Origin of the sequence: Kitasatospora sp. NPDC059795 (genome assembly GCF_042732175.1) — a bacterium.
Lineage (GTDB): Bacteria > Actinomycetota > Actinomycetes > Streptomycetales > Streptomycetaceae > Kitasatospora.
In genome coordinates, this window is sequence record NZ_JBHWID010000006.1 from 207,445 (window position 1) to 265,115 (window position 57,671).

The following is a 57,671-nucleotide window of genomic DNA, read 5'->3' on the forward strand; positions in this document are numbered from 1 at the left end:
GTCCATGCGCTCCGGCGGCCCGGTCCGGCTGCTGGTCGGGGCCGTACAGGCGGTCAACCCCGCCGGGTCCGGCCGGCTGGAGGTCACCGTCGCCACCGCCGACGAGAAACTGGTCGTCCCGGCGGACCTGGTGGTCTCCAACTTCGGCCGGGAGACCGACTACCGGCGGGTCGACGGCCCGCTCTGGCGCAACCTGCTGCGCCGCGGCCTGGCCACCCCGCACGGCCGCACCGGCCGCGGCCTGGACGTCGACCACCGCGGCGTGCTGCTCGCCCCGAGCGGGCGGCCCAGCGGCCCGCTCAGCGCCGTCGGCCCGCTCCGCGAGGGCGACGAGATCGTCCGCAACGGCCGCACCGGCGCGTTCGCCTTCAACCTCGCCGCGATCAAGAACCACTCCATCGCGGTCGCCGCCCACGTCGTCGAGCAGCTCGAACTCGCCGATCCGGCCCCAGAGTTGTGGCATGTTCGCGACTTGGCCGAATCCGGTGCCTCCGACGGCACGTTCGAGGAAGCCCCCGGCGCGGCCTTCGAGCACGCTGTGAGTCTGGAGGTGAGGAGGATGGCGACCGGGGCCCGCGACCTGCGGGAGCGGCTCGACGCCCGCCTGGACGCCCTGCTCGGCCCCCTCGCCACCCCGGACGACCCGGAACACCGCCGCCTGCGCGCGGCGGTCACCCGGTCCGCCGTCCGGAGACTCACCGACGTCTCCATGACGCCGCGCCAACTGCGCCGTCACCTGGGGATCACGGACACCTACGAGGACATGGAGGACTGAGTGGACGGGCGACGGATCCAGGGCTACCTGCTCACCGGTGGCAGCCAGGCCACCCTGCGCGGCACCTGCAACCGCACCGGATACCCGCAGGAGGGCTCCATCCTGATCGCCCCCAACCTGGAGGCGGGACTGTACGACGCCATCGTCACCGCCGGCGCCGTGGTCTGCGGCGGCGGCGGGCAGACCGGCCACATGCAGTCCCTCTGCCGCGGCCGCGGCATCCCCGTCCTGAGAGTCGACGAGGCCGACCTCGCCGCCCTGGTCGGCGAGGTCACCCTCGACCTGGAGGACGGCTCGATCCTGGTCCACCCCGACCCGGCCGCGGGGCCCGACCCCGCGCCGGGCACCGGAAGCCCCACCGCCGAACACCTCGGCGCGGCCTGCGCCGTCATCGCCGACTTCCAGGACATCCGGACCGTCAACTCCTGCGGGCCGAACGCGAAACGCGTCGAATCCTTCTTCATCCGCGAGGAGTTCCTCTGCCTCGCCGCCGGGCTCAGCCCGTTCGACGCCCTCGACGGCGGACCCGCCGAGGTCGCCCGCTACGGGCAGGCCGTCGCCGAACGCCTCGGCGCGTTCGTCGAGGAGCTGCTGCCCGACCAGCGCCTCGTCCTGCGGCTGCTCGACCTGCGCTCCGACCACGCCGCGAGCGTCACCGAACAGTCCGCCGTCGCCGTCGAACCCAACCCCGAACTCGGCCTGCACGGCGCCCGCTGGCTGCTCGGCTCGACCCCGTACCGGGACGCCCTGCACACCGTGCTCGACACGCTGCGCGCCCGGCTCGGCGACCGGGCGGCGCGCGTCCACCTCTCGGTGCCGTTCCTCAACGACGCCGACGAGTACGCGCAGCTGCGCGCCCACCTCGAACTCCCCGCCGACGTCCCGCTGTCCGCGTTCATCGAGACGCCCGCCGCCGTCCACGCCACCGCGCAGATCTGCGCCGCCGGGGCCAGCGAACTGTTCGTCGGCGTCAAGGACCTGGTCCAGTTCTACCTGGCCGCCGACCGGGGCAACCACCTCGTCGCCGACTCCTACCAGACCCGCCACCCCGCCGTCCTGGACGGCGTCCGCCGCGTCGTCGAGGCCGGGCAGGCCGCCGGCACCCCCGTCCGGGTCTTCTCCCTCGGCGTCGACCTCACCCACTACCTCGACCGGCTGCCCACCCCCGACGGCTACATGATGTGCACCGCCGAACTCGTCGAGGTGCTCCGCCCGGAGGAGCCCGCCCCGTCCGGTCCGCCCTGCTGCGCCGGACATTGACGAACCGTCAGGGAGATGTCCGGGCAACTTGAGCACGCTCGGAGAAGCCCTCCCCGGGGTGCGGCCACCACGCTGGGGCACGCGCGCGGCCACCCCCGCGCGCGCCACGAGAGCTCCCTGCCTCCCTCCCCGCGTAGGAGACCCACACCCATGACCACACACGCCGCCCCGTCCCGCCGCGCCCCGCAAGGGCTGCTCGCGCGACTCAACAACAGCTCGCACCGCGCCGCACTGAACACCTTCATGGTCGTGGTGCTCGCCCACTGGGCCGAACACATCGCCCAGGCCTACCAGATCTGGGGCCTCGGCCGGCCGATCCCGAAGGCCAGAGGCCTGCTCGGCCAGGAGTTCCCGTGGCTGGTGACCTCGGAGTGGATGCACTACGGCTACGCCCTGATCATGATCATCGGCCTGTTCCTGCTGCGCCCCGGCTTCGTCGGACGCGGCCGCACCTGGTGGACGGTGGCGCTGGGCATCCAGTTCTGGCACCACATCGAGCACCTGCTCCTGCTGCTGCAGGCCCAGACCGGGCACTTCCTGTTCGGGAAGGCCGTGCCCACCTCGGTGCTCCAACTGGTGTTCCCCCGCGTGGAGTTGCACCTGTTCTACAACACGATCGTGTTCATCCCGATGGTGATCGCGATGTACTACCACCTGCGCCCGAACCGGCAGGAGCTGTCCGCGATGACGTGCAGCTGCCAGCACGCCGTCCACCGCCACGAGGCCGTGGCGGCCGCGTGACGACCGCCGGCTCGACGCGGCCGTTCCAGCGCGCCGTCGCCCTCGGCACCGGAGTCGCCGTCCTGCTCGTCGTCGGACTCCTCTGGGTCAGTGCCCGACAGCCCGTCCGGCTGTCGGGCATCACCCCGGCCGACGGCAGCTCCCTCACCCACGCCCCCGCCGAGGTCGCGCTGACCTTCTCCGGCGACGACTTCCGGCCCGGCTCGATCTTCCTCCAGGTCAACGCCCCCGACGGCCAACCCGTCACCGACGGCCAACCCCGGCTGGACGGCAACCGGGTGGCCACCTGGGTCCGGATCAACGCCCGCGGCACCTACCAGGTCACCTACCGGCTCGTCCTGGACGGCGGCCGCGAGGTCTCCGGCACCACCGCCTTCGGCGTCGGCGCCTCCACCGAGGCCCGCCCCGTCGCCGCCCCCGCCGACGACGGCGGGACGACCCACCAGCACGCGATCGACGGGGCCTGGAACCTCCTGCTGATCTGCGTCGACGCCGTCGTGCTCCCCGGCGCCGTCCTGCTGATGCTCCGCCGCCCCCGCCTCCGGCGCGCCCCGAGGTGACGGCGCCCGCCGCTCAGGCGGCGCGCGAGCGTTCCCGGGGGAGTGCCAGGTCCGCGCGGGCCGGCCAGGGCTGCGGCGCGGGCGCGGCCAGCTGCGGATCGACGGTGAGCGCCGTCACGCCCAGCGGCGCGAACAGCGCGCGCACGGCGGGCTCGGCCAGCACCACCCACGGCTGATCGGGCCCGAGCACGGCGACCAGACGCGGCACGCCGGAGAAGGCGACCGCGGTGCGGTCACCGAGAGGGGTACGGAAGACGCGGACCGTGAGGCCCGCCGGGCCCGGCCGGACGGGCACCACCAGCCGTCCGGCCGGGACGCGTTCCGAAGGCTTCGAGAGCTCTGGGTACAGCTGCTGCTTCACGGCATCCTCCACACAACGGCCGGGACACGACGCGCCGCTCGCGGGCGCAGCAGTGACGCTATCCCCGCCCGCCGCCGCCCGCGGCACCTCCCTGATGCGTTCCTGATCGGGCGGGGTGCGATCCGTACGGCGCGTTGACGCGGCCCGGGGACCGGACGTCAACGTCCCGTCAGGGCAGACCCGATCGGTGTAGCCGCCGCGTCAAGAACCGGTGCGCCCGGCCGACGGCGGGCGTGAACTGGAGGCACCGGCGGAACCCGTCCGAGGGTTCCCCCCGCCCCCCCGAGGGATCACGCCATGACCGACCTGCAACTCGCCCCCGAAGCGCCCGAAGCGCCCGCGGCCCCCGCGCGCCCGGCCCGGATCGACGACGCGGCGCTCCGCCGCCTGCTGCGCGACTCCGTCCCCGACACCGGCGCCACCGGCACCGCCGCCGCCACCCGCCGGGACCCCGAGCCGCTCCGCCGCCCCGCCGCCGGACACTGCCGCTTCACCCTGCACTACGAGGACTGACGGCACCCCGCAGCACCGCCCCTCCCCTCCGGACGCAGGAGAACCCCCGCGATGACCACCCTGTCCGACCGCCCGCAGCAGACCGCCGCCGCCCCGGCACGCGTACCGCTCGGCAGCCCCTGGCCCGCGTCCGCCACGACCGGCCGCGACGGCGGCGAGCCGAGGCTCGGCGGCGTCGCCCTGCGGGAGGCCGCCGACCGCTTCGGGACCCCGCTGTACGTCCTCGACGAGGACGAGGTCCGCCGCCGCGCCCGCGCCTACCGCCGCGCCCTGCCGCACGCCGACGTGCTGTACGCCGCGAAGGCGTTCCTGTGCACGGCGATGGCCGACTGGATCGCCGAGGAGGGCCTCGGCCTGGACGTCTGCTCGGCCGGCGAACTGCGCCTGGCCGTCGCCGCGGGCTTCCCGCCCGAGCGGATCCTGCTGCACGGCAACGCCAAGTCCCCGGAGGAACTGCGGCTGGCCCGCCGCCTGCGGGTCGGCCGGATCGTCGTCGACAACCTCGCCGAGATCCCCCGCCTGGCCGCCCTGACCGTCGCCGACACCCCGCAGCGCGTCCTGGTGCGCGTGCTGCCCGGTGTCGCGGCCGGGCACCACCGCGCCGTCCGGACGGGCGTCGACGGGCAGAAGTTCGGCTTCTCGATCGCCGCCGGCGAGGCCGTCGAGGCCGTCCGCCGCGTCCTCGCCCAACCCGGCCTCCGGCTGGCCGGCCTGCACTGCCACCTCGGCTCGCAGATCACCGACACCGGACCCTACCTCGCCGCCCTCGACCGCCTGGTCGAACTGTTCGCCCTCATCCGCGACCGGCACGGCGTCGAACTGCCCGAACTCGACCTCGGCGGCGGCCACGGCGTCCGCTACCTCCCCGGCGACCCGGAACTCGACCCCGTCGCCTTCGCCGCCGCGATCACCGCCCACCTCGCCGCCCGCTGCGCCGAACTCGGCCTCGCCGAGCCGAAGTTGACGGTCGAGCCGGGCCGGGCGATCGCCGCCCCGGCGGCCGTCGCCGTCTACCGGGTGCTGTCCGTGAAGCACACCGCCGACGGACGGTCCTTCGCCGCCGTCGACGGCGGCATGAGCGACAACCCCCGCCCCGCGCTCTACGGCTCCGCCTACACGGTCCGCGCGCTCGGCCGCCCCGACACCGCCCCGACCCGCCCGTTCGACGTGGTCGGCTGCCACTGCGAGGCCGGCGACGTCCTGGCCCGCGACGCCCCGCTCCCCGCCGACCTGCGCCCGGGCGACCTGTTGGCCGTCCCCGCCGCCGGCGCGTACCAGCTCTCCATGGCCTCCACCTACAACCACGTCGGCCGCCCGGCCGTCGCCGCCGTCCGCGACGGCCGGCTGCGCCTGCTGGTCCGCCGGGAGACCGTCGACGACTTCCGCGCCCGTGAGGTCGGCCGCTGACCGGCCGGGGGGGAAGACGTCAGCAGCCGTTGGTGATCTTCTTCTGCCCGACGTACAGGTAGCCGCTGGAGTTGATGCTGACGGTGATGACCGCCGTGCCCGAGGAGCTCGACGACCAGAGCGCCGACCCCGACTGGGTGTACAGCACGAAGTTGCCGTCCGTCTGGTAGGTGGCGTGGTGCGCGGCCGACCCGCTGGTGTTCGTCGCCCAGCACGCCCGGCGGCTGCCCCCGTCCCAGCGGTACTCGACGAGGTTGCCGTCCGACTGCAGCGTCAGCTCGAACCAGGTGCTGCCGCTGTTGTTGCTGACCACCGAGTCCCCGATGTTGAGGCTCTGGCCGCCCAGCAGACCCTGGGTGGTGTTCGCCGAGGCGGTGCCCGTCGCGCCGAGCACGGCCACCGCGGCCGCGGCGATCGCGACGGCGCCCTTGGCCGACTTCCGCATGGTTCCGTTCATCCGATGCCCCCTCCTGCAACCCGCCCGCCGCGCGGATCGGCGGCGGACGGGGACCAAGCTAGCCGCCGGCACGTAACGGCGGGTGAACGCCGACCGTGATCCATCTCGCGTTTGGAACGCCCGCGAAGGCGGACGGGCGTCGCCGGGCGGGCCGGACGGAAGCCAGATGTTCAGTTTCGCGCCGCCGGAGAGGAGTTGAGCCGGGCGAGCTGTTCGAGCAGCGTGTCGGGTCGCCGGAATGTCAGACCGGCCAGCGCCACGTGCCGCCAGTGAACAGCCCCGTTGGCGTCGAGGACGAAAACGGAACGGCGCAGGCCGATTCCCGGGGCGGTGATGCCGTAGGCCTTGGCGACGGCCTCGCCCGCGTCGGTGAGCAGCGGCAGTCGAAGTCCGCGGCGGCGGGCGAAGCGTTCGTGGCTGTCGAGGTCCTGGCCGCTGATGCACCAGACGGTCGCGCCGATCCCGACGAACCGGTCCAGCTCGCTGTTGTACGAGCAGAGTTGGCGGGTGCAGACCGGCGTGTCGTCGCCGGGGTAGAAGGCCAGCACCAGCGGGCTGCCCTTGGCGTCGGAGAGGCGGTACTCGCGGCGGTGCGCGGTCTCACCGTCGAAGTGCAGGCCGGGCAGGGCGAAGTCAGGGGCGGGCGTGCCCGGTTCGGGTGGTCTGGCCATTCTGGTGTCCTCCTTCGGGAACGACGGAAACGACGGGGGTGACGGGGGCGAGCGGCGTGGTCGGCAGCGGGAGCGGCTCGGTGGAGACCGGCGGGTAGAACTGCCGCGACCAGCGCCGGAACGGGCCGATCGGGCCGTCCCCGGACGCCAGCCGGGGCCGGGCCAGGTACTGCTTGGTCGACCAGATCGGGAAGTCCGCGGCGGTGAACGCGCAGCTGAACCTGAACATCGGCCCGGCCAGCAGCCGGGTCACCGACCGGCTCACCGCCCGGGCCAGGCCCGGCGGCAGACTGGCCGGCTCGGTCACCAGGAAGCGGCTGGCCTGCCGGAACTGCATCCGGCCCGGCGCGGTCATGGTGGCCATCACCAGCGAGCACATCTTCAGGCCGAGCGCAGGCGTGTGGATGTCGGTGTGCAGGCAGCTGAGGCCGTAGCCGTCGACCTCGATGTCGACCTGCCGCCGTCCGATCAGCGGGAACTGCTCCTGGACGCGCATCGAGACGTGGAAGGTGACGCCGTCGAAGGAGACGGGCGCCGCGAGTTCGCCCTGCGACCAGCCGTGCAGGGTCTGGAAGTGCCCGACGTCCACGGCGTTCTCCATGACGTCCTGCGCGTAGCCGGCCATCTCCCAGGCGGCGTGCCGGGCGGGCAGGTTCCCGAGGGTGTGCCAGGCGGGGATCTCCCAGTCCGGTTCGCGGCCGTCGTGGTGCCGCCAGACGAAGACGGCGTCGTTGACCTCGCGCACCGGCAGCTGCGTCAGCGCGGCCTTGGGCGGCGGGGTGCCGTAGCCGGTGCGCACGCAGCGGCCGTCGGGGCCGAAGGCGAAGCGGTGGAACGGGCAGACCAGGTCGTTGCCGTCGAGTGCGGCGAGGCCGAGGTGGGCGCCCAGGTGCGGGCAGTACGGGCGGATCGCGCGGATGCGGCCGTCGCGCTGCCGGTACAGCACCACGTCCTCACCGGCGAGTTGACGGGTCAGCACGGTGCCGGGCCGGAGCTCCGCGCCGAACGCGAGCGCCGCCCAGCCGTCGGGGTAGGGCAGGGCGGGCGGCAGCGCGGTGTCCCCGGGGGTCGGGCCCCGGGTGATGACCTGTCCGAACTTCCGGGACGGTCGCACGGTTACTCCTGTCGGTTGCACACGTCGGTCGGTACGGCTCAGAGTTCGACGACGACCTTGCCCCGGTTGCGGGAGCGGTCGGCGTCGAACAGGCTGCGGTAGGCGGCGGGGACGGCGTCGAAGCCTCGGTGGACGGTCTGCCGATAGAAGATCTCCCCGCTGCGGACCAGGCCGCCGACCTCCTCGCGGAGCGCCGCCCAGTTGGGCTCGGTGAACCACTCGGGCGCGAAGATGCCGCGGATGGTGGTGCGCGGGAACAGGATGTACGGCAGCAGCCGGGGCCCGGTGTGGTCGTTGCCGACCTGGGTGGCCCACTGCCAGCACACCGCGACCTCGCTGTGCACGTTCAGCAGGGCGAACGCCGCGTCGGTGACGGCCCCGCCGAGGTTGTCGAGGTACCGGTCGATGCCGTCGGGCGCGGCCTTGCCCAGCAGCTCGCCGACCAGTTCGGGGTCGTCGCCGTGCCGGTAGACCAGCGGTTCGATGCCCAGGTCGGCCAGGTAGTCGGCCTTCTGCTCGGAGCTGGTGGTGCCGAGGACGCGGGCCCCGGCCCGCACCGCGAGCTGCCCGAACAGCGAGCCGACCGCGCCGGTCGCGCCGCTGATCAGCACGGTGTGGCCGGGGCGGACGGTCATGAACTTGGTCAGCGTGCCCCAGGCGGTCATGCCCGGGCTGCCGAGGATGCCCAGCGCGGTGCTCACCGGCAGCGCCTCGTCGTAGTGCGCGGGGTCGAGCCGCCGGTACTCCGGGAAGATCATCGGGAAGGTCCCGGTCTGCCACGGCCGGGCCTCCCCGGTGCCGATCAGGTGGGTGCACCACCCGCCGTAGCCCTGCACCAGGTCGCCGACCGCGAACCGGGCGCGCGGCCCGGCCGCCAGCACCTCCATGACGGCGTCGCCGCCCATCAGGTCGCCGAGCGGGGTGTCGAGGGTGATGCCCTGGAGGTACGGGTCGAGCGAGAGGTAGCGGGTGCGGAACAGCATCTCCTCGTCCCCGAGGGAGACTTCGACCTCCTCGACCACCTTCCGGTACACCCGGTCGACGTCGGGCACTCCGTCGAGGTGTTCCTGGACGACCCACTTGGCGATCTGCACAGTGCTGCTCTCCTCAACGGCCTACGGGAACGACGAGATGGGTGGGCGGTGGCGCGTTGCGGTCGATCTCGGCCCGGAACTCCCGCGCGTCGTCCCGGCAGATGAACTGCATGACGTGGCGGCCGGCCGCGGCGGCCCGGATCAGGCCGCCGGTGGTCGCCCACACCCCGGACAGGTAGAAGTTCCGCAGGCCCGGCAGGGTCGGGCCGTTGCGCTTCATCTCCTCCTCCAACGTCTCGCCGCTGGTCACGAACGGCTGCCAGCCGAGCACCGTGCCGTCGTAGTTGCCGGTGTAGCGGACCTGGGTGAGCGGGGTGGAGACGTCCTTGACCGCCACGGCCGCCTTCAGGCCCGGGTAGCGCTGGTCGAGGAAGTCCACGATGGTGTCCCGAGCCTGGCGCTTGGCGGTCTGGTAGGCGCGCCCGCGCCCGGTGGGCAGGGTGTGCAGCTCCTCGCCGCGGCGCATCCGGCTCTGCTGCTCCGGGCCGGTGCTCAGGGCCCGCCAGGGGGCGATGTCGCAGAAGTAGCTGGCGTAGATCACCGTCGAGTCGGCGGGCGAGAGTTCGGGGTAGTGCCGGCTGCGGAACTGCACGTTGATGCTGGGGTGGCGGATGCCGGTCAGCGCGGCGGCCCGTTCCTCGTCCAGCAGGTAGGTGGTGCAGGGCTCGCCCGCGGGGAAGGGGCGGCGCAGGCCGAGGAAGACGGTGACGTAGCCGGGGAAGACCATGCCGGGCTGCTTGATGGTGCTGGTGTACAACTCCCGGTAGGTGTCGCCGAGATAGCGCCCCTTGAGGAAGTCCATCAAGGTGGTGTGCCCGTCGGCGGCCGAGACCACGATGTCGGCGCGCAGCTCGCGCCCGTCGCTGAGCCGCACGCCGACCGCCCGGTCCTCCTCGACGATCACCTCCGTCACCTTGGCGTTGTAGTGCACCTCGCCGCCGAGCCGCCGGTAGCGCTGCTCGATCGAGTGGGCCAGACCGAGCGAGCCGCCCTCGGGGACGCCCGCGGAAAGGTCGGCGTGGCAGGCGAGTTGGAAGTAGAACGGCAGCACCGGGAAGGCCGGGTGGCGCTCGTACAGGATGTAGTTGAACGCCTCCTTCAGCAGCGGGTGGCGGAACTTCGCCGAGTAGTCCGTCATCAGGGTGCCGATGGAGCGGCGGATCACGTTGAAGTACGGCAGGAAGCCGGCCAGCATCCGCCACCGCTCCACCGTGCCCATCAGCCCGACCGGCTTGAGGAAGGGGTAACTCGCCAGGCACGCACGGAACTTGCGCAGGCCGGCGCAGAACTGGCGGATCGTCCGGGCGTCCTCGGGGGAGATGCCGAGCAGGTGTGCCTCCAGCCGGTCCGGGTCGGAGTAGAAGTACACCTCGCCGTGGGCGGTGCGGACGATGTTGAAGACGTCGAAGTGGCGCATCTGCTTGCCCTGCAGCGCGCCGAGTTCGAGCCAGATCTGGTGCATCTCGTTGCCCGGCCCGCAGCCGAGCAGCCAGCTGATGCAGCAGTCGAAGGTGAAGTCGCCGCGGTCCCAGCCGGTGCAGCAGCCGCCCGGGATCTCGTGCATCTCGACGATCGTGCTGCGGTAGCCGTTCATCTGCGCGTAGCAGCCGGTGGACAGTCCGCCCAGGCCCGCGCCGATGACGATCATGGTCTCTCTGCGTTCCGTCATGCCGACGTGCTCCAGCGGGCGAGTTGGGGCAGATGTCCGAGCTTGCCGGGGTGCCACGGGTCCTGGTCCTCGCTCTCCCAGGCCCGGAACTCCAGGCCCAGTTCCTCGCACAGGTACTGGACGGCGAACCGTCCGCTGGAGGCCGCGCGGATCAGGCCGCCGAGGCTCGCCCAGTGGCCGGCCATCGAGAAGCCGCTCAGTCCGGGCAGCCGCATCCGGTCCCGGTTGATCAGCTTGGTGACCAGGTCGTCGGCGCCGGAGAACGCCTTCCAGGCCAGGATGCTGCCGTAGCTGTTGCCGGTGTAGCGCTCCATGGTGGCCGGGGTGGCGACCTCGATCAGGTCGATCCGCGCGCCGAGGCCCGGGTGGCGCCGCTCCAGGAAGGCCCGGACGACGTCCGCGGCGCGCTGCTTGTGCGCCCGGTACTCCTTGCGGTCCCGGCCGCGCAGCGCCTTCCAGTAGTCGTAGTCGCTGAAGTACGTGCAGTGGATCACCGACTTGCCGGGCGGGGCGAAGCCGTCCGAGTAGCGCGAGCGCTGCTGCACCACCAGGCTGCCCTGGAGCACGCCGGGCAGCTCGGCGGCCTGCTCGTCGGGCAGCAGGTACGTGGTGCAGTGCGGGTCGTCGGCGTCGAGTTCGCCGTCGATGCCGAGGAAGACCGAGACCACCGCGGGGAACAGCGTGCCCGGCTGGTGCAGCACCTCCTGGTAGAGCCGGTCGATCCGCGGGCCGGTGTAACGCCCTTCCAGCAGGCGGTAGATGGTGGTCCGGCCGTCGGCGGCGGAGACCACGTGGTCGGCGTAGTGCCGCTCGCCGTTCTTGAGCTCCACGCCGATCGCGCGGCCGTCCTCGACCAGCACCCGTTCGACCCGGGCGCGGTAGTCGATCCGGCCGCCCAGCGAGGTGTAGCGGTGCTCGATCGAACGCGCCAGGCCGAGCGAACCCCCTTGCGGGAAACCGGCGTTGAGGTTGCGGGCGGCGGCCATGCTGTACAGGTAGGGCAGCAGCGGGAAGCCGTCCGGGTCCTGGAAGAGGATGTTGCGGAACGCCTGGCGCAGCAGCGGGTCCTGGAAGCGGTCGGCGAAGGTGTTGAGCGGGGTCGCGGCCGTCCGCCACAGCAGCCGGAACGAGGGCAGCAGCGCCCGCGCCGTGGCGAGCTTCTCCCGGGGCGTCTTCAGCGCGGACGGCTTGAGGAACGGGTGCAGGTCGAGCGTGGCGAAGCGCCGCAGGTCCCGGCAGAACGCGCGGATCGGCGCGGCGTCGGCGGGCGAGAGCTCCAGCAGGTGGCGCTCCAGCCGGTCGGGGTCGTTGTAGAAGCTCACCTCCCGGCCGTGCCGGTCGACGACCCGGTTGAACAGCTCGAAGTTGGTGATGGTCTTGCCGTCCAGGGCGCCGAGTTCGCGCCAGATCCGGTTGGCGTCGTTGCCGGGGGCGGTGCCGATCAGCCAGTCGATGCAGTAGTCGAACAGGTAGCCCTGGCGGGACCAGGCGGTGCAGCAGCCGCCCGGCAGGACGTGCTTCTCGAAGATCCTGGTCCGCATCCCGCTCATCTGGCCGTAGCAGCCGGTGGCGAGCCCGCCGAGCCCGGCCCCGATGACGATGACCCGGGGTCCGTCCTCACTGTGCGGCACCGGTCGCACCTCCCGTCAGGATGCCGCGGGTCAGCTCGGCGTTGCGGGCGGCGAAGTCCTGGTCGAGCATCTCGGCGTGACTGCCGAAGCCGCGGAACACCGTCGTCCGGGTGGTCGAACTGCCGTGCCAGGTGCCCTGGTTGCCGACCGCGTAGAACGGTTCCTTCTCCTGGTCGGAGATCACCGAGATCAGGCCGCGGACGGAGCCGAGGTTCGGGGTGCGGCTGCAGAAGTGCAGGTACTCCCGGGCCTGGCTGAGGGTCTCCTCGGCGACCAGGTCTGACCCGGTGTGCCGCAGCAGGTGCTCGCGCAGCTCCCGCTCGAAGGCGTCGAGGTGCTCGGGCCGGAGGTCGAACGCCTCGGCGATCCGGTAGGAGTCCACGATCAGCACGTGCGGCACCTGGTGCGAGCGGCGCTCCAGCTCCTTGGCCACCTCGAAGGCGAGGTTGCCGCCGAGCGAGTAGCCGAGCAGGGTGTACGGGCCCTGCTCCGGGAACGACTCGATCAGGTCGGCGTAGCGCGCCACCTTGTCGTCCCCGGTCAGGTAGTTGAACGCGACGAACCGGTACTCCGGCAGGTGCGCCGCGATCTGCCGGTACACCAGGCCGTGCCCGCCGGCCGGCGGGAAGCAGAACACCGCCCCGCCCGCGCCGTCCTCGGCGTTGAAGCTCAGGTACGGCTGGGCGCCGGCGATCCGGCCGGTGATGACGTGCTCCAGCGTCCGGGCCATGCCGCGCAGCGTGGTGGACTCGAACAGCAGGCTGACCGGGATGGAGACGTTGAACTCGGCCCGCAGGTGGTGGATCAGCTCGATCAGCTTGATCGAGCTGCCGCCCGCCTCGAAGAAGTCGTGCTGCAGGCCGACCGCCTCCACCCCGAGCAGCGACTTCCAGTGCTCGGCCATCCGCAGCTCGAACAGCGTCGTCGGCGGTTCGGGTTCGCCGTCGCCCGGGTCGAACCGGGGCGAGGGCAACGCGGCGGTGTCCACCTTGCCGTTCGGGGTCAGCGGCAGCGCGGGCAGTTCGGTGAGGTGCGAGGGCGTCATGTACGCGGGCAGCCGGTCGGCGAGGTGCCGGCGCAGCGCGCGCGGGTCGAGCTCGGCGCCCCGCTCGGGGACGTAGTAGGCGCACAGCACGCCGCCGCCGTCGTCGACCTGGCGGACCGTCACCGCGCACTGGGCGACGCCGGGCAGCGCGGCGAGCTGGGTCTCGATCTCGCCGGGCTCGATGCGGTGGCCGCGCACCTTGACCTGGTTGTCGGCCCGGCCGAGCAGCCGCACCGTGCCGTCGGCCGCCCAGTGGGCCAGGTCGCCGGTGCGGTACAGGCGGACCTCCCGGCCGCCGAGGGTGCGGTGGGTGAAGCGCTCGGCGGTCTGCTCCGGGTCGCCGACGTAGCAGTCGGCCACCCCGGCGCCGCCGACCCACAGCTCGCCGGCCACGCCGGGCGGCACGGGCTCGCCGTGCGGGTCCAGCACGTACAGCGCGCTGTTCGGGAAGGGCCGCCCGATCGGCACCATCCGGCCGGGCTCCACGCCGTCGGCCGGGCCCTCGAACCAGGCGCTGTCGATGGTCGCCTCGGTCAGCCCGTAGGAGTTGACCAGCCGGGTGCCGGGGCCGCACAGCGCGTGCAGGCGGCGGTGCTCCTCGACCTTCCAGGCGTCCGAGCCGACGATCAGCAGGCGCATGAACTCCAGCCGGTGGCCCTCGCGTTCGCAGTGCGCGAGCAGGCCGCGGGCGACCGCCGGGACGAACTCGGCGCAGTCGACGCGCTCCTGCACCATCGTCCGGTGGAGCCGGGCGGTGTCGAACAGCAGGTCGCGGTCGACCAGCACCAGGTTGCCGCCGGAGCACAGGGCGCGCACCACGTCGCCGGTGAAGACGTCGAAGGACTGGGCGGCCATCTGCAGGTGCACCCGGACCTCGCTGTCCAGGCGGTACTCGGAACGCCAACCGGCGTACACCGAAGCCAGGTTGCGGTGGGTGACGCGGACGGCCTTGGGGCGGCCGGTGGAGCCGGAAGTGTGGATGACGTACGCGGCCGCGTCCAGGCCGACGGCAACCCCGGGGTCCGGTCTCCCGGGGGAGCGGTCGAGTTCGTCGACGGTCAGCACCCGGGGGGCGAGCCCGGCCAGGTCGGGGCGGGGGCGGTCGGTGAGCAGCAGCGCCGCGTCGGCGTTGGACGTCAGGAAGGCGAGCCGGTCGACCGGGTGCTCCGGGTCCAGCGGCAGGTAGGCGCCGCCGGCGCGGAGCACCGCCAGCAGGGCGACGATCAGCTCGGGCGACTTGTCGAGGCAGAGCGCCACCACCGAGCCCGGCCCGACGCCGAGTTCGCGCAGCTGCCCGGCGGCCCGGCGGCTGCGGCGGTCGAGCTCGCCGTAGCTCAGCCGGCGGGCGGTGCCGTCGGGGGCGGGCAGGGTCACGGCGACGTCCTCGGGCCGCTCGGCGGCGACCCGGGCGATCAGCTCGTGCACCGGCGCCTCGGCGGGCTCGGTGCGGCCCGCGCCGCTCCACTGCTCCAGCAGCCGGCGCTGCTCCTCGGCGTCGAGCAGCGGCAGCCGGTCGGCGGGCTGCTCGCCGGGGGCGCGGGTGAGGGCGTCCAGCAGGTTGCGGTAGTGCCCGGCCATCCGCTTCATCGTCGCGGGCTCGAACAGGTCGGTGTTGTACTTGAAGACGCAGTGGTAGCAGTTGTCCGCACGGTCCTGGTAACTGGACAGTGTGATGTCGAACTGCCCCTCCTCTTCCGGGAGTTCGATGTAGTCCAGGTGGTAGCCGTACTTGTCGGTGGCGACCTTGTGGGTGAGCAGGATGAACATCGCCTGGAAGACCGCCGAGCGGCTCGGGTCGCGCTGCAGTCCGAGTTGCTCGACCAGCAGCACGAACGGGTACTCCTGGTTGTCCAGGCCGCCCAGCACGGTGTCGCGGACCCGCGCCAGCAGGCCGGCCACCGTCGGCCTGTCGGCCAGCCCGACGTGCAGCGGCAGCGGGTTGACGAAGTAGCCGTACACCGAGCCGAACTCCTCGCGGGTGCGGCCGGTGACGGGGCTGCCGACGATGATGTCGTCCTGCCCGGAGTAGCGGTGCAGCAGCAGGTAGTACGCGCTGAGCAGCACCATGAACGGCGTGACGTCGTGCTCGCGCGCCAACTCCTGCACGCGGGAGCTGAGTTCCTCGTCCAGCCGGAAGAACTCGGACGCCCCGTTGTGGGTCTGCACGGACGGGCGGGGCTTGTCGGTGGGCAGGCCCAGCACCGGCGTCTCGGCCGGCAGGTGGGCGCGCCAGTACTCCAGCATCCGGCCCGCGTCCGGCCCGGCGAGCAGCCGGTTCTGCCAGTTGAGGAAGTCGAGGTAGCGGGAGGGCACCGGCGGAAGCTCCACCGGGCGGCCGCGCCGCCGGCCCTCGTACAGGGTGAACAGCTCGTCGATGAAGGTGAAGGTGGAGATCGCGTCGGAGACGATGTGGTGCACCGCCTTCATGATGACCCAGCGGTCCGGCCCGCGCTTGAACAGCCGCAGCCGCACCAGCGGGTCCCGCTCCAGGTCGTACGGCTTGCGGTACTCCTGGACGATCATGTCGTGGATCTCGTCCCACGGGCGGTCCTGGACGTCGAACCAGCCGGTGTCCGGGCGCGCGTCGGGCGAGACGATCTGGACGGCCTGTCCGTCCTCCAGTACGAAGTTGGCCCGCAGGCAGGGGTGGCGCTCCAGCAGCACCCGGAAGGCGTCGAACATCAGCTCCGGGTCGAGCTCGGTGCGGATCTCGACGGCGCCGCCGATGTTGTACGCGAAGGCGTCCGGGTTGAGGTGCTTGAGGAACCACAGCGCCTTCTGGTTGTGCGTCAGCGGGTAGCGGTCCTCGTCGGTGTGCGCCTCCACCTCGGCCTCCGGCACCGGCCCGTCGGCCGCCGACTCCAGCAGCCCGGTGTGCACCCGCCCGATCAGCTCGTCCAGCGGATCGCCGCTCAGCAGCGTCACCACCGGCAGCGCGACGCCCAGTTCGGCGTGGACGCGGGCGCGCAGCTCCATCGCCAGCAGCGAGTCCAGACCGAGGCTGTTCAGGCCCGCAGCCGGGTCGATCCGTTCCGGCTTGGCCCGCAGCACGTGCGCCACCAGCTCGGTGAAACGCTCGGCCACCAGCGGCCGGCGCGCCTCCGGGGCGGCGGCCCGGAACGCGGCCGCGAAACCGCCCGTCGGCGCGGTCTGCGGCGTCTCGGCGGCCGCCGCCAGCTCGGCCACCAACGCCGGCGGCGAGGCGTACCACGCCTGGAACACCGGCCAGTCGACGACGGTGGCGACCAGCAGCTGCGCGCGGTCCTGGCCGATCACCCGCTCCAGCACGGCCATGCCCGCCGCCGGCGGCAGCGAACTCATGCCGCGGGCCTCGCGGTAGTGGCCCACCAGCCCGAGCTCCTCGATCATGCCGGTCGCCCAGGGACCCCAGTCGATGCTGAGCGCGGGCAGCCCGAGCGCCCGGCGGTGGTGCGCCAGCGCGTCCAGGAAGGCGTTGCCCGCCGCGTAGTTGGTCTGCCCGGCGGTGGTCAGCAGCGAGGCGATGGACGCGAACAGCACGAAGTGGTCGAGCGGCTCCTCGCGCAGCTGCCGGTGCAGGATGTGCGCGCCGAGCACCTTCGGCTCCCACGCCGCGTCGAACACCTCCCGTTCCAGCTCCGGCACCAGCGCGTCCCTGACCTGCCCGGCGAGGTGGAACACGCCTCGCACGGGCGGGAGTTGGCGACGCCGGTGGTCGGCCAGCCAGCCGCCGAGGGCGGCCTCGTCGGTGATGTCCAGCGGCACCGGGACGGGGTGCGCGCCCAGCGCCTCCAACTCGCGCAGGAACGCCACCCGGCGGCCCGCCGGGGAGCCGGGGTCGACCTCGGCCCACTGCTCGCGGGCGGGCAGCGCGGTGCGGCCGACCAGGATCAGCCGGCGCGCGCCCCGCTTGACCAGCGTGCGGCACAGCAGCCGGCCGAGGGCGCCGAACGCGCCCGTCACCAGGTAGCTGCCGTCGGCGCGCAGCCGCAGCGGCAGCGGCCTGGTCAGGTCGGCGGGCCGGCGCAGCACGCAGGTGCGGCGCAGCGCGCCGCGGAGCGCGACCTCCTCCACGTCGGCGACCGCCAGCTCCCGCAGCAGCGCGGCGGCCTCCTCGCGGTGCTCGGGCACCGGCCCCAGGTCGATCAACTTGCCGCGCTGGGCGACGAGTTCCTGCTGCCACAGGACCCGGCCGATGCCCCAGGCGGGCGCGCCCAGCGGCTCCACCGGGTCGCCCGCGACGACGGCCTGGGCGCCGCGGGTGACGATGTGCAGCCGGCCGTTCGGCCGGGCGGCGGGCAGCACCTGGGCGAGGGTGATCAGCGACCAGCCGCCGCGGGTGCCGCACTGCTCCAACTGCTCGCGGTCGGCGGCGTCCAGGGCCGGCAGGTCCAGGTTCCACAGGTGCAGGACGGTGGCGAAGCCGTCGTCGAGTTCGTCGAACAGCTTGCGCAGGTCGGCGGCCTCGCCGGGGCGGACGGTCGAGGCGTCCTCGCCGTACCGGTACTCGGTGCCCGGGCGGACCAGGTGGCAGCGGCCGCCGCGCCCGCGGACCTGCGCGGCGAGCTCCTCGGCGAGGCCGCCCGCGTCGGCGAGCACCACCAGCCGCTCCGGCGCGGGAGCCTCGGCAGTCTCCAACTCCCGGTCGATCCAGGTGGGTTCGGCCAGCCAGCCGTCGATGGCGGCCAGGCCCACGGAGGCCGCGGCGCCCTCGACGCCGGCCGCCCGGAAGCCGGTGACGCGGCCCAGCAGGGCGCCGTCGTCGGCGTGCAGGGCGAGGTCGCCGATCAGCTCGTCGCCGTCCTCGGCGGTGACGGTCGCGTGCACCCAGAACGGCCGGTCGGCGATCCGGTCGAGGCTGACCTCGGCGATCGACAGCGGCAGCCGGATGCCGCGGGACTGCTCCTCCCGGTCGAGGAGCTGGGGCGTCAGCAGGGCCTGGAAGCAGGCGTCCAGCAGGGTCGGGTGGACGTGCGCGGCGTCCGCGTCCACCGGGCGCGGGTCGTCGGCCGGGCTGATCCGCGCCAGCGCCTCCCCGGGCCCGATCCAGACCTCCTCGATGCGCTGGAACGCCGGGCCGTACCCGTAGCCGAGCTCGGCGAGCTCCCGGTAGCAGTCGGCCCCCGCGAGCCGCCGCCGGGAGCGGGTCCGGACCGCCTCCAGGTCGGGCGCGGGGCCGGAGCCGCGGCGCTGGTCGGTGCGGACCACGCCGGTCGCGTGGACGGTGCGCTCGGCGCCGACGGAGGCGATCGAGAACGTCACGCCGTCGGAGTCGAAGCCCAGTTGGACGGTCGGCGGCTGCGACTCGGAGAGGAACAGCGCCTTGGCCAGTTCGATGTCGGCCAGCACCGCCCGGTCGGCGCCGGTCTGCGCCCGCACCGCCTGCACGGCCATCTCCAGGTAGCCCGCCGCCGGGAACACCGCGGCGTCCTCGATCCGGTGGTCGGCCAGGTAGGGCAGCCGCTCCAGGTCGAGCTGGACCTCCCAGGTGGGCCGGACGTTCGCGGTGCGGCGGCCCAGCAGCGGGTGGTCGAGCCGCCCGAGCCGGACCTGCTGCACCGGCGCGGGCTCCACCCAGTACCGGTCGCGCTTGAACGGGTAGCCCGGCAGCGGCACCGGGTCGCCGCCCGGCTGCAGCGTGAGCCAGTCCAACTCGACGCCCAGGTTGTGCAGTTCGGCCAGCGACCGGGCGATGCGCTCGGGCTCGTCCTCCTCGCGGCGGATCGACGGCACCGTCCAGCCCGCGATGTCCCGGGCGTCCAGGCACTCGCGGATCGCGTGGCCGAGGACGGGGTGCGGGCCGATCTCCAGGAACAGCTGGTGGCCGTCGTCGACCAGCAGGTCCACGGCGTCGCGGAACCGCACCGCCTCGCGGACGTTGCGCCACCAGTAGTCGGCGTCCAGCTCGGTGCCGTGCGCGCGGCCCCCGCGGGCCGTCAGGTACAGCGGGACGTCGGCCGGGCGCGGCTTCAAGTCGGCCAGCGCGTCCAGCAGTTCGTCCCGGATCGGGTCCATCCGCACGCTGTGGTACGGCACCTGGACGGGCAGGAAGCGGGCGAAGACCTGCTCGCGTTCGAGTTCGGCGGCGAGCTGCCCGAGGACGTCGCGGTCTCCGGAGAGCGTCACGGAGGACGGGCTGTTGACGGCGGCCACCGACACCCGGTCCTGCCAGGGGCGGATCCGGCGGGCGGCCTCCACCTCGGTCAGGCCGACGGCGAGCATCGCGCCGGTGCCGGCCAGCCGGTGCTGGAGGCGGCTGCGGTGCAGCATCACGGTGACCGCGTCGGCGAGGTCGTGCACCCCGGCCTCGTGGAAGGCGGCGGCCTCGCCGGTGGAGTGCCCGACGACGGCGTCGGGGCGCACCCCGTAGCTGCGCCACAGGGCGGCCAGGCCGATCTGCACGGCGAAGTTGGCGGGCTGCGCGAGCCAGGTCTCGGCCATCCGCGACTCGGCCTCGGGGCGGCCCATCTCCTCCAGCAACGACCAGCCGGCCTGGCGGCGGATCTCGGCGTCGCAGCGCTCCACGGCCGCGCGGTAGACCGGCTCGGTCTCCAGCAGGCCGCGGCCCATGCCCCACCACTGCGGGCCCATGCCGGTGAACACCCACACCAGACGGCGCTGGGCGCGGTCCTGGCGGCGGCCGGTCAGCACCCGGGGGTGCGGCTCGCCCTTCGCGTGGGCGGCGAGCGCCTCGTCCAGCGACTCGGGCGAGTCCGGCCGGTAGACCACGGACAGCCGGTGCTCGTGGTGCTCGCGGCGGTGCGCCAGGGTGTGGCCGAGGTCGGCCGGCGACGGGCCGTCGGCGGCGGCGAGCTCCTGCCGGACGCCGGCGGCGAGTTCGGGCAGCCCGGCCGGGTCGCGGGTGCTGAGCGGCAGGACGGTGCAGGCGGGCACCCGCGCGGGCGGGGCGGCGGCCGGGCGGACCGGGGCCTCCTCCAGCAGCACGTGGGCGTTGGTGCCGCCGAAGCCGAAGGAGTTGACGCCCGCGCGGGCCGGGCCGGTGTGCGCGGGCCAGTCCACCGCGCGGGTCGGGACCTCGAACGGCAGCGCGGCCCAGTCGACGGCGTCGGTGGGCCGCTCCAGGTTGATGTGCGGCGGGATCCGGCGGTGCTTGAGCGCGAGCACCGTCTTGATCAGCCCGGCGATGCCGGCGGCGGCCTCGGTGTGCCCGATGTTGGTCTTGACCGAGCCGACGTAGCAGCGGTCGCCCGGCTGCCGGCCGTCGGCGAGGACCCGGCCCAGCGCCTTCGCCTCGATCGGGTCGCCGACCGGGGTGGAGGTGCCGTGCGCCTCCACGTACTGCAGGCTGCCCGGCGCGATGCCCGCCTCCGAGCAGACCCGGCGGACCAGGGTGACCTGGGCGTCCGGGTTGGGCACGGTGATGCCGTCGGTGCGGCCGTCCTGGTTGACGCCGGAGCCGAGCACCACCGCGTGGATCGGGTCGCCGTCGCGCAGCGCGTCGGAGAGGCGCTTGAGGGCCACCACGCCGACGCCCTCGGCGCGGACGTAGCCGTCGGCGGTGGCGTCGAAGGCGCGCGAGCGGCCCTCGGCGGACAGGAAGCCGCCCTTGGTCTCGGCGATCGTGTACTGCGGCGCCAGGTGCAGCAAGGTGCCGCCGGCCAGGGCGAGTTCGGTCTCGCCGCGGAGCAGGCTCTGGCGGGCCAGGTGCAGTGCGACCAGGGACGAGCTGCAGGCGGTGTCGATCGAGACGCTGGGGCCGCGGAAGTCGAAGCAGTGCGAGATGCGGTTCGACACCATCGTCATCATGGTGCCGGTCGCGGTGTGCGCGGCGATGGTGTCGAACGTCAGGTCGGCGAACTGGAGGATCTTGTAGTCCAGGGTGAACGCGCCGACGTAGACGCCGACTTCGCGTCCGGCGAGCCGGCTGGGCAGCTGGCCGCCGTCCTCCAGCGCCTCCCAGGCGACCTCCAGCAGTTTGCGCTGCTGCGGGTCCATGTGCTCGGCCTCGCGCGGGCTGATGCCGAAGAACTCCGGGTCGAACTCGTCGATGCCGTCGATGTATCCGCCGCGTCCGCCGATCAGGCGACCCGGTTTCGCGCGGTCCCGGCTGCCGAGGGTGGTGGTGTCGTAGCGGTCGGTCGGGGTCGGCACGATGCAGTCGCGGCCCTCGATCAGGTTGCGCCAGAAGCTCCGGTGGTCGCGGACGCCGCCGGGAAACCGGCAGCCGATGCCGATGATCGCGATCCGGTCCTGGGTGTCGTGTGGCGAGTCCGTCATTGTCCGATCCGTGTGTCGTGGCGCCCCGGGGCCGGGACGGGGTGGGCGGTGGGCAAGGACCGGGTCAGCTGGAGGATCCGGTGGTGGCGTCGGCAGCGGGACGCCAGGGGTGCAGCAGGCTGGCGAGCACGCTGGTGGTGGGCGGGAAGCTGTCGGGGTCGCTCAGCCCGACCGCCGCCGGGACCTTCCCGGGGCGCCAGGTGAAGCTGCCGAAGAGGTGGTCCCAGATCGCGAGGTCCGCGCCGTAGTGGCCGGATTCGGCGAGGTCGGTGCTGTGGTGCAGCCGATGCTGTTCCGGGCTGCCGAGAAGGTGGTTCAGCCGGCCGATTCGGACGTCGATGTTGGCGTGCACGAAATATCCCTGTGCGACGACGAACAGGGTGGCGCAGAATACCGATTCCCGGGAGAAGCCGAGCCAGGCCAGTGCCAGTTGGACGACGGCCTGTCCCAGCAGCACGTCGAGCAGGTGATTGACCCCGTTGTTGGTGACGTTCACCTTGTCCAGGCCGTGGTGGACGCCGTGCAGCCGCCACAGCCACGGCTGGTGGTGGGACCAGCGGTGAAAGAGGTACTTCGCCAGCGAACCGGTGAGCAGGGCCAGCGGGATCTCGGTGCGCAGGGAGAGCGTCGGGTGCGGCGGCGCCAGTCGGGCGACCAGGGTCGCCACCAGCAGCTGGCCGATCGCGCCGCCCACCATCGTCAGGGCGAAGTAGATGCCGTAGCAGCGGAGTTCACGCCCGCCGGGGTGCCATTCGCGCCGGTGGGGGATGAGGCGTTCGAGGGCCCAGAGGTAGCCGATGACACCGATCTGGTGGAGGACGAGAACGCGGCCGATGTCCCAGTGTTCGTGGAGGGTCGCCGCGGCCGCCGCGGGTACGGAGAGGAGCAGCACCGGATAGGCGGAATGCCGCAGAAAAGGTAATAGTCCGACCATCGGACCGACAGATTTTTCCGGGCTCACTGCACGGCCCTCCGGATGAATCGTCACCGAACTGAACGGGAGTCGATGCTAACCGGACGGCGCGCACTCGCCACGGAACCGACATGGCGCGGCTGAAAGAAATCTGATGGTCAGTCAGGTAGCGTAACCGGCACTTCCCTGCCCTTCTCCGACCGCCGGCGCGCACCGCCGCCGTGGAGGTGCCATGACCGCCCCGATCGCCCAGCTCCCGCCGCTGCACGCCCTGGCCCTCCCCGAAGCCGCGCCGCCGCGCCGGGGCGTCCTGCGGGACGGCACCTCCGCCTGGCTGGTGACCGGCTACCACGACGTGCGCCAGGTGCTCACCGACCCGCGGTTCGTGCGCGCCGAGGACGGCGAGCAGAAGGAGGGCGCCGCGCTCAACGTGTCCACCGACCCGTCCTCGCTCTACAACCAGAACGGCGCCGGCCACCAGCGGCTGCGGCGCACCGTGCAGGGCGCGTTCACGCCCCGGGCGGTCGCGCAGTGGCGGCCCTGGGTGGAGACGGTGGTCGGGCGGCTGCTGGACGACCTCGCCGAGGCCGGGCCGCCGGCCGACCTGGTCGCCGACTTCACCGCCGTCCTGCCGTTCGCCGTCGCGGAGCGCCTGATGGGCCTGGACGGCCTGGAGTACGGGCAGATGCGGCGGTGGGCGGCCTGCCTGACCGCCGACGGCGCCGAGAAGGACGGCCACGTCGCGGCCGACCAGCGGGAGTTCACGGAGTTCGCGGCCGGGCTGCTGGCCGAGCGCCGCAGCCGACCGGGCGAGGACGTGGTGAGCCGGCTGGTGCAGGCCGCCGACCGGGAAGGAGGCATCCCGCAGGAGCAACTGACCTTCCTGGTCGGCGGGTTGGCCGCCAGCGGCAGCGACAGCGTGGCCGCCGTCCTGGCCAACTCCCTGCTGTACCTGCTCGGCGAGCGGCCCGAACTCTGGCCCCGGCTCGCCGGGGACGGGCAGGCGGAGCACGCGACCGAGTGGCTGCTGCACCACATCCAGCTCGGCGACGACGAGTTCACCACCCGGCAGGCCGCCAAGGACGCCGAGATCGGCGAGCTGCGCGTCCCCGCCGGCGAGACGGTCGCGATCTGCCTCGGCAGCGCCAACCGGGACCCGGCGGTCTTCCCCGACGGCCTGTCCGGCGACCCGCTCGCCCCGCTGCCCGCCCCCACCCTGGCCTTCGGCGCCGGACCGCACTACTGCCTGGGCACCTGGCTGGCCCGCACCCAGCTCCGCACCGCCCTCCAGCACCTGGCCGGCCGGCTGCCCGGGCTGCGCCTCGCCGACCCGGGCGCCCCCGTCGAATGGCGGCTCGGCGGCACCACCCGCAGCCCGCGCGGCCTGCGGGCGCTCTGGTGAGAACGCATCAACTCCCGTGTGCGGCAGATCATCCGATGGTCGCCCGGGCGGAATGACCCGTTCGTGGCATTGACGTGGCGTTTCCGACGAAATGGCCGGTCCTGCTCAGTATGGTGGCGGAGCATCCGACAGGAGGCCTCCGATGGCCGTCGCCAGCCCCGACCTGCTGCTCCTCCCGCACTGCGACCTGCACGTCGCGCTCACCGGCACGCCGCCGCTCACCGTCACGCTCGCCGCCCGCGAGGAAGCGGTGCCCGCGACGAACGGGTTCACCCTCACCCCGGTGCCGCCCGCGCAGTGCTCGTTCGAGTTCTTCGCCCCGTTCAACGGCAAGGGCCACCGCTTCGAAGGGCTGCCGACCTACGACAGCGCCACCGGGCGGATCACGGCCACCACCCCCGGCGTCTTCCTCTTCCAGGCGCACACCGGGAACCAGTACATGGTCGGCAGGCTCCAGGTGCACCGCTCGGTGGTCGGCTGGTGGTTCGGCAACGACTCGATCACCACCGCGCTCGACACCGCCGTCGCGCACGCCCAGCCGTCGCTGTACGCCAAGTTCAGCGACGACGCCGGCACCGGGACGGACCTGATCGGCGACATCACCGGCCACGGGTACGTCCAGCTGGTGCCGGCCGACGCCCGGCAGCTCGCCGTGTCGCCCACCGGCCGGCTGCGGGGCGTACTGCCCACCCAGCCCGGCACGCCGTGGGTGCTCTCCGGGCTGTTCCCCGGCCTGGGCGGCGCGCAACTGCTGAACGTGTGGGTGGTCGACTACGCCGCCGACCACGCGCTGAGCTGGGAGATGGGCGGCGGCGACCCGGCGGCCCTCACCGACCGGCACAACGTGCTGTTCCTCGCCGAGGGCTTCCGCGACCAGGACCGCGCCAGGTTCGACGAGATCGTCTCCCGGGCCATCCACGAGCTGTTCGAGAAACCCGCGCACGAGCCCTACGGCATGCTGCGCGGCAGCTTCAACGCCTTCAAGTCCTTCACCGCCTCCCAGCAGCACACCCTCACCTGCGGATACCGGGTCGCGGCCGGGACGGAACGGATCGAGGCGGGCCAGGCGAAGGGCACCGGCTTCCCGATCCCGACCAACTCGATCGGCGGCGGCCCGCGGTACACCTTGGAGGAGCTGGTCCGCCGGGTCGGACTGCCGATGCGCGGCGACGGGCGGACCGGCCTGGTGGCCACCTGGCAGGCCCAGGACCTCGACATCGACCCGGCGAAGATCGACGACGACCTGATCAACGCCTGGAAGCAGCACCAGTCGGTCGGCATCCTGCACGCCCGCGACACCTTCTTCGGCCTCCGCCTCGGCGGCCGCCCCGCCGACCGGTTCTCGGGCACCGGCCCGGCGGCCAAGCCCGACGCTGCCGACGCCGTCGGCGACCCGGTGGTCAAGGCCTTCGTCGCCCGGGTGTACGAGTTCTACCGGACCAGGTCCTCCCGCAACCTCACCCTCGACCCGCGCCGGCACCCGCCCGAGCTGTACATGAACCCGAGCGAGCTCAACCCGGCCAACACCCTGCTGCGCTACGTCCGCAGCCTGAAGATCACCGGCTCGACGGCGGCCGTCGGCACCGTGTGGCAGCCCGACGACCAGCAGTTCCAGCCCAGCCGGGGCCTGATCGCGCTGATCGCCAACGACGACATGGACGGCGGCACCAACTTCAACATCCGGACGGTGACCGCCCAGACCGTCAACGCCGTGCTCGGACTGCCCTACGTCTACGCCAACGCGACGGACAAGCGGGAACTGCGCCGCGACCCGCCCGACATCCAGCCGAACTTCGACGAGGTCGTCCACACCGTCTCGCACGAGTTCGGCCACAGCTTCAACCTGCTCGACGAGTACGAGGAGTTCCGCGGCGACGGCGGCCCCGACGAGGACCAGCCCGGCGACCTGGTCGGGGACAACGTCTCCCGGCTCGGCTTCCTGCGGGTCGCGGCGGCGCCGGACCGGCACATCGACCCGGCCAAGGTGAAGTGGTTCCAACTGCCCCGGATCAGCACCGCCGCCGTCCTGCTCGCCGACTCGACCAACGTGACCAGCCCCGTCCAGGGCATCAAACTCTCCGTCGGCACCCGGAACCTGGCGGAGTGGCAGCAGGCCAAGACGCTCTTCTCCGAGGTAAGGCTGCGCAGCTTCGGCATCGCGCCCGGCGGCCGACAGCTCCCGCTGGCCACCGACGCCGCCCACTACCTGGAAGGGCTGATCGTCGGCCAGGTGCTGCCGGGCGAGGGCGCGATCATCCTCACCCGGGCCGGCAGCGCCCCGTTCCCGACGTTCGTGAAGGGCTCGATCGCCTTCGTCCCGTTGAAGGACAAGCAGCACCAGCCGCTCCTGGTGGTCGAGCCGGAAGTGCTCACCTTCCTCCAGAACAACCGCAGTCCGCTCAACCAGGACCCCGACCACGACAACACCAACCCGAACGAGGACAACCCCGTCGACATCCCGGACTTCAGCGCCCCCTGCAAGTCCGCCCGCACCATCGGGATCTTCGAAGGCGCCGCGACCTTCGCCGGCGGCCACTACCGGCCGAGCGGCCGCTGCAAGATGCGCCTGGAGACGGACTTCTGCCACGTCTGCGCCTGGCTGATCGTCAACCGGGTCGACCCCAGCTTCCACGCGCTCCTCGACCGGAAGTTCTACCCGGAGTCCAAGGCGGAGAGAAGGAAGCATGAGTGAGCCGGGCACCTTCGAACGCATCCTCGCCGAGGTCGGCCAGGCCCTGCTGCCGCTGCGCGACGGACTGGCCACCCCCGCCGCGTTCACCGCACTGCTGCGCCGCCTCGGCTGGACGGTCACGACGATCCCGCAGCCCTTCGTCGACCTGCGCAACGCCGTCGAGACGCTCTACGACAGCCTGCACACGCTGCTCGGCGACGGCGGCCTGAACGTCGACGGCACGGTCGGCGACGGCGGGGCCTCCGCGACGACGTCCTTCTCCCCGGACGACGTCAAGCGGGCCCTCGGCGCCGTGCAGGCACTGATCGCGGGCATCCGGGCGATCGCCGACGCACCGGCCTCGGCCATCCCCGACACGCTGCGCGCCGACGGCTTCCTGACGGTGTTCCCCGGCCAGCTCCTCGACTTCCTGATCGTCACCTACCTGCAGCGCTACCACTCGAACGTCGGCTTCGTGCTGCGCAGCCTCGGCGTGGTGAAGGCCGGGTACGCGCCGCCCGTCGGGAACCGGCCGCCGTACGTGCACCTCGCGCTCGACCTCGGCGACCTGCCGCGGGCGCTCGCCGACCCGGCGCAGGTGCTGAAGGACGCCTTCGGGTGGGGCACCGACGCGTTCGACCAGCCCGCGCTGCTCTCGCAGCTCGACAACCTGCTGCACAGCCTCGGCGCCAACGTCGACACGCCGCGGGTCGCGCCGTCGACCGCGGCGGCCGTCCAGGGCGCGCCGGTGGACCCGTTCGGGCCCCGGCCGCGGACGCTCACCGCCGTGCTGTTCCAGCGCGTCCAGCCGTCGACCGAGATGCACGCCGCGGTCCGGCTGCTGCCGCTGCCCGCCGCCGACGGGGCGCTGCCCGGGCTGGCGCTGCTGCCCTCGTTCACCGGCGTCCAGGGGTTCCGGTTCGAGCTCGGCCCGGACATCGCCGTCACCATCCGCGGCGACCTCGACCTTCAGGGCGGCGTGGCGCTGCTGGTGCGGCCCGGGCAGGGCATCGACATGGTGCTGGGCTTCGAGTCCGCCTCCGCGCCGGTGCACGCCAAGGGCTCGATCGACGTCCAGGTCGACCGGTTCGGGCCCACCGACCAGCCGCGCATCCTGTTCGGCGAGGCCGGCGGGACGCGGCTCCAGCTCCAGCGGATCTCCGGCGCGGGCGGCGTGCGGCTGGTCAAGGACGCCGTCGACTTCTTCGCCGAATTCGGCCTGGAGGGGCTGGAGTTCGTCCTCTCGCCGAACGGCGCGGACGGCTTCGTCGCCGCCGTGCTGCCCGCCGACGGCTTCACCCTCGGTGCGGACCTCACCGTCGGCGTCTCCTACCGGCAGGGATTCTACTTCCGCGGCACCTCCAACCTGGAGATCCAGCTCCCCGCGCACCTGGAACTCGGCCCGCTGGAGATCCAGGGCCTGACCATCACCGCCGCGCCCTCCGCGGACGGGCTGCCGATCGGCCTCGGCGCCTCCTTCCGCGCCCAACTCGGGCCGGTCACCGCCGTGGTGGAGCAGGTCGGGATCAACGCCGAGCTGGCGTTCCGCTCCGACGGCAGCGGCAACCTCGGCCCGGTCGACCTGTCGTTCGGCTTCCGGCCGCCCAAGGGCGTCGGCCTCCAGGTGGACGCCGGGGCCGTCAAGGGCGGCGGGTTCCTGTCCTTCGACCCGGACCGCGGCGAGTACGCGGGCGCGCTCGACCTGGAGTTCTCCGGACTGGTCGAACTCAAGGCGATCGGCCTGATCAGCACCCGGATGCCCGACGGCAGCGACGGCTTCTCGCTGCTGATCGTCATCACCACCGACTTCGGGCCCACCGGCATCCAACTCGGCTACGGCTTCACGCTGTTGGCCGTCGGCGGACTGATCGGACTGAACCGGTCGATGAACCTGCAGGCCCTCGCGGAGGGCGTGCGGAACGGCTCCGTGCAGTCGGTGATGTTCCCCAAGGACGTCATCGCCAACGCCCCCCGGATCCTCTCCGACCTGGCCCGGTTCTTCCCGCCCGAGCAGGGCCGGTTCCTGATCGGGCCGATGGCGAAGATCGGCTGGGGGACGCCCACCCTGGTCAGCGTCTCGCTCGGCGTCGTCATCGAGATCCCGCCCGGGGACATCGCCATCCTCGGCGTGCTGCAGTGCCTCCTGCCCAGCCAGGACCTGCCGCTGCTGGCACTCCAGGTGGACTTCGTGGGCGCGCTGGAGGTCGACAAGTCGCGGCTCTGGTTCTTCGCCGAGCTCTTCGACTCGCACGTGCTGTTCATGACCATCGACGGCGGAATGGGCCTGCTCGTCGCCTGGGGCGACAACCCGGACTTCGTGCTCACCGTCGGCGGATTCCACCCGTCCTTCAAGCCGCCGCCGCTGCCCTTCCCGGTGCCCAAGCGGCTCACGGTGGACATCCTCAACCGGCCCGGCCAACTGATCCGGGTCTCCGGGTACTTCGCCGTCACCAGCAACACCGTCCAGTTCGGCGCGGCAGCCGAACTGCGCCTCGGCTTCGGCGGGTTCGGCATCGAGGGCCACCTCTCCTTCGACGCGCTGTTCCGCTTCTCGCCGTTCGCGTTCACCATCGAGATCTCCGCCGGCGTCACCCTGAAGGCCTTCGGCGTCGGCGTGTTCGGCATCGACCTGCGGTTCGCCCTCGAAGGCCCCGCGCCGTGGCGGGCGCACGGGCGCGGCTCCATCTCGCTGCTGTTCTTCGAGATCTCCGCCGACTTCGACATCAGCTGGGGCGAGGAACACAACACCACGCTGCCGCCGGTGGCTGTACTGCCGTTGCTGGCAGGGGAGTTCGGGAAGATCGAGGGCTGGCAGACGCAGCTGCCCTCGGGCGGCTTCAACCCGCTGGTCACCCTCCGGCACCTGCCCGAGACCGACCAGCTGGTGCTGCACCCGCTCGGCACCCTCTTCGTCCGCCAGCGGGCCGTCCCGCTGGACGTCCGCGTCGACCGGATCGGCGCCCAACGGCCCAGCGACGGGAAGCGGTTCGCGATCGCGCCCGCGCCGGACAGCGGGCTCACCCGGGTCTCCGTCACCGGCGAGAAGTTCGCCATGGCGCAGTTCCAGGACATGGACGACGCCGCCAAGCTGTCCCGACCCGCGTACGAGAGCCAGGACTCCGGTCTCGAACTCACCGGCGCCGCCGGGACGTTGCTGTCGCCCCGGGTGGTGCGGCGGAGCGCCCGCTACGAACTGCACATCATCGACAGCGGGATGCCGGCGACGGCCGCCGCCGCACGGCGGGTGGTGCCGATGGCGGCACGGACCGCCGACACGCCGCAGCGCTTCCACGACGTCAGTCCTGCCCTGTTCAACCAGCTGCTGCAGGGGAGCAGCACCAGCCGCTCGCCGATCTCGCAGCGGGAGTCGCAGCTGCGGCAGCCGTTCCCGCCCTCGCAGACGGTGCAGCTCACCGACCGGCGCTTCGTGGTCGCGAACATCCGCAACAACGTCCAGGCGCACCCGCCGGCGGGCGGCCTCGCGTCGGCGACCTTCCGCAGCCGGGCCACCGCGGAGGACGCGCTCGCCGACTGGGTGGCCCGGGACGGCGCGCTGGCCGGGCAGCTGCACGTCATCCCGGCGGAGGAGTCGATCGGGTCGCCGGCGGTGTCGGGGGCCTGGGGCGCGGTCGGCGGCCTTCCGACGCCTGCCCAGGACGTCGAGGCGGTGCGGCTGGGGAGCGGGAAGGTCCTGGTGGCCGGCGGAGTGGACGTGTCCGGCGCCGGGGTCGCGACCGCAGCGCTGTTCGACCCGGTCGCCGCGGCCTGGACGGCTGCGCCGCCGCTGGGCACCGCCCGGTCCGGGCACAGCAGCAGTCGGCTCGGAGACGGACGGGTGGTGGTGGTCGGGGGCCGCTCCGGGGCCGGGGCTGCTCTCGCTGCTCTCGGCTCCGCGGAGGTCTACGACCCGGCACCCGGGACGTGGTCGGGTGCCGGCTCGTTGACGGTTGCGCGGTACGGGCACGCGGCCACGCTGCTGGGGGACGGGCGGCTGCTGGTGACCGGCGGTACCGGCGCGGACGGGCGGACGCTGGCGACCGTCGAGGTGCGCGATCCTGCGGCCGGGGGCTGGAGCGCCGGGCCGACGATGACCGACGTGCGGACCGGGCACCGGGCGGTGCTGCTGGCCGACGGGCGGGTGCTGGTCGTCGGCGGCGCGCTGACCACCGGCGGGCCCGACGCCGCGCTCGCGCACTGCGAGCTGTACGACCCGGCGGCCGGCACGTGGACCCCGACGGGAAGCCTGCTGACCGCGCGCAAGGGGCACCAGGCGGTGCTGCTGGCCGACGGGCGGGTCCTGGTCACCGGCGGCGACGCGGTGGCCGGTGGCAGCGGTGCGGCGGCTGGTGGCGGTGCGGTGGCCGGTGGTGGTGCGGTGGCCGGTGGTGGTGCCTACGACCCGCGCAGCCTCGCCACGGCCGAGGTCTACGACCCCGCGACGGGCACCTGGACGGCCGTGGCCCCGATGCCCGGCGGCGGCCGGCGCGGGCACCGCTGTGTGGCGTTGCGGTCCGGGTCGGTGCTGGTGGTGGGCGGGAGCGGTGGGCCGGGATTCGACGCCGGCTTCCGCGACGCGGTGGCCTTCGACCCGGCGGCGGGCACTTGGACGGCCACCGGACGGCTGGGCACCGGCCGCTTCGACTTCGCGGCCGTGGAACTCGCGGACGGACGGGTACTGGTGGCGGGCGGCGTGACGCTGGCGGGCGCGGCGGCGCCGGGGCCGGAGCCGGTCGAGCTTGCCGCGGCCGACGAGGCGTACGTGCCGTGAGGGCGGAGGGGTGCGAGGTGGCGAGCGGGACGGCCGACGGGCGGGGTCCGGGCGGGGTGAAGTCGGCTGTGCGGTCGGGTGGTTGGGCTCGGGGTGGTGGTGGGGTGGCGGGGCTTCGGTTGCCGGGAGTGGGAGGCCGGGGCGGTGAGGCGGGAGATGGTCGGGTGAAGTCGGCTTCGCTGCCGGGTGGTTGTGCTCGGGGTGGTGGCGGAGCGGCGCGGTTTCGGTTGCCGGGGGCGGGTGGCCGAGGGGGTGCGGTGGGGGCTGGCCGGGTGAAGTCGGCGGTGCTGGGCGGGTGTTGGGTGCAGATGGGGGTGGCGGAGCGGGGCGCGCTGGGTGGCGGAGGGTTTCGAGGGCATGAGCAGCTCCGGTCCGGGCGGGCGGGCGTCGGGAGATCCGGCCCGGGCCCGGGCGAACTCGCCGCCGGCGGTGGGGGGTTCGTCCCGCGATCACGAAACGACCCGATGACGGAAGGTTCGACACCATGACCACCTCCACCGTGCCGACCGCAGCGAAGTGGACTGCCGCGCACGACCTGGCCGGGGCGACCGCCTGGTTCGGGCAGCACGACGGGCCGGTCGTGCTCAAGGGCACCACGAAAGTGCTGGTCGTCGGCGGTGCCGACCCGAGCGGGGCCGCGCTCGGGCGGGCCGCCGTGTACGACCCGGCCGCCGACACCTGGACGGCGACCGCCACGCAGCCCTCGCCCCGGCGGCTGCACGCGGTGACCGCGCTGGCCGACGGCAAGGTGCTGGTCACCGGCGGCATCGGGGGCTCCACCGCGCCGGGGCTGACCTCGGCCGAGGTCTACGACCCGGCGGCGAACACCTGGAGCCCGGCCGGCACCATGAACCAGGCCCGGTGGGGCCACAGCGCCGTCCTGCTGCCGAGCGGCAAGGTGCTGGTGGCCGGGGGCAGCGCCGTGCGAGCCGGTACGACCGTCCGGGCGTTGCGTTCCGCCGAGTTGTACGACCCGGCGACGGGCATCTGGACCGCGGCGGGGGATCTGGGCGACGCCCGGTCCGGGCATGTCGCGGTGGTGCTCAAGGACGGCAAGGTGCTGGTGGTCGGCGGCACGGCGTCCGTCGGTACCGCGCAGGACCCGGCGCTGGCCTTCTGCGAGCTGTACGACCCGGCCACGGGCGCCTGGACGCCGACCGGCAGCCTGCTGCGCCCGCGCGCCCTGCACCAGGCCACCGCGCTGTCCGACACCACCGTGCTGGTGACCGGCGGCCGCGCACCGGGCGCGGGCGACGACGGCACGTTCGACCCGTTCAGCCGGCGGACGGCCGAGAAGTACGACCTGGCGACGGGGGTGTGGACCGCCGCCGCCGACATGCCCGCCGGACGGGCCCAGCACCGGGCCGTCGCGGTCGGCACGGGCGGCGTCCTGGTGATCGGCGGAACCGGCAGCGACACCGACGAGGCGGGTTTTCGCAGCGTCGTCCAGTACGACGCGGGTGCCGATGCCTGGACCGCCCAGCCGGGCCTGCTCACCGGCCGTTGGGGCTTCGCCGCCGCCGTCCTGACCGACGGCCGGGTCCTCGCCGCAGGCGGCGCGGCCCGCTCCGGCCTGGCCGCTGCCGACCCGACGGCCACCGAACTCACCGCCACCACCGAGCTGTTCGGGAGCGGCGCGTGATCGCGAACGGTGGCGGCGCCCGGCCGGAGCGGCGTGCGGTCGGTGGCGAACGTGTCGGTGTCGCAGGTGAGTTGCTCGACGGGGGTGTGCTGTGACGGCGAATGCCTATTCGTTCCTGCCGTGGCTGCGGTCCGGCCTCTCCACCCGGATCACCGGCGATCCGGGCACGTCCGCCCGCGCGACCATTCCGGTCAAGCTGGTGCTGAGCGGGGAGGGGCTGGACGGGGGCGCGCTGAGCCAAGGGGTGGAGCGGGCGGTGCAGTTGTACGGGCCCGGGGATGTGGTGGGGGTGGACGCCCGGGCGATCTCGCGGCGCGAGCCGCTGCCGGGGACCACCAACATCGAGCCCAACTACCTTGCGCACATCGAGTTCTACGACGAGGACTTTCCCTGGCGGTACAGCCCGGCGGCGGCCGACGGGTCGACGGACCGGCTCGCGCCGTGGCTGGCGCTGGTGGTGCTGGCGGCGCGCAGTGACGTGACGGGGGCGCCGGCGGAGTTCGAGGAGGGCGGCGGGGGGACGCCGGTGCCGTTCGTGACGGTCAAGGACCCGAACGCGCTGCCGCCGGCGGACCAGCTGGGGGCGTGGGCGCACGTGCACGTCAACGGCGGGCTGGACGAGGCGGTGGCGCGGGAGCTGAGCGGGGCGGGGGATCCGGTGCTGCAGGCGCTCGCGGAGGTGCTGCGGACGGACCCGGACCGGGCGTGCTCGCGGCTGGTGTGTCCGCGGCACCTGCAACGGGACCGGGCGTACGAGGCGTTCCTGGTCCCGGCGTTCGAGACCGGGCGGCTGGCGGGGCTGGGGTTCGATCCGGCGCTGTCGCCGGGGGCGCTGTACTCGAGCTGGGGGCCGGACTACCCGAACCGCCCGGGCGAGGGGCAGCTGCCGTACTACCAGCGGTGGCCGTTCACCACCGGAGCCACCGGGGACTTCGAGTACCTGGTGCGGCTGTTGCAGCCGCGCCGGCCGGACCCGCTGGTCGGGCGGCGGGACATGGACGTGCACCGTTCGGCGGGGCCGGGGCTGCCGCCGATCACCACGCCGGCGGCGATCGGCGGGGTGCTGCGCCTCGGCGGGGCGTTGCAGGTGCCCGAGCAGCCGATCGACGCCTGGGAGAACTGGGACAACTGGTTCGACCAGCCGCCGCCCGCCGCGCCGTACCCGCACCCGTTCCAGCAGGCGCTGGCGAACCTGGTCAACCTCGCCGAGGCGTACCAGGACACCACGCCCGCGGCCGCGCACGCCGCGCTGCCGCCCGCCCAGGCGCAGTCGTTGTCGGCGGGCGTCGACCCGGTCATCACGCCGCCGCTGTACGGCCGTTGGCACGCGCTGACCGCGCACCTGCTGATCGACGACGCCGGGCAGCCGCTGCCCTCGCCGGCCAACCGGAACTGGGTGCACCGGCTCAATCTCGACCCGCGCCACCGGGTCGCCGCGAACTTCGGCACCAAGGTGGTGCAGGCCCGGCAGGACGAGTTCATGGACGCCGCGTGGGCGCAGCTCGGCGACGTGCTGAAGGCCAACGCGCGGATCCGGGAAGCCCAGTTGGCGCGGGAGGTCGGGCACCGGTTGCAGGTCAAGCACCTGTCGCCGCCCGCCGCCCCGGCCGCCGCGGTCGCGCCGCCGCCGACCGGCAAGTACCTGACGCTGACCGCGCCCGCCCACCCCCGGGTGACGACGACCGGGTCCGCCGCGACGGCCGGCCCGGGCGAGCAGCTGGCGGTGGGGTTCCAGGTGGCGGTCAGTCAGGTCGCGGAGGCGCCGCTGTCGGCGGCGATGCGGCGGCAGATCCGGCCCGGCGCGCGGCTGGTGCGGTCGCTGACGTTCCCGCCGGACCAGCCGCGGGAGGCGCTGCTGCCGCGGATGGACGCCGCGACGGGCGCCGTGACGGCCGCCGCGCCGAAGGTGAAGCCGGCCGCGCTGGTGACACCGGACCAGCTCGACCAGGTGCTGCACCCCGGGCCGGCTTTCGCGGACGCGGGCACCGACCCGGTGGACGCGCTGCCGAAGAGCGCGGACTTCGTCCTGAAGGACATCGGGGACCCCGTCCCGCCGACCACCGGCGGCGGTGTGGACAGTCCGGAGGCGCAGCGGTTCAAGGCGGCGCTGCGGGAGCTGTACGACGGGCGCAACGAGGCCGCCGCCGTCGGACAGGCCCCGCCCCGGGGGCAGTTGGGCGTCGCCGGGACGACGGACACGGTGCTGAACGGGCTACGGTCGGACACCACCGTGCCGAGGTGCCTGCTCGGGTCGGTGGACGTGCCGGACCGGCTGCGGCCGTTCGCGGAGAACTTCATCGAGGCGATGGCGTACCCGGTGATCGACCTGCCGATGTACCAGTCGCTGATCGACCAGTCGACGGATGTTTTCGTGCCCAACCTGGGCCTGCTGCCCGCGAATTCGATCACCCTGCTGGCCAACAACCGGCGTTTCATCGAGTCGTTCATGGTCGGCCTGAACCACGAGATGGCCCGGGAGATGCTGTGGCGCGAGTACCCGACCGACCAGCGCGGCACCCCGTTCCGGCAGTTCTGGGACCCGCGGGCGGTGCTGTCGCCGCCCGGCGAGACGGCCGAGCAGCGCCGGGAGCGGCTGTACGACATCAAGCCGATCCACACCTGGGGGCCGGCCGCGCTGCTCGGTGAGAACGACAACCGGCAGCAGCCGGGCGCCACCCAGAAGGACGACCTGGTGCTGGTCGTCCGCGGCGAGCTGCTGAAGAAGTACCCGAACACCGCCGTGTACGCGCAGCGCGCCGCCTGGCCGCTGGACGCGAACGGCAACCCGGTCACCACGGGGGAGCGCATCCCCGCGCCGCTGCCCGACGAGGACCACCCGACGCCCGACCTGGTGCGGCTGCCGCTGTACGAGGCCAAGGTCGAACCCGACGTCTACCTGCTGGGCTTCGACCTGGACGCCGCCGAGGCGCGCGGCAACCCGCCCGGCGACCCGGGCTGGTTCTTCGTCCTCAAGGAACGCCCCGGCGAACCGCGTTTCGGCGTGGACGAGCCGGAGGGTCCGCTGCCACCGGTCGAGGTGTGGAACGACCTCACCTGGCAGCACGTCGACCCGGACCACCTCGGCTTCATCGAGTTCAGCGACACCACGCACGTCCCGCTGGTGCCGTTCGACGGCTCCCCGGACGACCTGGAGAAGCAGCAGCAGCGCAGCGAGGACATCGCGCTGCCGCTCTGGTACTCCCGGCTGAGCTCGGCCGACATCGCGTACATCCTCTTCCAGGCGCCGGTCATGGTCGCCGTCCACGCACAGGAGATGCTCCCGGTATGGCCGACAACGCCCTGAGCGACGACTTCCCGGTCCTGTTGGGGCCGGTGCGGGTCGAGACCAGGTTCACCGCGACCGAGCTGCTGGTCCGGGTGTTCCCCGACGAGTGGTCGGTGGACACCTTCGAACCCCGGCCCACCGAGGCCGAGTTGGGCGCGCTGGACGCCTACTGGACGGCGCTGTGGCGCACCGGCGGCTCGGCCGTCGGCGACCGGGCGGCCTGGCAGGAACTGGTCGGCCGGATCGCCGCCGGCCGGGCGACCTGGCTGCTGCAGAACCACCGGCCGGCGAACCCCGCCGACCGGCCGGTGCCGGTGCCGGCCGGCACCACCGTGCTGGTCGTGCGCAGCGACGCCGCACTGCCCGCAGCCGACCGGCAGCCGACCACCGACTACTGGACGGCGGTCTGGCGGGCCCACGGCGACCGGGTGAAGCAGCGGGCCGCCGACACCGCGCTGCTCGCCGCCGTCGGCGCGGCCAGGGCGGCGGCGATCACCGCCCGCCGGCCCGCCGGGATCGAGGCCGCGCCGGTGCAGAGCGGCGACGCCGTGCTGGTGGCGTTCCTGGTGGTGCCGCGCCCGGCCGACGCCGACATCGCCCCGCAGTCGTGGACGGTCGCCGCCCGGGCCGGCCTGCTGCCCGACCACTTCCGGCTGCTGGGCTGGGCCGGCGGCGCCAAGGTCCTCGACGTCGACGGCAACGCCGTCCCGGCGACGCTGCCGGTCAGCCCCGACCCGGGCAACACCGAGATGCGCGTCGACGAGAGCACCGGCGTGCTGACCGTCCCCGACGAGCTGCGCTGGCTGACCGACTTCGACCGGGCCGTCACCGTCGGCATGGGCTTCCGGGTCCCGCTGACCGCCGACCTCGCCGGCGGACTGGACCGGCTGGTGGTGCTCGGCCTGCGCGCAGGGGCCACCCCGACGCAGTCCGCCGCCGACCTGACCGGCCTGCTGACCCGTCAACTCCGCAGCCCCGCCGGGCTCAGCCTGCTGCCGCAGGGCACCCCCACCAACAACAGCGCGCAGGCGCCCGCCGGACTCGACCCCGGACAGGAGGCCGACGCCGGGCTGCGCTCCGCCGCACACCTGCGGGCCCTCGCGCCCGGCGCGGACTGGACGACCCGCACCGACGGGCAGTGCTTCGCCGAACTGCTCGGCGTCGACCCCGCCGACCTCGCCGGGATGCCGGGCGCCGACGGCACCGACCAGCGCGACGCCCGCGCCGCCGACACCGCGCTGTGGCCCGCGACCTGGGGCTACCACCTGCAGACCACGCTGCACCCGGTGTTCTCCCGGGCCGTCGTCGAACAGACCCGCGCGTACTACCTGCGGCACGTCTCCGGACGCGGCCCGGCGCCGACCGTGCGGATCGGTCGGCAGCCGTACGGCATCCTGCCGACCACCGCGTTCTCCCGGCTCGCCTGGCCGGACACCGACCCGGCCGCCGCCCACCGGCGCGGCCTGAACACCGTCCTACAGGCCGCCGCCGCCGACTGGCAGGCCGCCACCGGCAAGGTCGCCCACCTCGGCGGGCCCGCCGCCGACGCCCACCAGCACCTGCTGGACATCCTCGCCGCGCACCCCACCTCCGCCGAGTACTACCAGCGGTACGCGCAGAGCGTCGAGGACATCTTCAACCGGGAGAACCTCGGCGCGCTCGGCTCGACCGTGCTGCCCGGCCTGGACCGGCTGAACCAGCCCGGCCCGATCCGCGCCCTGCTGACCCGATTCGGCTACCCCGACACCGGCGCCGCCCAGGACCCGGACCTGATCCGCCGCCTGTTCCTCGACACCCAGCACCCGCTGCTCGCCCCGCCCGTCGACGACCGGCCGCTGTCCGAGACCGACCCGATCCGCCCCTACACCCTCGACGGCGCCAACTACCTGACGTGGCTCGCCGCGCACGCCCGCACCGACCTGGAGACCGTCCGCACCGAGGCCGGCTTCCCCGACGACGACCGGCCCGCCGCGCTGCTGTACCTGCTGGCCCGGCACGCCCTGCTGCTCGGCTGGGCCGACGCCGCCACCGAACTCGCCATCGCCGCCGGCATCGCCACCGCCGCCGAACAGGCCGCCGCCGACCCGGCGTTCATCCACGTCAAGATCCCGGCGCCCGGCCAGAGCCTGCCCAGCGAGAGCCGCTTCCGGCGGCTGTACTCGCCCGCGCCGGAGATCACCGGCGACCCCGCCCGCCTGGTCGTCGACCACATCCCCCGGGTGATCGACACCAGCCCCGCCACCGCCCGCCTCGCCGAACAGGCAGCCGCCCTCGGCCTGTTGACCGCGCTGCCCACCGCCCGGCTGGAACGCGTCCTCGCCGAACACCTCGACACCGCCACCTACCGGCTCGACGCCTGGCGGCTCGGCCTCGCCAACGAACGCCTCGCCGAACTGCGCTACGGACCCGACGGCACCACGCCCGCCGTGCCCGGCGTCCACCTCGGCGCGTACGGCTGGCTGGAGGACGTCCGCCGCCGCGACACCGCGCTCACCCCCGTCACCCTGACCGGGCCGCTCGCCACGGTCTTCCAGGGCGACCAGCCGCTGATGCACGACCCGCTCAACGGCGGCCACCTGCACGCCCCTTCGCCCGGCCACGCCCGCACCGCCGCCGTGCTGCGGGCCGGGTACCTCGCCAACGGCTCACCCGACAACCCCGGTTCGTTCGCGGTGAACCTCAGCTCCGGGCGGGTCCGCACCGCCCTCGGCCTGCTCGACGGCATGCGGCAGGGCCAGTCCCTCGGCGCCCTGCTCGGCTACCGGCTGGAACGCGACCTGCACGACAGCCACGAACAGGCCGAGGTCGACTTCCTGATCGCCGCGCTGCGCCTGAAGTTCCCGCTGCGGGCCGGCCGGATCGCCGACACCGTCCCGCAGCAGAGCGACCAGCCCGACCCGACCAAGCCGCTGGGCATCGACCAGATCGAGGCCCACAACGTCATCGACGGCCTCGCCCTGGTACGCCACCTGACCAGGGAGAACGTCCCGCAGACCTACCCGTACGGGCTGGACGGCCTGCCCGCCGTCGACACCACCCAGCAGGCCGTCGTCGACCGGGCCGTGCAGCACCTGCTCGACCTCCACGACGCGCTCGCCGACCTCGCCGTCGCCGAGAGCACCCACCAGGTGCTGCTCGGCAACCCCGAACGCGCCTCCGCCACCCTCGACGCGTACGCCAAGGAAGGCCTGCCGCCCGAACCCGCCGTCGTCACCACACCCCGCAGCGGCACCACCCTCACCCACCGCCTCGGCCTGCGCCTCACCCCCGGCCTCAAACCCGACACCGGCGCACCCCCGCTCGCCCACAACACGCCCCGCGCCCAGGCCGAACCCGCCGTCAACGCCTGGCTGCCCACCCTGCTGCCGCCCGCCACCAACGTCGTCGCCCAGGTCACCTGGACCGACGCCCTCACCGGACTCGCCCGCAGCCGCCTCGTCACCCAGTTCGACCTCGGCCTGCAGCCCATCGACCTGCTGTGGGCGGTCCGCCCGGCCGGCAGCAGCACCATGACCGACCTCGACGACCGCATCCTCGGCTCCGTCCTGCGCACCGACAACCCGCGGCCCGACGTCGAACTGACCATCCACTACACCGACCAGTCCGCCGGACACCTCACCTTCTTCGAACTCTCCCCGCTCATCACCGCGCTGCGCACCCTGCTCACCACCGCCCGGCCGCTGCGCCCGACCGACCTGGCGTCCGCCGCCGGCACCGACCCGGCCGACCGGGCCGCCGATCAGGCCGTCTCGCTGCCCCGCGAACGGCCGGCCGCCGTCCGGGCCTCGATGGACGTGCTGCGCACCGGCGTCGAGAGCTACCTCGCCACGCTGGCGCCGCTCTACCCGGCCGGCGCGCCGCCCCGGCGGACGCAGATCCTCGCCCTCGTCGACACCCTGCTCTCCGGGTACGCGGCACTGGTCACCACCGCCGGCGGGTTCGGCATGGTCCGCAGCGGCTGGGGCGAACTCGCGATGTGGCGGCGCGGCGTGTTCACCGACGTGCTGGCCGCCGTCGCCACGGCCGCCGACCGGATGACCAGGGCGCTGGCGAGCGCCGACGCCCTGCTCGCCACGTACGACGCACTGCCCGCCGCCACCTCCGCCGCCGAACGGTTCCGGCTGCTCCAGCAGGCGGAACGGCTGATCGCCACCAAGCCCACCGCGCCGCTGCCCGCCCAGCCGGCCGCGTTCCGGGCGATCGTCGCGGGCCGCCGACAGGCCTTCGCCACCAAGGTGCAGTCGCTGCGGTCAGAGGCCCGGACGATCCGGACGACGCTCAGCGGCCTGCTCACCGAAGTCGCCGGGAAGCTCCCGCTGAGCGCCTTCGACCCGACCGACCTCAGCCTCCAGCCGTTCCAGGACCGGGTGGTGCAGTTCTGCCGCGACCTGCTGGACCGGGCGAACGCGCTGCACGCCGACGTCCTCGGCCGGCTCGCCGCCGCCGACCAGGCGCTCGCCGCGTACGACGCCGCCGTCACCGGGCCCGACCAGGTCGCGGCGGCGACCGACGCGCTCAAGGCGCTGATCGGCCAGGACGTGCTGGCCGTACCGGAGTTCACGCCGTCCGCGCAGCTCGCCGCGGACTGGAGGAACGCCCTCGCCGACAGCGGCACCCTCGTCCAGCACCTCACCCAGCCGCCGATCGGGCGGGACTTCCCGGTCGACGACTGGGCGCACGGCATCGCCCGGGTCCGCGACCGGCCCCGGCTGTGGGAGAAGGTCGTGGTGCTCAGCGACGCGCTGCGCGGGCCCGGCGGCCTCCTCGGCGACCTGTTGCAGTCCGCCGAACCGCAACTGGTGCCGATCCAGCTGCCGTACCGGCCGCACGACCACTGGCTGGCCATGGAGTTCAGCCCCGGCACCACCGGCGCCGACATCACCGAGGACAAGGTGCTGTTCACCGCGCACTACGCGCCCGACCCGGTGACGCCGTCCCCCACCCAGGTGGGCCTGCTGTTCGACGAGTGGACGGAGGTGATCCCGTCCGAGCGCGAGACCACCGGCATCGCGCTGCACTACGACGGGCCGGACTCCGAACCGCCGCAGGCCATGCTGCTGGTCGTGCCGCCGGTGCGCACCGGCGCCTGGAACACCGACGACCTGATCGCCGCCGTCGGCGAGACCCTCGACCTGGCGAAGGCCCGGGGCGTCGAACCCGAGCACCTCGACAACACCGCGTACGCCCAACTGCTGCCCGCCACCCTGATGTCCGCCACCCGGCAGCCGATCACCATCTCCACCGACCTCGCGATCGCCAACCAGCGCTGGAAGGCCACCCATGCCTGAGCCCCGCATCGCCGACCTGCCCAAGGCGCTCGCCACCCGGTCGAACCCGGCCGTCGGCGTGTGGAACCGGCTGGAGGGCCGCCCCCGCACCACCGACTTCCAGCGCGCGCTGCGGGCCGAAGTACGGGACGCGCTCTGGATGTTGACCCGGCAGTGGCAGATGGGCGAGTTCCGCGCGAGCGACGCCGGGTCGCCCGTCACCGCGACGTACTCGATCGCCGGCACCCGGCCCAGCCGCTTCCGCCCGAGCGGCGGCGCCGCCGAACCCCTGCCCGACGACCGGCCGTTGGAGGCGCTCGCCGAACGGCGGCCCCCGGCGTTCACGGCGGGCGCCGACCCGATCGCGTTCGACCTGCGGCTGGCGATCGGCCGGCGCTGGCTCAAACTGCTCGGCCGTGACCCGGTGTTGGCCAACATCGCGTTCGACTTCCGCGGCCAGTACGTGCGCATGTACCCGATCGCGCTGCCCGACCCGACCACCGACGCCGACGCGCCGCGGGTCGCCGACCCGGAGGTCTGGGCGAGCCTGCAGGCCGTCGCCGGCCGCCGGATGGACGGCTACCTGCTGTACCGGCACCTCAAGGACGGCGGCCACGCCTCCGACGGCATCAGCGACATCCTGCACATGCACTACCCGGCGCTGGACGCCCTCGGCGTCCGCCTGGTCGCCTGGTTCGACGACCTGATCGACCGGCCCGACGGCGACGCCACCTGGGACCCGCGCCGCCTCGAACACCGCTTTTCGGTGGCCGGGACCGCCCCCGACGGCACCGAGAAGGTGCTCACCGCGGAGGAGTTCCCCGGCGGCGAACTCGACTGGCACGCCTTCTCGATCGACCCCGACCACCCCGTCGGCGGCGCCGAGCCCCCGCTGCCCGCGATCAACCGCACGGTGTTCCCGGCGCCGCTGCGGTACGCGGGCATGCCGCTGCCGCGCTGGTGGGCGGTGGAGGACGGCGGCACCAACTTCGCCGCGGTGTCGCCCGACAGCACCGACCTGGCCCGGCTGATCTTCCTGGAGTTCGCCCTCGTCTACAGCAACGACTGGTACCAACTCCCGTGCGAGCTGCCGGTCGGTACCCTGGCGTCGATCCAGGGCCTCGCCGTCACCGACGTGTTCGGGCAGCGGCTGTGGATCACCCCGGCGGGCAGCGGCCTCGACGAGAACTGGCAGCGCTGGTCGATGTACACCCTGGAGACCCTCGACGCCGGGCCCGACACCGCCGCCGACACCAGCCTGTTCCTGCCCGCGAGCGTGCCGAAGGTCGCCGACGGGCCCGCGCTGGAGGAGGTGCGGCTGATCCGCGACGAGAACGCCAACCTGGTCTGGGGCATCGAGGCGACCGTCCCCCGCCCCACCGGCGAGGGCCGGCGCGGCAGCGAGGTCGCCGCCGCCGTCCAGGCCCAGCACCTGCGGCTGCACCCGCCCGTCCCGCCGGACGCGCCGCTCGCACCGATCGCGTACGAGGCGATGAACTCCGTTCCCGAGCAGTGGATTCCGTTCATCCCGGTGCACGTCCCCGGGGACAACCGCACCGTGCAGCTGCAGCGCGCGGCGATGCCGAACACGGTGGCCGTGCTGCCGCCCGTCCAGCCGCGAACCTCCCTGCTGCGGGAGGGACTCGACGTGACGCCGCCGCACTCGTACTTCGTCAACCAGGAGGAGGTTCCGCAGACCGGAACCCGCCTCACCGTCGGCTACCGCCGCACCCGCTGGCGCAACGGCCGGGTCAGCGTCTGGCTCGCCGCGGGCCGTGGCGCGGGGCGCGGCGAGGGAGCGAGCGGGCTGGCGTTCGACCTGCTGGTGGACACGCCGAAGCCGCCGGCGGGCTGAGCGGTGGTGAGGTACGCCTGTCGATCACGTCCGGTCCTTCTCTCGTGGAGAGGGGCGTCAACCGGCGGCGCGGTGGAGGGTGTCCCGGCTCGGGGTCACGTGGCGCGGAGCTGCGCGGCACGGGCTTGCGGGGCATGGGGGTTGCTGACGGGAGATATAACATGACGAATTGTCAACATGATCGTCGTGGGAGGACGCGGTGGAGCTGCACTTCACCACCCTCGGACCCCTGAAGGCCTGGCGCGCGGGCCAGGAGCTGCGCATCAACCGGGCCCGCGACCGGGCGGTGCTCGCCGTCCTCCTCGCGCACGCGGGCCGGCCGGTGCCGGTCGGCGAGATCATCGACGGGGTCTGGGGCGAGGAGGGGGACGAGGCGCCCGACCGGGCCGCCGCGCTCCCGGGCAACATGTACCGCCTGCGCAGTGCCCTCGGCATCGACGGCAGCGTTCTGCGGCACGTCGGCAAGGGCTACTGCCTGGACGTCGACCCGGACCGCATCGACCGGACGGCCTTCCTCGCCGCGCTCGCCGATGCCGCCGCCGCGCGCCTCGACCGGCAGCCGGAGCGCGCCCGCGCCCTGCTGGCCGCCGCGCTCGACCGCTGGTACGGCCCCGACGCGCTGGGCGGCGTCCCGGGCCCGTTCGCCGAGCACGAGCGCCGGATGCTGGCCGGGCGGCGGGACGAGGCGCTCCGGGCGTTGAGGGAGATCGGCTCGGGGGCGGGGGCGGGGGCGGGGACGGGGGCGGGGACGGGGGAGCCGGTGGCGGTCCGGCGGCCGTTCCAACTGCCGCCGGATCCGGCCGACTTCACCGGGCGGGCGAGTGAACTCGCGCTGCTGGGCGGACTGTTGGCGTCCGGTTCGGCGCCGGTCGTGGTCGAGGGGCCGCCGGGTGCGGGCAAGAGCGCGCTGGCGGTCCGGGCCGCGCACCTCGCCGGTGCCGAGTATCCGGACGGGCAGCTGTACGCCGACCTGCACGGCGTGGACGACCGGGACGTGCCCGGGTTCCTGGCACCGTTCCTGCGCGCACTGGGCGTCGAGGAACAGGCGGTGCCGTCGTCCGCCGCCGACCGTCGGACGCGGTACCTGCGGCTGCTGGCCGACCGTCGGGTGCTGGTGGTGCTGGACGGTGCCCGCAGTGTCGCGGCGGTGCGGACGCTGCTGCCCGAGGCGTCCGGGGCGGCTGCGCTGGTCGTCCTCAACGGGCCTGCGGAGGACGGGAGTTCGGGAGTCGTGCTGGGGCCGCTGAGCCCGGCCGAGGCGGTGCAGCTGCTCGGCCGGATGCTCGGCCCGGAGCGGGCGGAGCGCGAACCGGAGGCCGCCCGGGCACTGGCCGCCGCCTGCGGCCACCTGCCGCGCGCGCTGCGCGAGGCCGCCGAGCGGCTGGTGCGCCGACCCGCCTGGCCGATCTCGGCCATGATCGTCCCGGCCGACCCGGAGGCGGCGACCGGCCCGGGTGCGGCGGTCCGGCCGGGGTGCGGCGGCCGGTAAACGCTGTCGTTGATCACGCGTCAATCGGGGCGTTCCAGAATCCCGATGTCGGCGTGATCAACTACCCCGGGCGCAGGTCAGGGGGCATCGCCGGTCACGATGAACAGCACGAGAGGACCACGCAGTTGAGCCGCACTACCGCCCGAACCACCCGTCCCCTGGGCGCACTCGCCACCGTTGCCCTGGCGGCCGCCGGCGTGCTGGCCGCGCAGGCCACCGCCCACGCCGCCTACGACCAGCCGACCGCCAGCATCTGGGACGGCGAACAGCTGTCCAACAACGGCGCGCACATCGACAACCGGGGCGAGTTCGGCACGGCGCGGCTCGTCATGCAGTCCGACGGGAACCTCGTCGCCTACTACGCGCCGGGCCACGACTTCACCCGCCAGTACCCGACCTGGGCGACCGGCACCGTCGGCTGCGGCACCAAGGCCGTCATCCGCACCGACGGCAACCTGGTCGTGCTGAACGCGAGCGGCGGCCTGTGCTGGGAGAGCGGCACCGCCGGCCACCCGCACGCCCGGGTGACGCTCTGGCGCAACGCCGACGTCCTGATCACCGACGCCTGCAACCGCACCGTCTTCGAACGGCAGCCCGGCATCACCTACGTCCCGGGCCAGACCCACGGCGGGATCATCACCCCCACCTCGGTCGAGAGCCCGTACGTGGTGCTGCCGCCGCCGACTGCCTGCTGAGCGGGTTTCCGCCGGGCAGGTTTCCGCCGGGCGGGCTTCCGCCGCGCAGGTTTCCGCGCAGGGCACGAACGAGCACCGAGGAGATCCGACATGGAGACCGCCGCCACCGATCAGGGGCTCCGCTTCCGGCTCCTCGGCCCGCTCGCCGGATGGGCGGGCGGGCAGCGGCTGGAGCTCGGCCGCCGTCAGCAGCAGGCGTTCCTCGCCATGCTGGCCGCCGCGCCCGGGCGGGTGCTCACCGCCGCGCAGCTCGGAGACGGGATCTTCGACGGGGACAACCCGCCGGGCAACCCCCGGTCCGTCCTCGCCACCCATGCCTACCGGCTGCGCCGGGAGCTGCGGAACCACGCGCTCGGGCACCTGCTGGTCACCGTCGACGGCGGCTACCGGCTGGACGTGCCCGCCGAAGCGCTGGACTCCGTCGCCTTCGACCGCCTGGTTGCCCGGGCCGGCGAGGCGCTGGCCGGGGGTGAGCCTGCCGGCGAGGCACTGGCCGGCGGTGAGCCTGCCGGCGGTGGGCGGGACGGCGGCGGGCGGGCCGGGGCGCGGGACCTGCTGGCCCGGGCCCTGGCGCTGTACGAGGGCGAGCCGCTGGCCGGCCTGCCCGGCCGGCACGCGGAGGAGCTGCGCCGGCACCTGGGCGAGCGCCGGATCGACGCGCTGGAGACCAAGCTCGGCCTGGACGTCGAGCTGGGCAGCGGCCCGTCCTGCCTGGTCGAACTCGACCAGGCGGTCTTCGCGCACCCCTTCCGGGAGCGGTTCCGTGCCCTGCTGATGCTGGAGTACCACCTGTCCGGCCGCCCGGAGGAGGCCCGGGCGGTGTACGAGGACGCCCGCCGGCTCTACCTCGACGAGGGGCTGACCTGCGCCGAACTGGACGCCCTGCACCGGCGCATCCGCCGCGCCGATCCGACCCTCGCCACCGCCGCCCGGCCCGCCCCGGAGACCCGGCCGAGCGGACCGGCGCCGACCCCCGTGCCCGAACAACTCCCCGCTGGCATACCGGACTTCACCGGCCGGCAGGCCGACGTCGCCCGGCTGCGCGCCGCCCTCTCCGACCCGGAACCGGGCGCCGTCGTCATCTCCGCGATCAACGGGCTCGGCGGCGTCGGCAAGACCGGCCTCGCCGTGCACGTCGGGCACGCCCTGCGCGCCCGCTTCCCCGACGGCCGACTGCACGTGGACCTGCGCGGCGCCGAGGCCGTCCCGCTCGACCCGGCCGAGGCACTGGCCGGCTTCCTGACCGCGCTGGGCGTCGCCGACCGCGACATCCCCGCCGACCTCGCCGAACGCGCCGCGCTCTACCGCACCGCCGTGACCGGCCGCCGCCTGCTGATCCTGCTCGACAACGCCGCCGGGCCCGAACAGGTCGCCCCGCTGCTGCCCGGCTCCCGTACCTGCGCGGTGCTGGTCACCAGCCGCGCCTGGCTCAGCACCCTGCCCGGCGCCCGCCACCTCCCGCTCGACGCGATGACCGCGGACGAGGCGCTCGACCTGCTCGCCGCGATCGTCGGCCGGCCCCGGATCGAGGCCGAACCCGAGGCGGCCGCCACCATCGTCACCGCCTGCGGCCGGCTGCCGCTGGCCGTCCGCGTCGCGGGCTCCCGGCTGGCCGCCGACCCCGGGCAGCCGCTCGCCGAACTCGCCGCGAGCCTCGCCGACGAACGCACCCGCCTCGGCGAACTCGCCACCGAACAGGCCTCGGTGGAGCCCGTCCTCGCCCTCTCCTACGCCCGCCTCACCGCCGAACAGGCCCGCGCCCTGCGCCTGCTCGCCCTGCCGGACGCCCCCGACCTCCGCTCCGCCGACGCCGCCGCGCTGCTCGACCGCGACCCCGCCGAGACCCGCGACCTGCTGGAGGCGCTGGTCGATCTGAACCTGTTGCAGTCGCCCGCCGCCGATCGCTACGGCTTCCACGACCTGCTGAGGGTCTTCGCCCGGCAGCGCTCCGCCCACCAGGACACGCCGTCGTCCGTGACCGCCGCGTTCGCCCGGCTGCTGGGCTTCTGCGTCGCCGGCGCCCGCAACGCCGAACGCACCGCCCACCGCGACCGCGCCCCCGAGAGCCCGACCGGGCCGCGCTTCAGCAGCATCGAGGAGGCCAGCGCCTGGATGCGGGACCGCACCGCCCTCCACCGCGCCGTCGTCCACCGGGCCTGCGAGGACGGCGGGCTGCCGCTCGCCGACACCGTCGACCTGCTGGACACCATGAGTTCGATCCTGTTCGGCCGCGGCTACGTCACCACCGTCGCCGACCTCGCCGGCCGGGTCGCCGCCGCCGCCTCCGCCCGCGGCGAACGGGACGCCGAAGCGCTCGCCCGCTCGGTGCGCGGCGGCATGCTCTGGCACGCCAACTCCTATCCGCAGGCCGGCCGCGAACTGCGCGCCTGCCTCGCCCTGTGCGACGGCGACGACCGGCTCCCGCTGCGCGCCGACACCCTCAAACTCCTCGGTGCGAACGCCCGCGCCCTGCGCGACCACCGGGCGGCCGTCGCCTGCCTGGAGGAGGCCGCAGCGATCTTCCGGCGGCTCGCGGACGAGAGCGCCGAAGGCCTCGTGCTCGGTGAACTCGCCTTCAATCAGGCCCAGTTGGGCCTACTGTCGGAGGCCCGGGCGACCGCCGAACGCTGCGCCGGGCTGACCGGCCGCCACCTGTCCATCTCCGAGTCCGTCGGCCGCTACTACCTTGCCCGGGTCCTCCACCTCTGCGGCGACCTCGACCCCGCCCTCGCCCAGGCCCAGTACGTCCTGGAACGCTTCCGCGCCTTCGGCATGCTGGCCTTCGAGGCGGCCACCGGGAGCCTGATCGCCCGCATCCACCTCTCCGCCGGCCGCGCCCGCCCCGCCGTCCGGGCCGCCGAGGAGTCCCTGCCCCAGGCCCGCCAGGTCGGCGCCCTCCTCGAAGGCACCCTCCTCCGCACCCTCGGCGAGGCCCTCACCCGCCTCCACCATCCCGACCGCGCCCGCATCAGCCTCCAGCAGGCCCTGACCCACTTCCGCCACCTCGAACTCACCGCCGACGCCACGGAGATCGAGCACCTGCTGCGCGAGATTCCCCAGTGAGTCCTGGCGCGGCGGTGTCAGACGGCGATCCCCAGCTCGGTCCGGGCGCGGTGCCGGAAGTCGCGGACGGCGGGCTCCCGATGCCACGGGGCGAGCGCGGAGTCGAACTCGCGGACGTAGTCCAGGGCGCGGCTGGAGCGGACCCGGGCCAGAATGTCGACGGCCTGGTTGCCGAGGCCGAGGCCCCGGTCGAGGTCCTCGGCCTGGAGGTGGGCTGTTCCCACGACTGCCAGGCGCATGCCGACGGAGCGGGTGAACACACCGGTCGGCATGGTGGCGGCCTGCGCGTTCCAGGCCAGCGCGGCCTTGGGATTCTTCAGGTCGCGGAAGACCTCGGCGGCGTCCGCCGAGAGCCTGGCGTGGTGGTAGAAGTCGATCCACGACGGTTCGTCGGCGTCGTCGCGGGCCCGGTCGAGCAGCGCCTCGGAGGCGGCCAGGGCGGCCGAGGCGGCCCTGGCGTCGTGGTCGCGGGCGTGGGCACGGGCCTCGATGAGCTTGGTGAAGGCCAGCACCCTGGGCGCCGCGCTCGCCCTGGCCCGCTCGAAGGCTCCCTGGGTCATGTCGATGGCCTCGCCGGGAAAGCCTCGCAGCAGGGTCTGCATCGCCATCGTGGTGAGCACGTAGCAGCCGAGCTGGACGTCGCGGGCAGCTCTGGCGAGGCGCAGCGCCTGGACGAAGTGCCGCTGGGCGGCGTCGTGTTGACCGATGTCGAAGGCGGTCCAGCCCGCCAGCCGCGACAGCTCGGACGTCACCGCGAACAGTTCCCGGCCGATGCCGTCGCCGAACGACCCGCTCAGCAGCGGCACCGCGCGTTCCCGCAGGCAGGCCGTGACCGAGCTGGCCTTCCAGCTCCCGCCGCCGTACTTGGAGTCCCATCGTCGTGCGTCGTCGGCGGCCTCCTGCAGTTCGACGAGGTCGGCGGCGCCGACCCGGCTGTGGCCCCGGTGGGCGGAGCCGTCGTCGGCGGGCGCGACCAGCCAGCGGGTGACCGGGGTGGCGAACGCGGAGACGGCGAAGCCCGTTCCGGTGAGGAAGTCGCGGCGGTCCACAGTGCTCCAGAACGAAGTGGCGACGCGTACGGCGTCAGCGGGGTCTCGTGGAAAATCCAACCCCATGGCGGCGTCCGGTGTCTGCGCCTCCGCCATCCCGATCTCCGCCAACTGCACCGGCCTGCCCAGCCGTTCGCCGATCGCCCGGGCCAGTAGCGCGGGCACCGGCCAGTCGGGGGTCATGCCGCGGCGGCACCAGTTCGCGACCGAGGTGTGCGTGTAGCTGGTGGTCAGCCCGGCCTCGCGGGCGAGTTGGTTGACCCGGTGCGCCAGCGACTTGCGGCTGATCCCCCGGCAGTTGTCGATCATCCGGGCCAGCGCGTCGTTCGGCGGCTTGGCCCGACGGGTGGTCGACGCCACGGCGGCCCCCTCCATCGGTTCCGCGCGATGCCGCGCGGAGGTCGTGCGTTCGGTATCCGACGCCGGATCACCGAGGGTATGACCTCCGTGCTCGCGGCGAACCGCTTTCGCGCGTTGTGAGCCCCCCTGCGAGCCCTGTCCCCGCCCGCCCGGACCCGGTTGTCTGAGGTCCAGGGCCTCCGCCGGGACCGTCGCGACGACGGGCATCGGCCGGGCGGACGGCCCCCGCGAAAGGACACGCTTGTGAAGCTCACTGTGATCGGCTGCGGCTACCTCGGCGCGACCCACGCCGCCGCGATGGCCGAACTCGGCCATCAGGTCCTCGGCATGGACACCGACGCCGACAAGGTCGACGCGCTGAACAGCGGCCGGGCCCCGTTCGTCGAGCGCGGCCTGGACGACCTGCTCGCCGAGCACACCGTCACCGGGCGGCTCAGGTTCACCGCCTCCTACGCGGAGGCCGCCGACTTCGCCGACGTCCACTTCCTCGGGGTCGGCACCCCGCAGCAGGACGGCACCGGCGCCTACGACCTCGGCCAGCTCCACACCGCCGTCCGCCGGTTGGCCCCGAGGCTCGGCGACGGGGCGCTGATCATCGGACGGTCCACCGTCCCGGTCGGTGCGGCCGCCGAGCTGCGGCAGACCCTGGACGCGTACCTCCGGGTCGGTGCGAGTGCCCGCCTGGCGTGGTCGCCGGAGTTCCTGCGCGAGTCCTTCGCGGTCCGGGACTCCCTGGAGCCGGACCGGATCGTGCTCGGCGTCGAGGACGGCGACACCCGCAGCGAGACGGACTTCCGGAGGGTCTACGCCGACATCCTGGCGGCGGGCACCCCGCTGATCGTCACCGACATTGCGACCGCCGAACTGATCAAGGGCGCCGCGAACGCCTTCCTCGCCACCAAGATCTCCTTCATCAACGCGATGGCCGAGCTCTGCGAACTGGCCGGGGCGGACGTCCGTCAGGTCGCCCGCGCGCTGAGCCACGACCACCGGATCGGCGCCGACGGCATGCGGCCCGGCCTCGGGTACGGGGGCGGCTGCCTACCCAAGGACCTGGCCGGATTCGCCCACCGGGCCGAGGAGCTCGGTGCCGACGCGGGTCTGCTCCGCCAGGTCGCGGCGATCAACCTGCGCCGCCGCGAGCACACCGTGGGCCTCGCCCACGAAGCGCTCGGCGGCAGCGTGTCCGGCAAGCGGATCGCCGTCTGGGGGGCCGCGTTCAAGGCCGGCACCGACGACATCCGCGACTCCCCGGCCCTCGCGGTCGCCGACGCCCTCCGGCGGGCCGGTGCGCACGTCACCGTCCACGACCCCGTCGCGACGGAGAACGCCCGCAGGTCCCACCCCCACCTCGACTACGCCGAGGACCCCGTGCAGGCCGCCGTCGGCGTCGGGCTGCTGCTGCACCTGACCGACTGGCCGGAGTACTCCGACGTCGACCCGGCCGATCTCGCCCGGTACACCGCCGCCCCCGAGGTCGTCGACGCCCGGGGCACCCTCGACGCCGACCGCTGGCGTGCGGCCGGCTGGACCTTCCGTGCCCTCGGCCGCCGCTGATCGGTCATGCGCATGCTCATCGGATGTCCATCGTGGTCGACGAACCTCTCCCGTGTGCCCGGCCGGCGTGGTCGGGGCGCTGATGAGAGGGGAACGACCATGTCCGTCAAGGGAATCCGAAAGGCCGCGCTGGCGCTGACGACGATGGCGATGGCCGGGGGGATCGCGCTGACGGGGGCCGGGTCCGCGTCGGCGGCGGTGGGCGGCGGGTGTGACGGGCCGGGGTGGCAGCAGGTGTGCATCAGTGACGGCGGGGGGCAGGTCAACTTCTCGGTGACCACGAACTTCTCGTCCAACAACTGCACCGAGCAGGTGATCCTCTGGGACTACACCACCAACTCCCAGGCGCTCTCCACCTCGTTCCCGTGCCGGGCCGGCCAGTTCACCTACAGCTGGGCGCTCTCCAACCCGGCGTGGGGCCACGACTACAAGGCCGAGGCCCGCTTCTACTGGCAGCCCGGCACCGGCTACACCTACCAGACCAGCCCCGACCTCCACTTCTGACCGTTCCTCCGACGGCCGTCGGACCTGACGTCCGGACGTGTTCTCCGCCCCACCGCCGACCTCCGGCGGTGGGGCGGAGGCGTGGTGCGGGCGAGGAGCAGGGCGATGCCGAGGGCGTAGGCGGCGAGGGCGAGGACGGGCGGCCGGCCGGAGGGGGCGAAGCCGTTGACGGCCAGCCAGGCGAGGGCGGGGAGCGTGGTGGCGAGGGAGCAGGCGAGCAGGACGGGGGAGGGGCGGGGGAAGGGCGGGAGGTGGAGCAGGGGGCGCTGGGCGCGGCGGACGGCGGCGACCAGGAGGGCGAGCAGCGCGGCGAGGAGGGCGAACCAGGCGGGGCGCAGGGCCCACCACTGCCAGCCGCCGATGGCGGGCTGGGGTGCGAGGCGGGCCGGGTAGAGGGTGACGGCGACCAGGACGACCGGGACGGGATGCCACAGGTAGACGGTCATCACGGCGCGGTTGAGGCGGTGGAGGAGAGCGGAGGGCGGCAGGCGGCGCGCGAGCGGCTCGGCGGCGAGCAGCAGGCCGCACTGGGCGGCGGCGAAGGCGAGCAGGGCGATCGAGGGCGGCGTGGTGTTGCCGGCCGGCAGGCCGGCGCCGATCATGTCGACCGGGAACGGACCCCAGGTCAGCAGGCCGGTGAGGAGGAGCAGGCCGGCGAGGGCGAGGACGAGCGGGCGGCGTCCGCGGGTGAGGCTGCCGTCGTGCCAGGCGAAGCCCCACTGGTGCATGGCGCCCCAGACCAGCAGGTAGTTGGCGAAGCCGACCAGCGGCAGTCGCGGGCCCAGGATCGCGAGGTCCACCAGGGCCGCGCCGGCCGCCATCGCGGCGGGCACGGCGAGCCCCCGACGGGTGTGCGCGACGTGCAGCGCCGGGGTCAGCGCGATCAGCAGCAGGTAGACCGGCAGGAACCACAGGTGCAGGGCCAGGTACCAGCCCGCCCGGGCGAGTTCGGCCGCCCCGGCGCCGCCCGCCCAGGCCGCGGCGGCGGCGAGGGAGACCACGCCGAGGTAGACCGCGGTCGGCAGGAGCAGCCGCAGGGCGCGGCGGTGCACCCAGCTCGTCCAGGACCCTCCGGCGCGGCGGTGCGCCGTCCAGGAGGCGGCGTTGGCGTAGCCGCCGACCAGGAAGACGACCGGCATCACCTGGAAGAGCAGGGTGACCCAGCGCCCCCAGGAGACGTAGTCGAGGGCGTCCAGCCCGGAGACCCGCCCCGCGCGGTAGGTGAGGTCGGTCAGCAGCCAGTGGCCCAGCACGACGGCGCAGATCGCGCCGACCCGCAGCAGGTCCGCGTACTGGTTGCGGCCGGGGGAGGCGGAGGGGAGGGGCATGGGGATCGGCGGGGCGAGGGCGGATTGGTGCGTACACCTCAGTATTGCTCGACAGTACTGCTCGACGGGGAACCGGGCGGGCCCGGAGAGCGGGCCCGCCCGGCCGCGGCACTAGGTGCGGGGGATGCGCGTGGGGATGTCAGCCGTCGAGTTCCGCCGAGGGCAGGTACGCGCCGGGGACGGCGGCCGGGGTGAGCAGGGTGTGCTCGCCGGGGTAGGGGGTCTTCCAGTCGTGGGCCTCGTACCAGGTGAGGTGGTTCATCTGGGCCGGGTTGGCGCGGTCCGGGGCGGCGTCGGCGCCGGTCAGGCGCTGCTGGTCCTTCCAGGCGGACCAGGTCCGCACCAGGTCGGCCTGTTCGGCGGGGACGGCGCCGGTCGCGGCGGGAGCGGCGAGCGCGCTCGGCGCGGCGGGCACGTCAAGGCCGCAGGAGGGCGGGGTGGCCAGGCCGTTGGTGAGCGAGGTGCGGTTGGGCAGGGCCGTGAACGGGGTGAAGTCGGGCGTGGCGGTGAACGCCGAGGTCATCGGGGTGGCCGCGGTGTCCTTCTGGTTCATCGGTTTGATCCCGAGGATCTGCTCGATGGTGCGGATCATGTTGATCTGCGAGTAGTAGCGGCTGTCGACGACGCCGTGCTGCGCGTACGGGCTGATGATCTGGATCGGCGCCCGGTGCCCGTCCACGTGGTCCAGGCCGGCCTGCGAGTCGTCCTCGACGACGAAGATCGCCGAGTCCTTCCAGTACGGGCTGTGGGTGATCTCGTCGACGATCTGCCCGACCGCGAGGTCGTTGTCCGCGACCTGGGCGGCCGCGTTGGCGGGGCCGCCGGTGTGGTCGCTGGACAGCCAGAGCATGTTCAGGTCGGCGGGGCCGTTCTGCTCGAAGTCCTGCTTCCAGATCTGCGCCCGGTAGATGTCCGGCACGGCGGTGTCGAACTTCGGGAACGCCGGCACCGACACGTTGTTCAGCGACGGGATCGGCGAGGACGAGACCAGCTTGTAGGCCGAGCCGTTGCCGGTGGCCTGCATGGTTTTGGTGTCGCAGTACAGGTTCTGCCAGGTCGCGCCGGCCGGCTTGGTGAGGAACTGGTGGAACTCGCCGAAGTCCCGCACCGACTTCCCGCCCGCCAGGGCGCCGCTCCACAGGGTGCCGCTCGCCTGGTGGCCGAGCGCGTCGTCCTCGGTGTCGTAGCTGCGGACGTACTCGCCGGCCGAGGACTCGGTGTACTCCGGATTGTCCGCCTGCATCAGCCAGTTGTGGCCCTCGGCGGAGTTGGTGCCGATGTCGTACGTGTTGTCGTACAGCCCGAACTGCTCGGCCAGCGCGTGCTGGTTCGGCGTCACGTTCGCGCCGAACTGCGCCAGCGAGGCGTCCCCGTTGCCCTGCGGCAGGTCGCCGTAGACCTGGTCGTAGGTGCGGTTCTCCTTGACGAGCAGGAAGACGTGCTTGATCGTCGACGGGTCGCCGATCCGGTTCGGGACGGGCTGCGCCTTGGTCTTGTTGCCGGTGGCGAGCTTGGCCGCGTTGTTGGTCCAGTTGTTCTGCGCGAAGACCTTGGCGGTCTGCTTCCGGATCTCCTTGTCGCTCGGCAGGGTGAAGCGCACCACGCTGGAGGTGGTGTCGTGGGTGCCGTGCGCGCCGTCCACCCGGCGGGCGTCGATGCCGCGGGTGTGGGAGACCAGGATCTGGTTGCCGGACGAGGAGATCTCGGCGGGGAAGTAGTCGGTCGGCAGCAGGCCGACGTAGCTCGCCGGCTCCTGCGGGCCCGCGTACCGGTAGACGGCGATCGCGTTGGCCCGGCCGAGGGTCACCAGCAGGTGGCCGTCGTCGGTGAGGGTCACCGCGTCGGGCTCGTACCCGATCGAGGCCTCGGACCACGGCCGGGTGGCGATGGTCTGGACGACCTTGTCGCGCTCGGCGTCGATCACCGAGACGCTGTTGGTGCCGGTGTTGGTGACGAACACCGCGCCGTTCTTGGCGTACACGGCGGTCGGGTGCAGCCCGACGTCGATGCTGCCGGGCGCGGCGGACGGGTTCGCCAGGTCGATCACGCTGACGGTGCCGGTGAGGGTGGCGCCGGTGTTCGGGTCGGCCGGGACCTGGGTGCCGTAGGAGTTGATGGTGCCCTCACCGGGCTTCGCCGGGCGGCCGCCCTCGTTGCTGACGTACAGCTTGCCGCCCGCCTGCGCCAGGCCGCGCGGGGCGATGCCCACCGCCCAGCTCTGCCCGACCGTGCCGGCCGCGGTGTCGATCGCCACCACCCGGTTCTGGCCGTTGACCGCCGCGTACGCCGTCGTGCCGTCCGCCGAGAACACCAGGCCGGCCACCAGCGCCTGCTGCGAACCGCTCTTGGCGATCTTGACGACCTTGGGGTTGGCGACGCTGCCGTCCGGGTTCACGTCGAACCGGGTGTACCCGTCGGGCTGGCCCAGCCACAGCTGCCTGCCGTCGGGCGAGTACGTCGGGCCTTCCTGGCCCACCGCGTTGGTGCCGATCTTCGGGGTGGAGCCGGCGGCGCTGCCGACCAGTTGCTGCACCTTCCAGTTCTTCACGTCCACGATCGCCAGCGCCGCGCCGCCGTCGGTGACCGAGGCCGCCAGGTGGGCGCCGTCCGGGCTCACCGTCGACGACATGATCTTGCCGTTGTTGATCACCAGTCGCTCGCCGTACGGGGCGAGGTACTGGTTGCTGGAGACCAACTCGCCCTGGTCGTAGACCTGTCCGACCTGTCCGGTGCCGAACGCGTCCGACTTGGCCCAGCCGACACCGGCGCCGGCCGCGAGAACCACGGCGGTGGCGGCGGCCGTGACCAGCGTCCGGCGACGGGTCCTGCGACCGCCGCCCGTGGCCGGTGCGTCACTCACACGACGACGTGTGACCTGCATCGTTACTGTCCCTTCGAAGGTGCCGGAAGCAACTCGACGTTGCCGTCGAACTGCCAGAGCGGGTTCGGCGCGTCGCCGGTGGCGGTGCGCACCAGGAAGTAGCCGTTCACTTCCTTCGGCCCGTCGCCGTCGGCGACGAACCGCCCGTCGGGGGCGATGTCGAGCTGGTAGACGGCCGTCCCGGTGGCCTCGACGCCCGGGAGGCGCCAGGACACCACGCAGCGCCAGTCGTTGCCCGCGCCCTCGGGCTCGACCCGGGTGCTGCCCTTGTCGCACGCCGCCGTGACCCGCAGCTGCTCCTCCGTCACGTCCGGACGGTTCAACTCGGCGGTCTGCAGCCGGTACAGGTGGGCGAAGGCCGTGGCGACCGAACGCTGCACCTTGTCCTGGTCGATCCCGGAGCCCGCCGCGCCGACCGCCGGGGCCAGCGCCCCGACCGTGACGGCCAGCAGCGCGAGCGGCGGCAGCGCGCCGACCAGCAGCGTCCGATGGCCCGGGGCGTCGTGCGCCGGGTTGGTGAAGTCCCGCCGCAGGAACAGGAAGCGGGCGAGGAAGGTGGTGCCCGCCGCCCACACCAGGCCGACCGCGACGCCGATCAGCAGCGGGCCGAGCTGCACCGGGCCGGTGAACAGGCCGTTCCAGGAGAGGAACGCGTACCCGGGCAGCGCGAGCCGGACGGCGACCGGCAGCGGCATCAGCTGGGCGAGCTGCATCGCCAGGGCGACCAGCGCGGGCAGCAGCAGCCCCATCGGGGAGCGGCCCAGGGCGACCGAGCCGAGCAGGCCGATCCCGGCCAGCGCCAGGGTCGGCGCGAGCGCGCACAGCCAGGCCAGCAGCACGCGCAGCGCCGCGTCGCCGGGGGAGAGCAGGTGGCCGTCCAGGCCCACCAGCGGGTGGTTGCCGACCGCCAGCAGGCCGCCGACCACCCCCGAGAGCGCGAGGCCCGCGACCAGCGCCACCAGGACGGCGAGGCAGGCCAGCGCCTTCGCGGCGAAGATCCGGCGCGGCGAGCGGACCGCCACCAGTAGTTGCCGCCAGGTGCCGAGGCGGTCCTCGGCGGCGAACACGTCACCGGCGACCATCGAGGTCAGCAGCGGCAGCGCCCAGCTGCCCGCGAACCCGAGGATCACCAGCGGCCCGGCCCAGCCGGTGGCGTGCATCCAGCGGCCGAACAGGGTGTCGCTGGGGAGCGTGGACTGTCGGCTCACCCCGGCGACGAACACCGCCGGGCCCAGCCAGCAGGCGAGCAGCAGCAGGCGGATGCGCCACTGCGCGAGCAGCTTGACCAGTTCGAAGCGGAAGGCGCGGGTCACCGGCACCCGGGTGGTGGTGGGCGTGAGGGTCGTGGTCATCGGGCGTCCTGCTGCTGGTCGGTGAGGGCGAGGAACGCGGCTTCCAGCGGCGACACCACCGGGGCGAGCTCGCG

32 protein-coding genes (2 of these 32 only partly in view) are annotated in these 57,671 nt (G+C 73.7%); 18 read left to right on the forward strand and 14 right to left on the reverse strand.

Going from position 1 to position 57,671, the window contains the following annotated elements; genetic code table 11:
• From ACFV4P_RS14940 to ACFV4P_RS14955, 4 genes are all read left to right on the forward strand, one after another.
• On the forward strand, positions 1-775 hold the final stretch of the coding sequence (locus ACFV4P_RS14940; protein WP_380471064.1) for an FAD/NAD(P)-binding protein. 1,073 nt of this gene lie to the left of the window's left edge; 775 of the gene's 1,848 nt are visible here — the last part of the coding sequence; the start codon falls outside the window, past its left edge; it ends in the stop codon at positions 773-775.
• Positions 776-2,035 carry a putative PEP-binding protein gene (locus ACFV4P_RS14945; RefSeq protein WP_380471066.1) on the forward strand — a complete coding sequence of 420 codons (1,260 nt, stop codon included), beginning with the start codon at positions 776-778 and terminating at the stop codon, positions 2,033-2,035.
• A 150-nt stretch (positions 2,036-2,185) separates the two neighbouring features.
• The gene (locus ACFV4P_RS14950) at positions 2,186-2,776 is read left to right on the forward strand and encodes a hypothetical protein (protein ID WP_380471068.1); all 591 of its coding nucleotides are present in this window, start codon (positions 2,186-2,188) and stop codon (positions 2,774-2,776) included.
• Entirely contained in the window at positions 2,773-3,336 is a 564-nt protein-coding gene (locus ACFV4P_RS14955) for a copper resistance protein CopC (protein WP_380471070.1), read from the forward strand. The genes ACFV4P_RS14950 and ACFV4P_RS14955 overlap by 4 nt, the downstream gene beginning before the upstream one ends.
• Before the next feature lie 13 nt (positions 3,337-3,349).
• On the opposite strand, the gene ACFV4P_RS14960 is transcribed toward ACFV4P_RS14955, so the two are convergent.
• Positions 3,350-3,697: an SAV_915 family protein gene (locus ACFV4P_RS14960; protein WP_380471072.1), complete on the reverse strand. Its 348-nt coding sequence runs from the start codon at positions 3,695-3,697 to the stop codon at positions 3,350-3,352.
• Between the two features lie 297 nt (positions 3,698-3,994).
• Here ACFV4P_RS14960 and ACFV4P_RS14965 point away from each other — a divergent pair, with 297 nt between their 5' ends.
• Both ACFV4P_RS14965 and lysA read left to right on the forward strand, forming a co-directional pair.
• Complete coding sequence (locus ACFV4P_RS14965) at positions 3,995-4,210, forward strand: hypothetical protein (protein ID WP_380471074.1); 216 nt, start codon at positions 3,995-3,997, stop codon at positions 4,208-4,210.
• Between the two features lie 51 nt (positions 4,211-4,261).
• Positions 4,262-5,617, forward strand: a complete 1,356-nt coding sequence (gene lysA, locus ACFV4P_RS14970; protein WP_380471076.1) for a diaminopimelate decarboxylase — start codon at positions 4,262-4,264, stop codon at positions 5,615-5,617.
• Between the two features lie 19 nt (positions 5,618-5,636).
• Here lysA and ACFV4P_RS14975 read toward each other — a convergent pair whose 3' ends face one another.
• The 8 genes from ACFV4P_RS14975 to ACFV4P_RS15010 form a co-directional block, all read right to left on the reverse strand.
• Positions 5,637-6,074, reverse strand: a complete 438-nt coding sequence (locus ACFV4P_RS14975) for a hypothetical protein (RefSeq protein WP_073812794.1) — start codon at positions 6,072-6,074, stop codon at positions 5,637-5,639.
• 170 nt (positions 6,075-6,244) lie between these two features.
• Positions 6,245-6,745: a peroxiredoxin gene (locus ACFV4P_RS14980; RefSeq protein ID WP_380471078.1), complete on the reverse strand. Its 501-nt coding sequence runs from the start codon at positions 6,743-6,745 to the stop codon at positions 6,245-6,247.
• Positions 6,708-7,859: a Rieske 2Fe-2S domain-containing protein gene (locus tag ACFV4P_RS14985; RefSeq protein ID WP_380471080.1), complete on the reverse strand. Its 1,152-nt coding sequence runs from the start codon at positions 7,857-7,859 to the stop codon at positions 6,708-6,710. The genes ACFV4P_RS14980 and ACFV4P_RS14985 overlap by 38 nt, the downstream gene beginning before the upstream one ends.
• Positions 7,860-7,897: 38 nt before the next feature.
• On the reverse strand, positions 7,898-8,953 hold the full coding sequence (locus ACFV4P_RS14990; RefSeq protein WP_380471081.1) for an MDR family NADP-dependent oxidoreductase: 1,056 nt from the start codon (positions 8,951-8,953) through the stop codon (positions 7,898-7,900).
• A gap of 13 nt (positions 8,954-8,966) precedes the next feature.
• Positions 8,967-10,601 carry a phytoene desaturase family protein gene (locus ACFV4P_RS14995; RefSeq protein WP_380471434.1) on the reverse strand — a complete coding sequence of 545 codons (1,635 nt, stop codon included), beginning with the start codon at positions 10,599-10,601 and terminating at the stop codon, positions 8,967-8,969.
• A 17-nt stretch (positions 10,602-10,618) separates the two neighbouring features.
• Positions 10,619-12,253, reverse strand: a complete 1,635-nt coding sequence (locus tag ACFV4P_RS15000; RefSeq protein ID WP_380471083.1) for a phytoene desaturase family protein — start codon at positions 12,251-12,253, stop codon at positions 10,619-10,621.
• The gene (locus tag ACFV4P_RS15005) at positions 12,240-21,515 is read right to left on the reverse strand and encodes an amino acid adenylation domain-containing protein (RefSeq protein ID WP_380471085.1); all 9,276 of its coding nucleotides are present in this window, start codon (positions 21,513-21,515) and stop codon (positions 12,240-12,242) included. Before ACFV4P_RS15005 ends, ACFV4P_RS15000 begins: the two co-directional genes overlap by 14 nt.
• 64 nt (positions 21,516-21,579) lie before the next feature.
• Positions 21,580-22,407 (reverse strand): sterol desaturase family protein, encoded by an 828-nt coding sequence (locus tag ACFV4P_RS15010; protein ID WP_380471087.1) that lies wholly within the window; start codon positions 22,405-22,407, stop codon positions 21,580-21,582.
• A 253-nt stretch (positions 22,408-22,660) separates the two neighbouring features.
• On the opposite strand from ACFV4P_RS15010, the gene ACFV4P_RS15015 reads away from it, so the two are divergent.
• From ACFV4P_RS15015 to ACFV4P_RS15060, 10 genes are all read left to right on the forward strand, one after another.
• Complete coding sequence (locus ACFV4P_RS15015; RefSeq protein ID WP_380471089.1) at positions 22,661-23,830, forward strand: cytochrome P450; 1,170 nt, start codon at positions 22,661-22,663, stop codon at positions 23,828-23,830.
• Positions 23,831-23,972: 142 nt separating this feature from the next.
• Positions 23,973-26,522: a hypothetical protein gene (locus ACFV4P_RS15020; RefSeq protein WP_380471091.1), complete on the forward strand. Its 2,550-nt coding sequence runs from the start codon at positions 23,973-23,975 to the stop codon at positions 26,520-26,522.
• Positions 26,515-31,269 (forward strand): DUF6603 domain-containing protein, encoded by a 4,755-nt coding sequence (locus tag ACFV4P_RS15025; RefSeq protein WP_380471093.1) that lies wholly within the window; start codon positions 26,515-26,517, stop codon positions 31,267-31,269. Before ACFV4P_RS15020 ends, ACFV4P_RS15025 begins: the two co-directional genes overlap by 8 nt.
• Before the next feature lie 484 nt (positions 31,270-31,753).
• On the forward strand, positions 31,754-32,911 hold the full coding sequence (locus ACFV4P_RS15030) for a Kelch repeat-containing protein (RefSeq protein ID WP_380471095.1): 1,158 nt from the start codon (positions 31,754-31,756) through the stop codon (positions 32,909-32,911).
• 91 nt (positions 32,912-33,002) lie between these two features.
• Entirely contained in the window at positions 33,003-36,215 is a 3,213-nt protein-coding gene (locus tag ACFV4P_RS15035) for a hypothetical protein (protein ID WP_380471097.1), read from the forward strand.
• Complete coding sequence (locus ACFV4P_RS15040; RefSeq protein WP_380471099.1) at positions 36,197-41,485, forward strand: hypothetical protein; 5,289 nt, start codon at positions 36,197-36,199, stop codon at positions 41,483-41,485. The genes ACFV4P_RS15035 and ACFV4P_RS15040 overlap by 19 nt, the downstream gene beginning before the upstream one ends.
• Positions 41,478-43,319 (forward strand): hypothetical protein, encoded by a 1,842-nt coding sequence (locus tag ACFV4P_RS15045; RefSeq protein ID WP_380471101.1) that lies wholly within the window; start codon positions 41,478-41,480, stop codon positions 43,317-43,319. Before ACFV4P_RS15040 ends, ACFV4P_RS15045 begins: the two co-directional genes overlap by 8 nt.
• 199 nt (positions 43,320-43,518) lie before the next feature.
• The gene (locus ACFV4P_RS15050; RefSeq protein WP_380471103.1) at positions 43,519-44,808 is read left to right on the forward strand and encodes a BTAD domain-containing putative transcriptional regulator; all 1,290 of its coding nucleotides are present in this window, start codon (positions 43,519-43,521) and stop codon (positions 44,806-44,808) included.
• A 125-nt stretch (positions 44,809-44,933) separates the two neighbouring features.
• Complete coding sequence (locus tag ACFV4P_RS15055; RefSeq protein ID WP_380471105.1) at positions 44,934-45,503, forward strand: hypothetical protein; 570 nt, start codon at positions 44,934-44,936, stop codon at positions 45,501-45,503.
• A 90-nt stretch (positions 45,504-45,593) separates the two neighbouring features.
• Positions 45,594-48,566, forward strand: coding sequence for a BTAD domain-containing putative transcriptional regulator (locus ACFV4P_RS15060; protein WP_380471107.1), 2,973 nt, complete (start codon positions 45,594-45,596; stop codon positions 48,564-48,566).
• A gap of 17 nt (positions 48,567-48,583) precedes the next feature.
• On the opposite strand, the gene ACFV4P_RS15065 is transcribed toward ACFV4P_RS15060, so the two are convergent.
• The gene (locus ACFV4P_RS15065; protein WP_380471109.1) at positions 48,584-49,975 is read right to left on the reverse strand and encodes a sporulation protein; all 1,392 of its coding nucleotides are present in this window, start codon (positions 49,973-49,975) and stop codon (positions 48,584-48,586) included.
• Positions 49,976-50,218: 243 nt separating this feature from the next.
• Here ACFV4P_RS15065 and ACFV4P_RS15070 point away from each other — a divergent pair, with 243 nt between their 5' ends.
• Together ACFV4P_RS15070 and ACFV4P_RS15075 are read left to right on the forward strand one after the other, a co-directional pair.
• A complete protein-coding gene (locus ACFV4P_RS15070; RefSeq protein WP_380471111.1) occupies positions 50,219-51,532 on the forward strand; it encodes a UDP-glucose dehydrogenase family protein in 1,314 nt (437 codons plus the stop codon).
• 99 nt (positions 51,533-51,631) lie between these two features.
• The gene (locus ACFV4P_RS15075; protein WP_380471113.1) at positions 51,632-52,036 is read left to right on the forward strand and encodes a hypothetical protein; all 405 of its coding nucleotides are present in this window, start codon (positions 51,632-51,634) and stop codon (positions 52,034-52,036) included.
• Here ACFV4P_RS15075 and ACFV4P_RS15080 read toward each other — a convergent pair.
• The 4 genes from ACFV4P_RS15080 to ACFV4P_RS15095 form a co-directional block, all read right to left on the reverse strand.
• Complete coding sequence (locus ACFV4P_RS15080; protein WP_380471115.1) at positions 52,006-53,364, reverse strand: acyltransferase; 1,359 nt, start codon at positions 53,362-53,364, stop codon at positions 52,006-52,008. The two genes, ACFV4P_RS15075 and ACFV4P_RS15080, sit on opposite strands and share 31 nt — an antisense overlap.
• A gap of 139 nt (positions 53,365-53,503) precedes the next feature.
• Positions 53,504-56,245 carry an alkaline phosphatase family protein gene (locus ACFV4P_RS15085; RefSeq protein ID WP_380471117.1) on the reverse strand — a complete coding sequence of 914 codons (2,742 nt, stop codon included), beginning with the start codon at positions 56,243-56,245 and terminating at the stop codon, positions 53,504-53,506.
• Positions 56,246-56,247: 2 nt separating this feature from the next.
• Positions 56,248-57,597, reverse strand: a complete 1,350-nt coding sequence (locus ACFV4P_RS15090; RefSeq protein ID WP_380471119.1) for an ABC transporter permease — start codon at positions 57,595-57,597, stop codon at positions 56,248-56,250.
• Positions 57,594-57,671, reverse strand: the 3' portion of a protein-coding gene (locus ACFV4P_RS15095) for an ABC transporter ATP-binding protein (RefSeq protein WP_380471121.1). The gene runs 840 nt beyond the window's last position; only the last 78 of its 918 coding nucleotides appear in the window; its start codon lies beyond the right edge, outside the window — the gene reads right to left on this strand; the stop codon is at positions 57,594-57,596. Before ACFV4P_RS15095 ends, ACFV4P_RS15090 begins: the two co-directional genes overlap by 4 nt.

Bases quoted from the DNA above. Each gene is read 5' to 3' on its own strand.
- ACFV4P_RS15030 (WP_380471095.1), top strand. From the start codon at position 31,754: ATGACCACCTCCACCGTGCCGACCGCAGCGAAGTGGACTGCCGCGCAC.
- ACFV4P_RS14950 (WP_380471068.1), top strand. From the start codon at position 2,186: ATGACCACACACGCCGCCCCGTCCCGCCGCGCCCCGCAAGGGCTGCTC.
- lysA (WP_380471076.1), top strand. From the start codon at position 4,262: ATGACCACCCTGTCCGACCGCCCGCAGCAGACCGCCGCCGCCCCGGCA.
- ACFV4P_RS15025 (WP_380471093.1), top strand. From the start codon at position 26,515: ATGAGTGAGCCGGGCACCTTCGAACGCATCCTCGCCGAGGTCGGCCAG.
- ACFV4P_RS15085 (WP_380471117.1), bottom strand. From the start codon at position 56,245: ATGCAGGTCACACGTCGTCGTGTGAGTGACGCACCGGCCACGGGCGGC.
- ACFV4P_RS14995 (WP_380471434.1), bottom strand. From the start codon at position 10,601: ATGATCGTCATCGGCGCGGGCCTGGGCGGACTGTCCACCGGCTGCTAC.
- ACFV4P_RS14980 (WP_380471078.1), bottom strand. From the start codon at position 6,745: ATGGCCAGACCACCCGAACCGGGCACGCCCGCCCCTGACTTCGCCCTG.
- ACFV4P_RS15005 (WP_380471085.1), bottom strand. From the start codon at position 21,515: ATGACGGACTCGCCACACGACACCCAGGACCGGATCGCGATCATCGGC.
- ACFV4P_RS15040 (WP_380471099.1), top strand. From the start codon at position 36,197: ATGGCCGACAACGCCCTGAGCGACGACTTCCCGGTCCTGTTGGGGCCG.
- ACFV4P_RS14975 (WP_073812794.1), bottom strand. From the start codon at position 6,074: ATGAACGGAACCATGCGGAAGTCGGCCAAGGGCGCCGTCGCGATCGCC.
- ACFV4P_RS15020 (WP_380471091.1), top strand. From the start codon at position 23,973: ATGGCCGTCGCCAGCCCCGACCTGCTGCTCCTCCCGCACTGCGACCTG.
- ACFV4P_RS15075 (WP_380471113.1), top strand. From the start codon at position 51,632: ATGTCCGTCAAGGGAATCCGAAAGGCCGCGCTGGCGCTGACGACGATG.
- ACFV4P_RS15080 (WP_380471115.1), bottom strand. From the start codon at position 53,364: ATGCCCCTCCCCTCCGCCTCCCCCGGCCGCAACCAGTACGCGGACCTG.
- ACFV4P_RS15090 (WP_380471119.1), bottom strand. From the start codon at position 57,597: ATGACCACGACCCTCACGCCCACCACCACCCGGGTGCCGGTGACCCGC.
- ACFV4P_RS15045 (WP_380471101.1), top strand. From the start codon at position 41,478: ATGCCTGAGCCCCGCATCGCCGACCTGCCCAAGGCGCTCGCCACCCGG.
- ACFV4P_RS15060 (WP_380471107.1), top strand. From the start codon at position 45,594: ATGGAGACCGCCGCCACCGATCAGGGGCTCCGCTTCCGGCTCCTCGGC.
- ACFV4P_RS14965 (WP_380471074.1), top strand. From the start codon at position 3,995: ATGACCGACCTGCAACTCGCCCCCGAAGCGCCCGAAGCGCCCGCGGCC.
- ACFV4P_RS15015 (WP_380471089.1), top strand. From the start codon at position 22,661: ATGACCGCCCCGATCGCCCAGCTCCCGCCGCTGCACGCCCTGGCCCTC.